Source organism: Sulfurospirillum sp. hDNRA2 (genome assembly GCF_024206095.2).
Taxonomy (GTDB): domain Bacteria; phylum Campylobacterota; class Campylobacteria; order Campylobacterales; family Sulfurospirillaceae; genus Sulfurospirillum.
Genome location: NZ_CP159800.1, coordinates 342615 through 399449, shown reverse-complemented (window position 1 = coordinate 399449; position 56835 = coordinate 342615). Strand labels below are relative to the sequence as shown.

The window sequence follows — 56835 nt, the reverse complement described above, 5'->3', positions numbered from 1 at the left end:
CGTTTGCGGCTAACTCCGCTTTCGCGTCTTCATAACGCTCTTTCATCTCCTCGATACCCGCTTGAAACGCTTGCGTACCTTTGGCAACGGTTTTAAAAAGTGCTTTTTGCGCACTTTCGTTGGTTAAGAGATAAGCACCCAATGCACCCACAAGCGCACCGACGATAAAATGTTTGGTATCAAACGTCCCGAGCAAAGAATCGGGTAAAAGCGTATTGGTTTTGCTCTCTTTTGCGATATAAGGGTTATTGGAAAGGGATGGCATATCCATAAAATTATTCTCCTTTGAGTGGTGTAGGTAACGCTTCGTTTGCGTCCAAGCTTTTTTCATACAGTTTTTCGACGCCGTAAATGCCGGCAACACCTAAAGAGACGGCCGTCAAGACGCCTAAATAGCTATTGCGACCGACGTAATTAGACGCCGCGATCGCGCTAGCGGTTACGATACCGCCTTGAAGCGTCAGCTTAAGCGTATTTTTTAAAGCTTTTTCTTTGCTCATTTGTTCTTGACGATAGCGGTTGTAATTGAGCGTTCCGGAGACCATGCCCGCAGAAAGCGCTCCGCTGAGCGCATGTCCGACCACGCTTCGCTCTTCTCCCGTATCGATCGTCATTGTGCTTCCTCTTTGACCTCTAATGTTTCACTCTTTTTTGACTTGATACACTCGATCGTTCCGTCCACGCTCTTTTTCACGTCTTCGGCAAGCTCTTTGGCTTTATCGACGCCGCTTTTGAGCGTATCTTTAATTGCTTTGCGATTTCCCAACGTATACACGACTGCCGCACCGGCGGCGACTCCTACGATAAACGGTAACATGGCTTACTCCTTTATGGTTTTATCTTCGTTTTTTTGCGTCATTGCACCCAATACACCCGCACCGACCGCTCCGATTAACGCACCTGCGATAAACGAGAGATTGGTGCCGCTTAAAAGCTTCAACATCTCTTCTTGGCTCATCTGTCCGTTTGCCATCTTGGTTGCTAACGTGCTCCACTCGTTCACATGTTCGCTTAGTTTTTCCATCGAAGCAAGCGTCGCCTCGTCGTTTAACGTCGTTTTGGCAGTTTGCGTTGCCTTCTCTTGGGGCTGAAGGTGACTCGAAAATGCGGGTAAATGATGATTGTACGATGCGGCTTGCAAACGGTAAAAAACTTCTTGTACGTCGGGATAATGTTGCGTATACGAAAGCAAGGTGTCGTACACGGCAATGTTGGCAATTTCCGCTTCAACGCCCAAAGCATAAGCTTCTTGAAGCGTTTGAGGTACCTGAGTCATCCCTTGCCAGCGATTTTCGATCGGCGTAATTTGATGGGCGGCAAAAAGTTCGAGCAAGGCATTTTGATGCCGTTTTTCCGCTTCGACGATAGACGCAAACGGCGGTTTTGCACCGAACGTTTCGATCACGTACATGTACGTTTCATACGCGCGGTATTCATCGTCCAATGCCGTTTTTAAGGCTTGATCGAGAATGGGTTCGGATGAGCGCGGATCGATGCCTAAAGGTTCTAGAGTTGCGGTTTCTTCGATTGATTTCATCTTAGACAAACTCCTTTGATAGCTTTGTTAAAACGGCGATAATTTCCTCTAAATTCTCGCCTTTGACCAGATTGCTCCAGAGATGATCGGGGAAAAGAGTAGGATCGTACTCGATCGTGATGGAACCTACGATTTTATTAATTTTGAGGCTTTTGATGCCCTCGATTTTTTGAGGTAATGCCTCGATATCTTCGATGCAAACCGTTTCGCCGTGCGACCTAATTTTTGGATCGACACGTACGCGAAGGCGCCCTTTAATCTGATGAACGATCGAAAAATAACGACCTAATTCGACAAGTTTTTCAGCGGTAATTTCCATCAATATATCCTTTGTATCGTATTGTAGAAACTTATAACTGAAGTCAAACTTAACATTTTTTAAGAATTATTATCATTGCTCCATGCAATCCGCGACGAATTTGCCATGATGCCGACCGTATGGGCGATATGCATCGCACCGGCAAGCACCGGCGGTAACGCTCCGACCGCGGCAAACGCCACACTTACTAAATTGGTTCCCGTACCGATCCAATAATTTTGGTTGATGACGCGCAGGCTCTCTTTGGAAAGATCAAAAAGATGTAAAATCGCATCGGGATTACTATCGGTAACCGCAATATTGGAAACTTCGATCGCCGCTTCGCTTCCTCCGCTCGCAAACGAAATTGCAACGTCGGCTTTACTCATCGCCAACGTATCGTTAATGCCATCACCTACCATAACGACGTTGGCATATCGCGTTTTTAGAGCTTCAACGACGTCGGCTTTTTCTTCGGGCATCACGTTAGCATGCACTTCGTCAAACCCGTATGTACGCCCAAACGCGCGCGCAACCGTCTCTTCGTCGCCGCTTAAAAGCACCAGATGTTTAACGCCCCGTTTACGAAGCCCTTGAAGCATCGCAAGCGTTCCCGCCCTTACCGTATGTTCTAAGCTCAAAAAGCCCAACAATCGGCTTCCGCGTGCAACATACACGACGCTATACCCCTCTAAAAACGCTTGCGAACTTTGTACATGTAAGGATGAAATATCCACGCCGTTTTGCGCCATCCATTTCGCGTTTCCGACTGCAATATCGCCGGCGTGATCTTTGAGTCGTACGCCAAGACCCGCAAAAATGTCGCTCGGATTGTCTTCGTGACATGTAAAGCCTGCCAATTCTGCGGCTTTCGTGATCGCGATGCCGATAGGATGGCTATTGTGGTGTTCGGCAAGGGCGGCGGTACATAAAAGGTCATGCGCTAAAATGCCTTCCGCACAGATACTCTGAACGAGTTTCGGCTCGCCCGTGGTCAACGTGCCCGTTTTGTCGAAACAAAAGACTTCGCTTTGAGAGACGGCTTCCAAATAGGCACCGCCTTTAATCAAAACACCTTTTTTCGCCCCTTTTGCGATACCCGCACTGATCGCGGTACTCGCGGCAAGTTTCGTCGCGCACGGGCAGGACATCACGATCATAACCGAAAATGCGCGTAGCCATGAACCGGTGAGTAAAAAAGTGGCTCCGGTTAAAAACGTGCCTAACGTAAGTAACCGTGCCGCAAGCCGATCGGCGGCGACTTCGCTCGGCGACTTTTGCGCCAACGACGCTTCGACTTTGGCGATCATACGCGCCAAATAGGTCTGCTCGCCCGTCGCGCTCACGCGAATATAAATGCGTCCGCTTTGCACTAAGGTATTGGCGTAAACCGTCTCGTTTAACGTCTTAAATGCCGGCTCACTCCGTCCGTTAATCGCCGATTCGTCGATTTCGGCACTTCCTTCTACGATCATGCCGTCAACCGCAATTCTCTCGCCGCTTCTTGCTACGACGGTATCACCCTCGCGGATATCGGAAACATCGGTTTCCACTTCAATCTCATCGACGAGCACGTACGCTTTTTTAATCCCAAGTGCCATCAGTTCGTGAATCTGTTTTTTAGAACGCTCCGCCGTATACTCTTCCAACAACATTCCGCCGCGCAAAATAAAGACAATTTCAAATGCCGCCGTCGCTTCGCCTCCTGCGATCGCCCCTAAAAGCGCGATTGCCATAAACGAATGCAAACTAAAACGTCCGGCTTTAAAATCCGCATACGCTTCTTGTAATAAAGGAATTGCCGCCGCCAATGCCACAAATGCGGTTAAGGGCAGAGGCAACGCGAAAGCGCTTGCGCCGAAAAACGTTTCGGAAACAAACAGATAAAGCGCATAGCCGCAAAGCGCAACAAAACTCCAGATTTTGGATCGCCATGATTGAGGAGAATTGATTTTAGATTCGCAGGCGCTACACGAAGCGCACGAAGGACAATAGAGTGCGGCGGGGGAGGAAACGTGAGGCATTAGCGTAGCGGTTTCAAAGCGTTTTTGCAAAAGATCGATAATCGTTTGAAGCGTCGTTTTCAGCGGATCGAAGTAAACGACTAACGAAGCACAGGCGCGATTGACGCGAAACGAATCGACATGTAAACCTAACAAAGCTTCAAACGCCTTTTCATCTAAGTGCTTAAACGCGCCGTATTTAAAACGCGCACGTCCCGCAACGGAACTTTTAAGTATCATTTCATTCATGGTGACACCTTTCGCATATACCGTACAAAACCATCGTATGGTGAATGCCTGTAAAATGGTGGTGTGCAAGAATCGCTTCTTGCTCGGTTTCGATTACCGGATCGTAAAAAGGAATAATCCGTCCGCACTTCACGCACACCAAATGATCGTGATGAAAGGTGTGTTTTAAACGATACCGTTTGGTTTTTTTCGGAAACGTAACGACGACGCTTGCTAGGTCTAACATTTCTAAAAGTAAAAGCTGTTTGTACACCGTCGCAAGCGAAACGCCGACGCGATGTTCGTTTTTTAAAAGCGTTTGAATTTCTTCGGCACTCAGATGCTTTTGGGTCTTAAAAAGCACTTTCAAAAGCGTCTCTCGTTGATCGGAATGGCGTAATTTAACGCTACATGTCATCTTTTGAAAACGCTTGTAAAAAGCCTCAAACGTTAACGAGGCGTTTTCATCTTCGTTAACGTTTATAAGGTGCTCTTGCATGTTAGAAGGTGTATTGAACGAGCGCTTTAAACGCATTATAGCTGTCGGATTTTGCGTCGTTGTCGACATTGACGTAAATCAAAGAGGCTTCGAGGTTTTTGATAATCTCGTAACCGACGCTAAGGTCCAACTCTTTTTCTTTCAGACTTAAACCCGCATCGTCGTATTTCGTTTGCGCGTAAAGAGCGGAGAGTTTGACGCCTTCGATCTCGTACTCCGCACGAACATAAGGGGTTCTAGCATTGTCATCAAAAATATGATTACCGTCTTCCAAAGGCATTTGATCGCCGGCTTCGCCTAACCCGCCTAGACCGTCTTTAGCGACTTTCACGTAACCAAGTGCAAGCAACGCTCCGGCAAACTCAAATCCCTGTTCGGCTTGCATAAACGAACCGTCTTTAGCGTTCACTGTTACCATAGCGCCCGATCCGTCGTCTTCTTCGGTGGTCGCGTCGCTGTTAATCTTTGCATAATGAAGCATCGTCGTCGTCTTAAGCGCATCGCTTGGCTCAAGGCTTAACACGGCTTTCATACCGTAAGCACCGAAGAGATTTTCGCCGTAATAGACGTAAGGATTAAGCTCCAATGCTTCGATCGGCGTGTATTTGACTTCTAACATGTAAAGACCGTCATCTTCATTGATCTTTCCGAATTTTTCGGAAACTTCGTCAAAGCCTACGACCGCATATTTACGCGCCCAAGCCATCGTAACGACGAGATTTTGGAGAGCACTTAGTTCAACGCTCGCACCTTCGATATAATCGGTCAACCAATTAAAATCGACCGCTTGACGTCCGAGGACGACTTTCCCCATCCCTTCGTGTTCGATTTTGATAAACGCTTCGGAAAGCACGGCATTGTCTTCAATCGCGCCCTCGGCTTTATAGTCACCGTCCTCTTTTTCGCCGATTTTGGCACTGCCGAATCCGCGTACGCCTAAACTAACGCCGTACAACGGAGCCGTTTCAAATCCGATTTCCGTAAAACCGTTGGAAAACCCGCTATCTTTCGTTCCACCTTGATAGTTAGAATATTGCCCGTAAACTCCGACACTTGCCGATATTTCGCCTTGACTTAACGCCTCTTCCAAATTGCCCGCATCCGCTGCAAAACCTAGCGTACCGCCTAAAACCAACGCACCGACGATACGTGAATAGGTATTTTTCATTTCTTTCCTTTGTCTTGATAATTATTATCGTATAATAGACAAAAGGAACTTAATTTCTTATAATATGATTCTTACTATCAATAAACTTATTTAATGCTATAGGATTTTGAACTTTATCGCTAATACTTAAAGATGCCAAAGACGTCGTTTGACTCGTCTTCCAAGATATGTTTTTTAAGCAGAAAGCACACGCATGAAAGCGTGTGCCGTTTCAAGAGTCTTAGGCTAAGGTTGCGCGGTACATCCACAACTGTTTTTCAAGTTCGGCAATCTTATCGTCCGCCATAGTCATCGTCGTCGTATCACGTACTTCTTCGGCTAGCGTAGAAAGCTTTTTCCATTGTGCCAGCATTCCTTCGAGTATTTTAGCAATGTTTTCGATCACCTCTTTGACCTCGAAGGATTTTTTCGTCTCTTCTTTGAGCGTCGTTTTTGCCGTAATTTCGGAAATGCTGACTAAAGGCGTACCACCTAATTGCAAAATGCGTTCTGCCGTCTCATCGAAGATTTCAGACATGGCGTCGTATAATTTTTCGGTTGCTTCGTGAACCGCAAAAAACTGTAAGCCTTTAACGTTCCAATGGTAATTGTGAATCGTGACATAAAGCACATGGCTGTCTGCTTGGATCTCTTGTAAGTGTTGAATGACTTTTGACATCGGATACTCCTTATATAGATTTATGATAGTGAAATTATAGCTATTATCTATTAAACAATAATAATTATTAATTGATAATTTAATTTTTAATCTTTTGTGTAAGACCAAGCCTTGATGCGACTTGGAATAAGTCCTAAAACCAGTGCGATACCGACGACGCTCGCATAAAAGTACCCCATAGCTTCCAAACCGCTCCAAGCCAAAGCATTACCGAGAGAAAAAATCACAGACGCCGATACGATACCGAGCGTTATCGGGAAAAAAGTGGCAAAGAACATCCATCGGTAACTATCAGATTGCATTTTGACCACGATCATCGTCGCAATGCACGGCGGCGTTAAAATCATAAAAATTAAAATCGCTACGGCATTGAGCGACGAATAGCCGCCGTTATCGACCATGGCGTCTTCAGCACGCACGGAACTCGCTTTTGGATTTTCATATAAAGAACCCAGCGTTGCCACAGCACTCTCACGCGCGGCAAACGAACTTAAAAAGGCGACGTTGATTTTCCAATCAAATCCGGCATAACGCGTCAACGGCTCGACGGCGTGTCCGACGATTCCTAAAAAGCTCTTTTCGATCTTTTCGTTTTTAATCTGACGCAAAAGATCTTTGCGGACGTTTGAGAGTTCGCGTAAGGCGTTATTGACGGTTTTTGCCGCTGGATCCGCTTGAGGCTTAATCAAAATAAAAAGATCCGGATAGGTTTTTAAAAACGTTTTATCGACTTTTTTAGCCTCTTCGTTTCCCGATACGATCATGCGTTTTGATTTATACATGTCATAGGCATTTAAAAGAGTTGAGACTTTCTCTCTCGTATCGATTCGGGCATAGTACGTATTGGCGTTCACTTTGCTATCAAAATCGCTCAACACTTTTTCGACTTTTTCGTCAAATGCGCGTTTTGAGTTTGCTTCAAGTCCCGGAAACTGCAACAAGGCAAACAAAGCCATCGCTACGACGAGTACGATACTCACGACTTTTTTAACGTACACCCAAACCCTCTGAGCGGCACGCAACAACACGCCCTTAAACGTCGGGAGGTGATAGGGTGGAAGCTCCATCACGAAAGGCGCGGTTTCGCGGGTTCGTAAAAGGGTACTCGTAAGCACTTTAGAGACGATCAAAGCGATAAAAAGCGTTACGGTCGAGATGTAAAACATCATCATTCCCATCTCTTCTTTGAAAAACGCGCCTAATATCAACGTGTAAAACGGTACTTTGGCTAAACAATTCATATACGGCACCGCCAAAATAGTCGCCATACGCGCTCTCTCATCGGCAATGCCTTTGGTCGACATCACTCCCGGAACGGCGCACCCGCCGACCATCGCACCGCCAAGAACTAAAGGAAGCGTGGATTGGCCGTGTAGACCGAATTTCTTAAAGGCGCGGTCTAAGATAAACGCCAAACGCGGCATATAGCCCACATCTTCCATCACGGCGATCATCGCAAACAAGATAAAAAAGACGGGGATATAATTGAGCAACGCATTGGCACTGTTGAGCATCCAAACGGTTAAATCCGTAATCATCGGAACGTTGATCAAATCCGCCGCAGGCAAGTGATCGACGACAAAGCTTTTAAATCCCGCTAAAATCGGCCACGTATAATCGGTCAATTTGTAGCCGCCGACGATGGAAAGTTCATAAACCGCGATCATGATCAGCAGTAAAATCGGAAAAGAAAGCCAACGGTTTAAAACGATTTTATCGACTTTGTCGGTTAAAGTCTCTTTGAGGGCTTTAGAACTCAGACAAACGCACTGATGCGCGACAATAGCGGCAGAGTCGTAACGCACTGCCGCTAAAAATGCGCTTATCTCTTGATGGTGCGCGGCGCGAAAACGCTCTTGGCATATTTGCGTCTTTTCCGACAAACGTCTTTGATCGGAATCTAGTTTTTCGATAAGCGCACGATCTTCTTCTAAAATTTTAATCGCCATCCAGCGCTTATTTAACGCCGTATCCACATTGGCTATTGCGGTTTCCATCTCTTGAATAAACGGTTCCAACGCTTCGTAATGTAGGGTAAACCTTCGGTCTTGTTCTTTTTGGCGATACGTCGAAAAAACGGCTTCCATGATCGCTTCGGCTCCTTCTCCCTTTGCGCCGCTGGCACAAACGACTTTACAGCCCAATAACACTTCCATTTTTGCCGTATCGATATGCATTCCTCTACGCGTCGCGACATCCGTCATATTTAAAACGATCACGACGGGCAGACCGATTTCCAGCAGTTGAAAGCTTAGGTAAAGATTGCGTTTGAGATTGGACGCGTCTACGATGTTTAAAATCACGTCGGGCGTTTCGTCGTAAAGAAAATTTTTGGCAACGCGCTCTTCCAAAGAATACGAACTAAACGAATAGGTACCGGGCAAATCCACCATCTCTATTGTTTCGTTTTGCCAGCTAAAGCGTCCGACCTTTTTATCGACCGTAACGCCCGGATAATTGGCAACATGTTGATGAATACCGCTGATAAGATTAAAAATCGTAGACTTTCCGCAATTGGGTTGTCCCGCTAAAGCGACTCTGATCATAATACTTCCACCTCCACTAAAGCCGCTTCGCTACGTCTGAGGCTAATTAAATACGCATGGATACGAAGCTCCATCGGATCGTAAAGCGGTGCTTCGCGCACCACTTCAATGTCCGCCCCGACAATAAATCCCATATCCAGTAATTTTTGTTTGAGTTTACCCGTAGAATCAATCCCGAGCAATTTACACGTTTGTCCTTTTTTGACTTCGCTTAAATACATTCTAACTTTCCTTCATGGTAGAATCAGTGATCATAGAAAAATTTCACTTAAAACAAAATTGTTTTGATATTTGCTATCAATGTATTACCCCAATGTAAAATGAAAAACCCATTTCAAGCCGTTGCCGTTCACATACTGTAAACTACCCCCAAGCTGTTTCGTGACGATCGTATGAATCAACTGCAATCCTAACGTCTTGAGCGTCGCCAAAGGGGGTGCCGATAACCCTTTGCCGTTATCTTCTATGGACAAGACGGCATGATGATCTTTACATGTAAAGCCAATGCGAATCTCACCACCTCTTTCATCAAAGGCGTGTTTGATCGCATTGGTCACGCATTCATTGATCAAAAGTCCGCATGGAAGCGCATAATCGATATTTAAAAAGAGCTGTTCGACGCTTACATGTAAACGGATTTTCTCCGAGATACGATAGCTCTGAGCGATGTCAGCCACAAGCTCTTCAATGTATTTTTGAAGGTCAATCGCGTCTAAATTGTCCGATTCATACAGCTTCGTATGCAAGAGTGCCATCGTGTAAATCCTGTTTTCAATGTCACCCAGCACGGCTTGAATCTCCGCGTTGTCGATCTTGAAGCGTTGCAGTTTGATGAAATTAATCGTCAACGCGAGGTTGTTTTTGACCCGATGGTGAATCTCTTTTAAAAGCGTCTCTTTGGTTTTTAAAGACGCTTCAAGGGCGTGCGTTCGCTCTTGCACCTTTTGATCAAGATGCTTAAGATTATCCTCAATGCTATCCAACATCGAATCAAACGCCTCTCCCAAAATGCCGATGTCATCGTTGCCTTTGATGTTACTGCGAAGGTTAAATTGCCCCAAACAGATGTTCCGCGCCGTATACGATAAAATCTCGATCGTATGAATCCACTTGCGAAACAGCAAAAAGCCCAATAAAATGGAGACTAAAAGTGCAGCGATGGAGATGAGCACCAGTTTCATCACGGGTGTTTGCACCTCATCTTGAAAATCTTTCTCATACGCACTTAAAATGAACACAAACGCCTCTTTATCGTTGGTGTAGATGTTGCTGATCCACGTCAACGTCGGCTGGTTGTCCAGCGTATGTGTCAGCATGGTCGTGTCGTTGACGTCCAAAAGATCCTTTACATGTAAAGCACCCGTTTGAGGCAGACGAACATTGGAAATTTTGCTGATGCAGTAGTTTTCATTGTTTGCATTTTTAAGGCTATCCATACGCTCATTGCGCTCTTCTTCGCTCAGGTGCGTGTTAATCCACATCAGATACACCTTGCCTTTGTGCAGATGCTCACTGAGGGAAAAGCCGTCTTGCACCACTTTTTTGACATCTTTTTCGATGTCTTTATACCCCTCTTCAAACACCGTATTGCAACTTAGCTGAATCTCATGTGCTTTGATGTGTGTCTTATAAAGTGCATAACTGTTGTTTTGACACATGCTTTTGGTGTCATCTACCATTTCCCATCTATTAAAAATAAGAGGTGCAAAATCAAACGCTCTCTTAACTTTTTCATGCGGTAAAGAAAGCTCATTTTCACCGTTTTTAACCAAAGTGACGTTGCAATTAAACGTTACATGTAAAGCTTCCAAGTCCTTCTTCAAGCCCTCAAGATGGTACGCATCATCAATGTTTGCGTGCATGTTCATCTTCTCAAGCGCATTTTCGATCTCCCGTTTGGATTTATCTTTTTCAAACGTTCGATACTCTCTAAAATAATCGACCACTAAAAGAATTTGATGCTTGGTCAGACGCACGATTTGATCGGTTTGAGAGAGTGCTTTTTGATACTGCTCGTGTTGAAGGTTTGGAATAAAAAGCATGAAAATCATCGTTAAAAGAAACAGACCGATGAGCAAAAACGCGATGCCCACTTTAAGGCTCACGGGAACATTTTTATACGACGACACGCTTAATGCCCTTTGAGGCGATAACCCGTTTCAAACACACTCTCAACGATGTTAAACCCTATCTTTTGCTTCAAACGGTACACCAACGTACGCAGACGCCCCAAATCATACAAACTCTCCCGCCAAATGTAGCTGCTAATGCGCTCAAACGAAACCGCCTCTTTGGGGTAATCGCTTAAAATGTCCAAAAGCTTTGTCTCATTGCCCGTAAGATTGAGCGCAACACCCTCTTTGTAGAGAATGGATTTGCCTTTGTGGTACGTCACATTATGGTCAAATTCTATCACCGTATCGTTTTGCAACGTCTCCTGATGGGCAAAAAAGTAGTTGTGCTTGTTAATCGCCGTCTGGATAATCGCATTGAGTTCCTCATCCTTCCAAGGTTTCACCAAATAGCCGTAAGGTTCGCAGGACATCGCTTCTTTGATCGTTTTTTCATCACAATACGAGGTTAAAAAGATAATCGGAATTTTGTGCGTCTGCCAAATGTATTTGGCGATGTGAATGCCGCTGATGTGATCATTTAGCTTAATATCCGCCAAAACCAAATCGGGAGTAGAGGAAGAGAGATTTTTAATGGTTGAGTCAAACTGACTTTCAATCCCACATACCCGATAGCCAAAGGATTTGAGTGTGTATTCCAAACCAAGGGCTAACACCGCTTCATCTTCGATAATTAAAATGGAGATTTCACTCTTATCCATCCAATGATTTTTATACATAAACGGCACGCCCTTTTAAAAATATTGATAATAATACTTAAAATTGTAGAAAAATCTCTTTAAATATTGACCTTGTGATGTGAGTGTGATACGATACGTATATAATTATCGTTATCAATTATAAAAGGATCTATGTTATGAAAGTGCGTCAGAAAGTCCAATGTTCTCTTGTCACCGTTGCTCTGCTCTTTACGGTTGCCCATGCCGATGAGACCAAAAATACGCAAGAGCTTGAAGGCATTACTATCACCGAAAAAAGCGATACCACCGAGGGAAGTCACTCCTACACGATTCCCAAAATGTCGAGTGCAACCAAGATGAATCTCACTCCTTTGGAAACGCCTCAAAGCGTCTCAGTCGTGACATCCGAACAGATGGAAGATTTTAATCTTGACTCCATCAACGAAGCCCTTGAGTATGCCACAGGCATTACGGTTGAAAAAATGGAATCGGATCGAACGATGTTTACCTCACGTGGATTTACGATTACCAATCTTTTAGAAGATGGTGTAAATTTACCCTTATCGTACGACTACCAATACGGCGATATTGATATGGCACTGTATGATCGTATCGAAGTGACCAGAGGTGCGACAGGACTTTCAAGCAATCACGGCGATCCCTCCGCGACGGTCAATCTGATTCGCAAACGACCGACAAGCGACACACAAGCCGAGGCTAAACTCACCTACGGTTCATGGGATAAAAAACGCATCGAAGCCGATGCTTCGGGTGCCTTGAATGAATCAAAGACAATTCGAGGACGTGTGATCGTAGCAAAAGAGACGAGTGATTCGTATCTGGATCGCTACTCAAGTGACTCAACCTTGGTTTCAGGCATCGTTGAAGCCGATGTGATGAACGACGCACGCATCACCTTTGGTGCGACGCATTACTCCGATAAAAACAACGGTACTCAATGGGGCGGCATTCCTGCCTTTGATGGCAATGATTACGATGTATCGACCAATGCGGCAAGCGACTGGTCGTACCGAGATGTGACCACCAATGAATTTTTTACGGAATTTAGCACACCGCTCTCCTCTCGTTGGAATCTAAAAGCTACCTACAAATACAAAGACACGAAACAAGATGCTAAGCTGATCAATCTTTGGGATTATTCAGGCGTTTTAGAGATTGATGCGTTGCAAAAGTATGCCTTTGATACCAAAGAGCATCTTTTTGACATCACGATGGATGGTAAATACGATCTTTTTGGCAGGGAACATGAAGCTGTTTTTGGCATTAACATCGCCAAACGAGACGCCGATGAACGCTCCGATTATGATCTTGACAATACAGGAACGGTAATTGATCTCACGACATGGAACGGCACTACCGTGAGTCCTGTTTTTGATGATCGCACCCTGCTTGCCAAATGGAAAGAGGAGCAAAAATCGGTCTTTGCCGCAACACAGTACCATCTGAGCGATTCGCTTAGTCTTATTGCGGGAACCAAAGTCTCAAATTTTGATAAAAAAGGGTACGGCTATTGGGACAGCGATGTGACCTCTGAAAATGACGGTATCTGGACACCTTACGCCTCTTTGCTCTATAAATTTACACCTAACATCTCCTCCTATGTCAGTTATACGACCAGCTTCACACCGCAAGCTTATTTAGATGAAAATGGTCAATACGTTGACCCCAAAGAGGGAAAAAACCTGGAATTTGGCATCAAATCTTCATGGTTTGATAATGCGCTTAACACCTCGTTTGCGCTCTTTAAAACCTCTCAGGACAATGTTGCAAGTTATGCAGGAACCCTGAGTGATGGAACGGGCAGATCGTACTACACCTTGGAAGATGGGGTGACCACCAAAGGATTTGAAGTCGAGGTAGCCGGAAAGCTAAGTGAGCAGATCAACGCCTCTTTAGGCTATACCAATCTCTCCATCGAAAATGCCGACGGCGAAGATACGCAAACCTATATCCCAACCGAAACGCTCAAAGCGATGCTGACTTATTCGCCCATCCATGCGCTCAAACTTGGCGCCGCCCTTCGATGGCAAAATGCGACCCGTATTTCGTACTGGTACGGCAGTGCAACCCAAGATGCGTACAGCATCGTGGATGTGATGGCAAGCTACCAGTTTACGAAAAACTTTAAAGCCTCCCTTTATGTCGATAACGTCGGCGATAAAAAATACTACGGCAGTTTAGTCAAACCATACATTAACTACGGAGAACCGCGCAATGTGGGCATTACGCTTGCTTACACCTACTAGGCATCTAAAGAGAGTTTTTCTCTCTTTAGTCCTTTTTTGGGTATCCTTAGCGGCAATGGAGCCTATAACGATTGAACAGAATCTCTTTTCCTTCCAAAGCGTGCGTATTCCACTCCAACTCAAAGCCGATGATTTTATCAGAGGCGAATACCACACCTCAGCACCGATTAAAAGCATCACCTTAGTCGATGAAAACGAGGTGCCGATACGAAGGCTGAGCGAACCCTTTGTGCTTGAAGAGCGGTTTATGTTTACCGCAACGCATACAAGAACCTACACGTTGGTGATTGAAGCGTTAGCGAACGAAACACGCTTTACATGTAAGCTTGAAATACTCTCCCCAAACGCCTCACATCAAGCGATTCCGCACGAAGAGATCCTCAGCCCTACGCTTTTAAACATGAAAGGGATAACGAACACGCAAGCGTTTTGGGAGAAGATCCAACAGGTAGGAACGCCGTTGATCGAAGAGAGAGAAAACGGGGAGTATCTTCTCACCTTTCTCTACCGAGGTGCGCAGCATAATGTCCAAATCATGGGCGCACCGATTGGGGATATTGCGTACATGAACAAAATGGGTGAAAACGACATCTGGTACAAAAGTTTCATCGTTCCCAAAGGGACACGGCTTTCGTATCAACTTGCCCCCGACGTGCCGATGATTGAGGGAACGCCTCGGGAAAAACGTATGGCGATTCTCTCCACTCTCCAAGCCGATCCGTTCAATCAAACACCGATGCCTAACATCTACAATGACGATACCTTTCATACCATGTCCACGGTCGAACTACCGCATCAACGCTATACAGACTGGGCAAAGAACAAAACGAACGATCAAGGAACGCTTCACAGCTATACGCTCAAAAGTGCTCTTTTAAACAATGAACGAACCATCGACGTTTACCTGCCGAAAGGCTTTTCTAAAGAAAAAACGTACCCTGTTTTGTTTATGTTTGATGGCAAAGAGTATCAAAGCAAGGTACAAACACCTGCTATGCTTGATAACCTGATTGCCGCGCACAAAATCCCTCCGCTGATTGCTGTTTTTATCAGCAATCCAAGCTATCAAAGCAGAGCCATCGAGCTTCCCTGCAATCCTCTGTTTTCAAACTTTATGGCAAAAGAGCTTTTGCCATGGGTTAAACAGACGGTTACGCCACATCTAAAAGCGGAGTGGAGCATCGTAAGCGGTTCGAGTTACGGCGGGCTTGCCTCTGCATACACGGCATTTCGGTACCCTGAGCTTTTTGGGAAAGTGTTGAGTCTTTCGGGTTCATTTTGGTGGAAAAGCGAGAGCGACGCTGAATTTGAGTGGCTCACCCAAGCCTTTGCCAACGCTCCAAAACTGCCTATTTCTTTTTACATGTACGCAGGGATTTTTGAGACAGGACAGAGCAGTATCGATATCTTAGAATCCAACCGACATCTGCGCACCGTCCTCAACGCCAAAGGGTACAACGTCTTTTACGAAGCGTTTGAAGGCGGACACGACTACTATAGCTGGGGCGTGACGTTGGCCGATGGACTGATACGCATTTTAAAAGATATGCCGCGGTATTAAAGGAATTACCCTTTAATACCGTCCGCTCTCGGGCGCAATAAAAACAGGCGTACTTTGAAAAAATAGACGATAAAAGGGCTTACCCAAAGGACAATAGAGCTCCCCATCAATGCTCCGTAATACTCAGGATACAATGCTACGCTAACCCGTAGAAGCGTCGCAAGAATCAGTAATACCACACCAACCCCGATCCACGGATACGAACGCAATACTCTTCCTGTATGGACATAAGTGATAATAACCATGACCACAAAAAAGCTGATTCCAAAAGCACCGGAAGTCAGTAAATGACGCATATGATTTTCGATACCCAATCCCATGAATTGGCTCCACCCAAGCCCAAAATACCCCAATGCCATCAACACAACGATGGATGCTAAATAGAGTGTAAAAGGTTTGAATAAAATGCGCGAATAGGGTAAATTAAAATCGTTAATGATGCCAAAGCATGCCGCACCTGCGGCAAAAGCAAGCCAAGGAAGCATGCTATTAGTCGGAGAAAAAAACTCCATGATACTAAAAAGCGTCATGCAAAAAACCGCCAAATTATACCGATGCGGTTTAGCCACAAACACATCATCAATCTTTTCGGCGGTCAATATCTCATTGATCGCTTCCATATTGACCCGACGCAATGCCACAACGATCAGAACCATAAAAGCACCCACGCCCGCTTTTAAAATCGCCATACTTTCCCACGCGATGTAACCGCCTTGCGAAAGAAAAAACGCCCCTTGTAAAAACGTAATGACGACAATCGTATACGCAATGCTTGCGTGACGTTGCAAAGGATCCAGCACCACAGGCTTAAACGCCCACGCGATGATCGCTAAAGAGAGGGCAAGGTTGAACGCTCCCACCACCCAAATGCTCAGTAGATCCATAAACCAAAAACTCACACGTCCGATACTCCAAAGTGCCATAACCCAAATCAACCTTTTTCCCACAATCGGCACAAGCCCCGGAAAAAGCTCGGGAAGTCCCGTGAAGATAAACGCCATAATCCCCGCATACCCCACGCCGAAAACCAATTCGTAAATATGCCATGAAAGCGGATCGCGCATCCACGGAAAATGAAGCACTCCTTGAAAGACAAGCCCCCACAAAAGCATACACGCGACCATATACCACGGTAAAATCAGTAAAATCGGTCGAAAACCGTACGCTAAAAAAGGCGGTACATTTTTTTCATCAGGATAATATTTGTAATGCTTGGTTGCATTGGTCGGCTCATTCATGCGTTTACCTTTATCTCAAAAATTTCACGAATCAGAGCATCTTCCAAAAAGCCTTTGGTTTGCTCAAACACAAACGCATCATCGCGTTCTTCTTGAGGCGTTTCTATCGCATAGCGCGCCACGATCTCTCCAGGGTCACTCTTTAAAAGTAAAATCGTGTCGCTCAGCTTTATCGCTTCCATAAGATCATGCGTGATGAAAAGCACACTCATCTTTCGCTTCTCACACGCCTCTAGCACAAAGCTTTGCAACTCTTTTTTCAGCCCAATATCCAAAGCTGAAAAAGGCTCATCCAAAAAAAGAAGCTTAGGCTCACCTATGAGTGCTCGTGCAAAACTCACCCTCTGTCTCATGCCCCCACTTAAATCTTTGGGATACTTGAGCAAATCACTCTTTTCTAGCCCAAATTTCAGTGCTAAAGCAGTCGCCTTTTCTTTGAGTTCACGCTCTTTCATCTTTACATGTAAAGGCATCATAATGTTTTCTAAACTTGTTTTCCACGGAAGCAGTCTTGGATCTTGAAACGCAAACGCGCTGCTTGAGAAGCTATTGTCTATCTCGCCTTCAACGACATCTAAAAGCCCAGCACAAAGTTTAAGAAGTGTGGTTTTGCCTCCACCGCTTGGACCCACGATGCTGATGATTTTGCCCTCTTCAAGGCTAAAGTCAATCCCTTTCAAAATCTGCGTAAAGCCGTAGTAAAAATTAAGTTCGCCAATTCTTAGTTGCGCCATGATTCGACCTCCTGCTTTATCGGCTCAAACACGATGTACTCCACAAAAAAGAGCACCCCGATAATAACGCTAACCAATGCTAAGGCTTGAGGCGTATCCAAATGACTGCGCGCAATCGCAAGGTTCGCGCCTATTCCGTCATTGCTGCTAAGCAGTTCTGCCATAATCACGATTTTCCAACACATGCCCAAAGCGCTTACCCACGAAGGGAAAAGGTAGGAAAATAGATGTGGAAAGTACAAATCGCGCACCTTTTGCAGAAACCCGATATGAAAACTATCCATCATCTCCTTCAAATCGCCCTCGATGGTGCGACTGCCTTGCAATGCTCCCACAAAGACGATAGGAAAAGAGGCGATCACCACGGTAAACACCACGGTCATATCGCTCAATCCAAACCAAATCATAGCAAGGACAATCCACGCAATGGGCGGAATGCCGACTAAAATAGTCACAATCGGTCGACTCATAACCGATGCGGTCACAAAATAACCTGCGATTAGTCCTAAGAGAGTTCCTAAAAGAAGTGAGACGCTAAATCCAATCAACCCTCGCTTCACAGTCAAATACAAATCCATATGAAACGAAGGGTCGCTCAAAAGCATTCCCATGCTCTCAAACACCATTTTTGGCGAAGGTAAAATCAGCTCTCCATACGTTTGAAAGCCCAACTCCCAAAGGGCTAAAAAAAGAAATATAGAGGCAATAGAACCCCAACCGCTCCATAAAAACCATGGGAAGTCTTTGATGACTTTGAGTAAGAATTTCATCGGTAGTAAAATCCCTCATCCGGTATTTTGGAGCCGATCAGCTTTGGCTCGATTTGCATCAATATCTCAAAAAAATGCTCCAACGCCTCACGGCTTTGTTCCGCACTTTTGAGATCAAACTTCGTATGCGCGATGGAGTCGCTAATCGCTTCGGCTTTAAAGGTTTTCAGCTCTTTTTCAACCATGACGCCTGCTTCTTTCGGATGAGCTTGGTACCATAAAAGCGCTTTTTCATACTCCTCGTTAAAGCGTTTGATCACGTTTGCGTCGACCTCACCCACGATACTGAGTGCTGCTTGCGGAATTTTCGGCTCCGTTTTAAAAAGCCTGCCCCACTCTTCTTGAAGGTTGAGACTTCGATGAAGCTCAGGTGCGATGATACTCACGGGAAACGAGCCCGTTTTTCGCATCGCCATGGATGTTGCCGGTTCTGCCAAAAGCACGTTATCGGCACGACGTAAAATGAGCATTTGCATCGCATCAGGAGGAGTTGGAACATAGCGAAGCGTAAAATCTTTTTTAGGATCTAGCCCTGCTTGCTTGATCAAAGCTTGCAGCACGATGTCTGGCATATCGGCACGAAACGGCACGATAATCTCTTTGCCTTTAAAATCCTCGATATGCTTGAGATTAGCATCACGGGAGACAATCTCCAAAATGCCCCAAATCGGCACGTTTAAAAGACGAATCGGCTCTTTTTTGTTGTAAAGATTTGCCGCGACATTGGTGGGAAGCGCCACAAACTGCACCTCTTTTTTGAGCAACAAAGCACGTAGCTCATCGGGATTTTGCCAGAGCCTAAACTCGACTTTAGTCGCAACATCGTTTAACGCACCCGCTTCAATGAGTCGAAATAAGGGATGGGAAATACTTGAAAAAGGTCCTGCAATAACGATTTTATCAAGTTTTTCCGCTCCAAAAGCTAGGCTTAAAAAGCCCAGCCATAAGAGGATAAACTTTTTCATAAGCTTACCTTGACACCCATAAAGAAGTAACGCCCACTACTGCTTCCTAGCACATCGTCGATTCCCTCATCGGTAATGTTGTTAATACCGCCGTACACCGTCGTGGTTTTATCGATAGCATAATGTATCCCCCAATTAACGCTCACGTAATCCTCTGCGGTAGCGTCAACAAGGCTTTGGCTCGGCGTTCCGCGATGAAGCGTTTTACGATAATATTGCTCACCGATGTAATTCACGCTTGCGTAGCTCGATAAGGAAGGGGTGAGCTTATACGTCAATTTTGCTCCTAAAGTACGCTCTGGCGTAAATTCCAAATCTTTGTTGCTCTCTTCATTTTCAGAGCGAAGTTCCGTCCATGACAATCCTAAATCCACATTGTGCCCTAAAGCTTGCATCCATGAGGATTCCATTCCGTACGTTTTTGCTTTGGGAATATTGATAAACGTGTAGTAACTGCCCGTATTGACTTCAGAAATCATATCTTCGATGTCATTGTAAAAAAAGGCGACATCATACTTTCCGATACCGATTTTTCCGCTTGCACCGACCTCGTAGCTGTTCGTAAACTCGGGTTTTAAATCGTATGCCGTTGTTTTACCGACACTCGCATCAATCACGGAAGCACCTCGCTGTAAGCCCGATGCAGTATTTTTATAAATATAGAGTTCTCGAATGTCCGGTGTTCGATACCCTTGCGCAAAATTGGCTCTTACATGTAAAGCGTCGTTGAAGCGATTGAGGGCTCCGATTTTAAAGGTAGCTTTGTCGTCGGCATTACTGATTTCATCGAACCTACCGCCAAACGTTAGACTCAAATCATCGGTCACTTGCCACTCGTCTTGCAAGTATGCCGCCGCATAATCCACCTTTTTCGTGTTCATGGTGTTCGCTAGCGTAAAGACACTCGCTTCACGCTCTTCAAAGCGACGCTCAACCCCAAAGGTTAAAAGATGCTCCGGCGTTAAAAGGTAATGTGCGCTTGCTTCATACGTTGTCGTATCGACATTGGCGTCCATGCCGTTTTGCGACGACGCAGCTTCGGAAGCATAGCCTAAATCTGCCCAGTATTTCGCGGTAATTGTGCTTCGTTTTTCATACGAACTTTGATACGCTCGAAGCATCAGCGTCAATTCATCGGAAGCTTTGATTTTAAGATCGCTTCCCATATCCCAACGCTCATTTTTATCTTTGGAATTTACAGGAACGTTATATGCTGGCAACGCATTACCACTCATCGTATACGCCGTCGGATGAAAATACCCGATATACGTACCGTACCGCTCTTCGGTAAAATGATTCAATTCAATACCCACAACGATTGCATCGGTGATGTCGTAGGTTAAACGCCCACCTTGGGTGGAGATGTCGCTTTCATCGCGATAAGTAACGGCAACGTTATCATAACTGTTGGGGATGGCATGCACCGAAGCATTGGCATGTGCGGAAGGTTTCACCATCGTCGTACCTTGTTTGACGTAGACGTCGGCATTTTCATTTTGCGTATAAGGCGTGGTATGCGTTTCATTGGCATACACACTGTAACCGAGTTTTCCCTCTTTACCGCGCACGGCGATATTGGCGTTTTTATTTTCGTCGTCTCCGTGAGCGTTAGTGCCGTAACGAACACCTAGATCGACATGCGGCTCATCTTTTGGTTTTTTGGTGATAATATTCACGACGCCACCCGTTGCATCGGCACCGTAAAGCGTACTCATCGGACCTTTGACGATTTCGATACGCTCGATTTGAGACGCTGGGATCCGATCCAAATCATAAGGATTGGCAACTTCACCGCTCAAACGTCTCCCATCTAAGAGTAAAAGCGTGCCTTTAGAACCCATACCGCGTAAAGTCAAAGAGCTTTTGGAAATGCTACTTGCACTCGGAAAGGTGCCGTATTGAGCGCTCAGTCCTGAAGTTTGGCTGAGAATATCTTTCAACGATTCCGCACCCGATTTGGCAATCGTCTCTTCATCAATGACGATAACGCTCGCACTGACGCCATCGATGTTTTTTTCCGTTTTGGTTGCCGTAGAAACCGTCGTGATCGTTTCTAAGACCGTCGTATCGCTTGCGATTAGAACCGTTGCTGCGGCTAAAGAGAGCCATAATCCTTGATATTTCATACAAAAATCCTCCTAATTAAATTAGGAGGATTATAGTACTATATGATTACGATTATCATTGATTTAAATCAAGGGGTTAGCGTTTTGCTTGAGAAAGTTCCACGTATTTTTGCCACTGTTCGGGCGTTAAAATGGCTTGAAACGCTTTGTACGCGTCGATTTTAATGTCAATGGCTTCGCGTTTGATCACGGCAATTTGGTCTAAGTAGGCTTTTACGTCCTCTTTGGATTTGCCTTGGCGTAGGAGTTTTTGCACGTGTTTCTCAAGCCCGAACGCTTCGTTCGTTTTAGCTTGGTAATTGACATGCATCAACGGTTGAACCTCTTCCATAATACGCACCATCTGTTCGCTACTGACCTCTATTTGACCGCTTTTGATCATTTGCCCCGGCATCGTTAAAACTATTAAATCGTTAATAATGAGGTTGTCGTTTTTCTCTTGTGCGTTAAGTCCGACCCATAAAAAAAGGATCGCTAAGAGATATTTTTTCATTCGATCTCCTAAAATTTGTAGTTAAACCCGACATAATACGCCGCTTCAGGCAACAATCCCAAATATTCGGGCGTCTCTTTTTGGAAGATATTGTCGATGCCCGCAAAGAGGTCGGTATGGTAAAAAACCTCTTTGGCGATCACCTTAACATTGGTCACGCTAAAACCGCCCACCTGTTCATCGTCCGTTCCTCTTTGCTCGCCGACGTATTTGGTCGTGGTGCGAAATTCAAGGTTTTTGATCGGCTTGTAACTCAACGAAATGCTAGCGATTCTCTCGGGCACGTCGGAGAGTTTTGTAGCGTCGGTTTTGTTTTTTGCGTCTTGATAGGTGTAACCCAGTTGCATCCACACCGTCTCACTCAGTCCCACGTCAAACGTCGTCTCAACGCCTTTGATTTCGCTATCGCTGATGTTTTCGAAGGTGTTGTAATTGGTGTAAGAGACCTGAGAGATGCGATCGTCAATCTTCGTATCAAATGCCGCCACATCCAAGATCCAACCCTCGCCGTGTGCCACAAAGCCGACTTCCGTCGTATCGCTCGTTTCCGATTTGAGATCGTACGTGCTTGTTTTTCCCACACTCGTGTCAATCACGGTTGCGCCTAACATCTTTTTACCGTTGGGATTGGTCTGATCGACGTAAAGTTCTCGATCATCGGGGCTTCGAAAGCCTTGCGCGTAACTGGCTCTAAGTTTCACGTTCTCCAAAAGATCGTAGGTTGCTCCGATGCTAAGCGAAGTCTCCTCTTCGTCGGTGGAGGTACTATCGTAACGCACGCCGTAAACTACATGTAACTTTTCAAACGGCGTCGTCTCATGCTGAATAAAAGCGCCCGTATAGGTGCGATCGTCCACGTCGTAGGCAGTTGACGTGACGTTATGGATGCGATGCTCCGCCCCCGTAACAATGCGGTTTTGCTCATTGATCGTCCATGTGAGTTGCGCATCGTTGGTGAGATACTCCAACGTGGAGATATTTAAACTCGAAAGCGACGCTTCCAGCGAGCTGTATCCTAGCTCACTCCACAACGGCGTATAGACTTTTCGATCTTTTTCGTACTTCGAGTAGGCAAGATTGTACGTTACATGTAAAGAGTCGCTTGGCGCATAATCAAATCCCGTCGCAAGATTAAAACGCTGATTGTCGTCGTATTGATGGGCAGGAATGTACTTTGCCATGATGGTGTTGCTACCGTTTTTATAATGGGTCGCGTAAGTGTCGCTGACGTAAAGCCCATCTTTTTGCTCATCGAGAAAACTTCCTTCCACATATGCGGTAAAAAAGTCGCTGAATGCATACGCTAAAGAGGCTCCGACGTTTTTCGTTTCCAAATTGTCGGTGTAGTCGTTGCTGATGCCATAGCTATCTTTGAGCGCACTTCGCAGTTTGCCAAAAGAGCTCGTAGAAGCACCGCTCAATGCCGAGGGCGATTTTTCGGTACTGCTTTGCATCACTTTCACATCGGTCGTTTTCGATTTTGTATACGCGTCGCGGTTAAGATAGTTGGCGTACAGGCTGTAGGAGAGTTTTTCCTCTTTGCCTGAAACAAACAGATCGGCACCCGCTTTATCGCTGCCGCCGACCATTGAGATATTACCGCTTACTGTTTCCGTGGAGGGTTTTTTCGTGATGATGTTAATGACACCGCCCATCGCGTCACTTCCGTAAAGCAAAGCGGAGCTTCCTTTGAGAATTTCGATGCGCTCGATCATCCCTGAAGCAATGCGTTCCAACTCATAAGTCTTGGAAAATTCGCCATTCACCCGTTTGCCGTCAATTAATAAAAGCGTGTCGGAGTGTCCCATACCGCGAATACTGATCGTCTTACCCGAAGGTGCGACGTAAAGCCATGGTGCGGCGTTTAAAACCTCGGAGAGATTGCTCGCCCCTGAATTTTCGATGGTTTCAGACGTAATAACCTCGACATGCGTGGTCTGATCTTCCACGCTCTTTTCACTTTTCGTTCCAACGGTCACGATCTCATCGAGAAGTTGTATCTCGTTCGCATAGAGGCATGAGCTTGCAACAAAGCTCGATAAAAGGCATAAACGTCTCTTCATCTTACAACTCCTTTGTGTTGACATGTAACGTTATAAAAGCACTACTTCAAGATCGAACGGCTTGGAATGCTCAGTGCATGACCGTCCCCGCCGTCGAAAATAACCGTGTACTCCCCTTGCGGTTTTTGAAAGCTCGCTTCACTGTTTTGATCAAACTTACGCTCCAAAATGACTTTTCCGTCTTGCACTACTTTAAGCGCAATGCCCGTAGCACTCGATCCATCGCTGTAACCCGCTTCGCAACCGATCGTTCCGTCGGCATTTTCCATACAATTCATCAATGCCGTATGCGCAAACGAAGTAGCCGTTAAGCCCACTAAAATCGCACTCGCGATCACTCTTTTTTTCATGGTAAGAACTCCTTGTTTTTTCGTTTTTGACGTTTTTTTCCAAGATAAAGCATCCACCCCGTAACGACGAAAAGTACCGTACTTAAAGAGGCGATAAACACGCCGATACGACCGAACACACCGAAAAATGCTCCGCTGTGCACGGAAGACATACTTTTCATCCACTTTGCCTCTATCGGCAAATCGTCGTATGCTTGCGTCGAAACGATGCGCATTCGTTGCGTATCGATGAGAAGCGTATTGAAAGCGTCGGGATGCCGTGCTTCTTCGTTTACATAGCGTATCACCGCATTTTTACCCGCTAAAGTAAGCATCACATCCGCACTTTTAAACGAAGGAACCTGCGTGCAAAATAGTTGCCATGCGTCGTCCAAACGATTGACATGTAAAGGCTCGGCAATTTTTTTCGTATCGCCGTTTGGCGGCTTGGTGCCTCCGCGTTTCATCGGAGCTTCCGTACCGCTGAGCGTATGCAATGCTTGCGCATACCACCCGTACGACCAATAAAGTCCGCTAAGGCATATCAAAAGATACCACGGGACGATCCACATTCCCAAAGCGCAATGAAGCCGGTAGATAAAAGCTCTCCCTTTCTTCGTAAAATCGATTTTCAAAGCGGCAAAAAAATGCCGTTTTAGACTCCCCCAATAAAGATAAATGCCCGAGACGACCAAAAGCAAAAACGCGATCGTCGTGAGTGCAACGACGTTTTTACCGAGCTGATCAAGCATCAAACTGCGATGCAAACGGTTCATAGCGGCAAAAAAACGCATCCCTTTCATCAACGTGACGTCGCCTTTTAGAGGATCGATCGCGTAGTACATTCCTTCATGCCCTTTTTGACCGGGCTGAATGATCCACACCCAAGGCAAAGTGCGTGCTTCGTCATAGCGAATATGAGAGATTTTCGCTTTAGGATACGCCGCTTGAGCAACTTCTAAAATCTGACTCGGCAGATAGTTTTTTACACGCGCATCGTTTACATGTAAGCTTTGTGGGTTTAGCCACGAAAGAATCTCCTCTTGAAAGGACAAAACGGCACCGCTGAGCGCCGTAATGCTTAAAAACAGGAAGAGAAATATCCCTAAAAACCAGTGAATCCAAAACCAAAATTTTCGCATAACTGCTTATTTAACGCTAAAGTGCAAGGTCATAACGTAGTTGGTCTGCTCGTACGTTTTTCCGTTGACTTCACCTTTGGTTTTGTCGGTGTAATCAAGTTGCGCTACATAATCTCCAAGCCAAGGAGTCTGCAACGTCACTTTTCCCGCTTCATCGCTCATAAAGTTTTTGCTCCATGTATTGGGTGCGGTTAGAACGACTTTTGTTTTAGGAAGCGGTTTGTTGTTGAGCATTAGGGTAAAGGTATTGCTATGAGAAGCTTCGGGCACCATATCGAGTTCTAAAAGCGTTTTGCTCTCGCTTCGACCTTCACGGGCTAAAAAGATCGTGCGCACCGTAAAATCAACCATTTTACCCTTGCGCGGTTCCATCGCTTCGGTAAGACCGATGTCGCCTATTGTATTCACGAAAACGGCAACGCCGTCTTCTCCTCTGAGCGTTTTAAGATATGCCTCTTTCGGGCTAATTTCGATACCTTTGATCGCTTTGAGACGCTCGCCGCTCTCTTTTTCTTTAAAATTCGGCCAATGCCCGAAGTACGCGTTAATCACGCTTCCTTCACGTTCAAGCCAAAGCTGATGTGCCGCCAAGGGAGCGGATAGTCCGACGATTGTCATGAGTGCCAATAAACTTTTTTTCATGTTTTCTCCTTAAGATGTTTAAAAGACGTATTTAAAGGAAGCGCGAAATTCGCGACCGATCTCTTCGACCAAGGTATCGCCGTTTTCAAGCGACGTTTGGGCATAGTACTCTTTATCGAAGATATTATTAACCGCAAAATGGAGCGTTAGGTTTTTAAGCGATGCGGGTTTATACTGCACCGATAGATCGTGTACCGCATAACCCGGACGTACGATTTCATCGTCAAGTCCTCCGACTGCGTTTAGGGTATAACCCAACTCTATTTGCGGATTTAATACCCATGTAGTGTTCCATATCAACGTGTCGCCAACAGAACCGGCAACTCGTCTGCTTAAAATAGCAACTCCGTTTTCGTTTTCGACATCGGCATGAATAAAGCCAAGCGATGTTCTGTACGGATTTAAGTCGTACGTCGTTTTCAATTCATAACCTTTCGAAATAACATCCACGTCGTCGTTATAAATATCATTGACCGTACCGCCGCCGGCAGGACTTTTAGAGATTAAGTTTGAAATAGTGGTTTTAAAGATGCTGATTCCGGCACTAGCACGATCGTTATCGGCAAAAAGTCCGCTTTTCTTATAACGAAGTCCGCCTTCTATTTGTCTCGAAGTTTCGGGTTCCAAATCACCGTTTAAACTGCCGTTAAATGTCGTTGTCGTTTTGGTATTCGAGAGCCATTGAACGGGAATAATACTGCCGATTTTGATCGATTCGCTGTAGTTGGTAAACGCACTCAAACCCTCAAACACTTCAATATCTAAACCTACATTAGGAGAAAATTCACTCCCCGTAACTTCATGTCTAGGGCCATACTCGATCGAGTAGTCGTCGAAACGCACGCCGTATTTCAGTGTCGCGATCTTATAGTTTGAACTGCCTTGTGCAAAAGCTCCCAACGTTTTTGAAGTATTGGTAATATCGCCTGAAGAGGTTTTCGTAATGCCGTCTTCGATGTCATAATCCATACCGACCGAAAAGAGGTGATTCAAGTTTCCCGTTTGAAAACTGAAGTCGTTTTTGATTTTTCCTCCGTAGTTTTGACTCGTAACATCCGTTGCGTTGCTTTTGTTTTTATAATTACGGTCGTTATAATAAACATTGGTTTTTACATCGATCCAATCACTTTGCGGATCGTAACGATGATCCAACGTATAGGTATCGCGCGTCGTTACGATACGGCTGGTTGCGGCATTGGGGTTGGGCACGCCCATATCGCTACCGGCACCCGTTGCGATATAATATCCCTCATTGGTCGTATGAGTCACTCCGATTTTTAAACTTTGATCGTAATAATCTAACAAACTATATTTGATAAAATAGTTTCGATCTTTAACGGCCGTGTTGTCCGCATCGTCGCCTCCGCCGGTGCGATAATCTTCTTGATGCACGCCTGAAATATCGACCAATAAACCGCTGTTGGCGTTCATACGACCGTACACCGATGCTCCGCCGCTGTAACCCTCAGATGCACCGTAATACCCGCCGCGAATCGCCGCACCCAAATCTTGATCTTTACGAAGCAAATCTTGCGCATCCACCGTTTCAAACGCAAGACTTCCGCCTAAAGCTCCGTTGCCTTTATCGGCTCCCGCAATGGTTGAAACTTCCACGCTTTTGAGAAGTGTTGGATCAATGCTTCCGACGTCGCCCATATGCTGAAACAAGCTACCGCCTTGCTTTGCTCCGTCAATCGTGATATTGAGGTTCGTCCCTTCAATACCGCGAAGGTAAACGCGTTGAGCGTTTCTAGCTCCACCGCCGACGCTGATGGAAGGTTCATCTTTGAAAACCTCTTTCATCTCTTTGGCTTGGTTTTTTTCCAAGCTCTCTTGGGAGATGATCTTCGCTTCGCCGATACCGCTTTGCGCTTCTTCCATCAAGGTAACGCTTTCTAGCGTCACGAACGCATCCGCTAAAAGAATTTGAGGCGTGACGTACAATGCCGTCGCCAAACTCATCTTTAAAACATCGTTTTTACGCATACAAGCTCCTTCGTCTTCGTAACTTAAGTGTGTTCACGTTGTATTTTTCATGAAGTAAACTAAAGGTGGTAACGTATCGTTATCAAGAGTGTGGCTGGCTGAGTAAAAACGTGGCTGGCTCTGTCTTAAACCGTTGCCGCATTATAAAGAGTCGAAACTTAATATCCTATAAGTTTGATAATCTTTATCATTAAATGGAGTATTTTGCGTGTCGTTCCTGCCTAAATTAGGGCATTTAAACGAAACCTATTAAAGGAGTCGTCAAAAGATTTTTTAGTAAAAATTATCTCAAAAATAGATGAAAATTATTAAAAAGAGTGTATTAAAAGGCAAACATCGTTTGGGAGAGAATGACGATGCCCACCATCAATGCAAACATCATATGATGGTAAACCGTCTTGATTTGACGCTTTTTGTCACCCGTAAAACGGTGCATAATGAGGGGAGCACCGAAAAACATCGTGATAACACTCAATCCAAACGCCATCTTGACATGTAAGAGTGCATTCGTCGGCTCATAATACGTGTAAGCCAAGAAAAGTCCGCTCAAAAGTAAAATCGTATTGTTGATTTTGCCCATCATCCGCGTACGCGGAGACATAGCACTTTCCATCGCCTCAAATTGCATACTATCGAGTGCCAAACGCGCACGCGGTAAGATAAAGTTTCGGAAATAAATGCATCCGATAAATAAGATTGCCGAAGCGATATGAAAGAGTTTTGCCGTAATGAGAAAATTCATCATAGATCTCCTGAGAAAATTAGAATAAAGTATAACCCTTTTTTTCGGCAATGTCGGTTAGTTTCATGTCTATTTTTTCGTCATGCATCAAAAGGCGACACCGGTATGACACATGACGCTTCGGTGCGATACGCTTTTTATTTGAGTTTAAACGCGATCGGTAAAATAACCGTACTCAAACGTTGCGGCTTAGGGAGTAAGTCACTTTTAAGCTTAAACGCCGCTTCCAATGCCGCGTCGTCTAATACGGATTTACCGGAGCTTTGATGAATCGTCGCACCGACGAGCTTACCGTCCGTATCGATCACGAGTGCCACGTGAACGACGCCCGTCCAGCTCATACGGCGCGCGATGGAAGGATAAACCAAGCGTGAGAGGACTTTATCGCGAATGATTTCAAAATCGGTTTTAAGGTAAGGCTCGCTTTGCGTGCTAGCAGGAATCGGTGATAGAGAAGGCGTCGCGACGCTTTGCGTTTCGGGTACGGGTGCACTTTGAGATATTTCATGCACGGGCTCTACCATCGGGGTTGGTGCGACTTCTTGTCGGACGATTGGTTTAGGTTTTAAAATTGTTTTAGGTTTCAGCGTTTCTATCGGCTTGATCGGCTCTTCTTTTTTGATTTCACGTACAGGCTCTGGAGGTGTCGAGACTATCGGTTTAGGAACGCTTCGCTCAATGCTGGAAATTTCTAAAACGACGGTTTGAGAAGGTATTATATCCAACTGTTTTGGGTGAAAGGAAAAAAAATAAAAGCCGATGACACTTACATGTAAGAACATGGAAAGCCCCAAAGCCCTTCCTTCATAGTTTGCCGGCGTGATGCTATATGTTGGATGCGACATGAACTCTCCTTTTACAAGTTATTTCGTTAAAATTAATTTGTTGTCTTTTGTAATCCGCAAAGTATACACCGATCCGTTATGTACGATTTGGACGGTATTGCCCTCTTTAAAGAGCTCTTTAGAATCGATTTTTAGCGCGTCGTCATTCATTTTTGTTGACCACCATACCGATTTTGTCGATCGCTTTAGCTTTTAAAAGATCGATCACGTAAATGAAATCTTCGTAAGAGGACATCTTATCGGCACTGATGGCAACGGAGTCTTCTTTGCTTAACGTCTCAAATTTTAAAGAGAGTTCACCGCGCGGCGTCAATTCGTTATTCACGAAAAATTGATGATCCGCGGTAATGGCGATTTCATAAAACTTAGGTTCAACTTTACTAAAATGACTCGCTTGAGGAAGAGCGATCTCGATTTTTCCCAAAGCAATGAAGGACGAAACGGTCATAACGATCGTCAACAGAACCAGCATAATATCGATTAACGGGACGACGTTAATTCCCTCAACACGCTTGAGCGATTTCATCTTCCCACTCACTAAGGGCAATATCCACTTTACGTAAAAACGCACCGTAAATCATGGTTGAAGGAATTGCTACGATGAGTCCTGCCGCCGTTACTTTCAGTGCCAACGCCAGTCCTACGATGACTTTGGAGGTATCTAACGCTCCACCGCTCATACCGATCTCATAAAAGACTACCATAATACCGCCGACCGTTCCTAAAAGTCCCACATAAGGAGCGTTCGAGCCGATCAAAGAGATGATCGTTAAGTTCTTTGAAACATCGCGTTCAAGCCTATTTTTACTCTCATAACTCTTTACATGTAACGCTCTAAAAAATAAAAGACGTTCAATCGCATACCCTAAAACCAAAATGCTCATCAAAAGCAAAATCCCAAGCGCACCGTAATCCACGGCTAATTTAATGTTTTCCATTGTGCCTCATATGTTGTAATAACCATTATCATAATGATAGGCTTTTAGAACTTAATTCTCTATGAAATCAATAACATTTATCATTTATTCTAAAAGAAACCGGTGTTTCGACCTCAAGCTGAATCGTACTATGTGCTATTTCAAAGCTTTTTACCAAAAAGAGATTGATCGTGTGAATCATGTCGTTGGAAGAGGCTTTCGTCCACGATTTAATACGAATATGCGCGGTAAAACAATAATACCGATGGCTAATTTCCCAACAGTGTATATCTTCGATACCCGCAATAAACGTAAAATGTTCCAAAAGCGCTTTTTCAATTAACGCCGTATCCAAAGGCGAACCCTCTAAAAGCGTATGAGAAGCATCTTTAATTAAACTCCATGCCCATCGCACGATGGCAAGGCTGACTAAAAGGGCGATCAAGGCATCTAAACTATACCATTGCGTATAATAAATGACGATTGCCCCGAGGATAATCGCTACCGAAGAGAGTGCATCGGTTAACATATGTAAAAAAGCCGATTTGATATTAAGATTGTCATGATCGGCTTTGTATAAAATCCAACCGGTTACGATATTAACCAAAAGTCCTAAAACCGCAACGCCTAAAGTCACTTCACTGAGGATACGTTGAGGAGTTGCCAAACGTTCAATCGCTTCATAGACGATCCAAACAACGGAAAAAGCGATGCTAAGCCCATTAATCAATGCCGCTAAAATCTCGGCTCTAAAATAACCGAACGACTTCTCTTTCGTCGCTTTTTTCGTCGCAATAATCATCGCAAACAACGATAAAGCCAAAGCAAACGCGTGCGTGAACATGTGAATACCGTCCGATACGAGTGCCAAAGAATTAGCATAAAGTCCGCATGCAATTTCCGCTATCATCACGCTAAAGGTGATACCCAAAGAGAGTTTCAAGGCTTTTTGATCGGTCTTCGCATCGTGAGTATGATGGTGAGCATGTCCATGCAAAGATACGTGTTGCCTCACAAGAGGCATATGATGATGTTCCAAGCGAGCTACCATAAAAAATCCTTTTAAAAAGTGTCTTGAACAATGCGAAGTTGACTAAAATCTCTTAAACATGCGATGTTCTGAACGCAAAGACAACCAAAAGCGCAAACGCGACTGCGGCAAATACGAACGGAACGATCGGATCGATCTTATACAAAAGCGTGCTAGCCATAGGTCCTACGATCATGCCCATGCCTTGTGCCGAAGAGACGGTTCCCGCCGCGGCACCTTGTTCTAATTCGCTTACGTTATTGGCGGCTAACGCCTGAAATGCTGGAAAAATAAAGCCCATACCGAACGTTGCGACGCAAAATCCGATGCCAAGAGGTATCAGCGTATGCGTCACGGAAATAATGCCGTACCCCAGTGCCGCGATGCTTCCGCCCATACGCAACCACATGTAAGGCGTAACGCGCGTTTGCTTGGAGACAAAAATTTGAGCGACGATAAAGCAGATACCGACTAACGATAAGATAATGCCCGTCACTTTTGCCGTTTCGCTCGCATCTAACGCCAAGGTATCCAGCACGAAAAAGCCTAAGCAAACCTGTGAGGTCACCACGCTGTACATCGTCAAAAATGCCGCAATCATCGCTAAACGTAACCGTGCGTCGCTCCATCTGGGGTGCGGTATTTCTTCGACGTGATGTTTAGGCGTTTTAGGAATCGTTTTGTAGACCAAAACTGCGGCGATCATCGGTAAAATCGCAAACGTGTAGAGCGGAACCTGCAAGCCGTAAACGGCTAAAAATCCCCCAAGAGCCGGTCCTAAAATCATACCGATACCGTTGGATGCTCCCAGTTTCGCCATATAACCCGTTCGATTTTGCGGGTCGATCTTATCGGCGATCAGTGCACTAGAGACGGCGGGAATCGCCGCATAAAAAACGCCGATCGATCCTCTAACCAAAACGATCGTACTCAATGAAATTGCCAATGCGGGCACGTTAAAGAGGGCATAATCGACAAATACCGCCAAGAACAGGTACGAAATCCCAACCCCTAAAACGCCGATCAGTAAAATCGGTTTTCGACCGATACGATCGCTTTTCTTCCCCCAGTAGCGCGCCATCACGACCCATAAAATCCCCGCTAACGCCACACTGAGTCCCGCATGCCACTCTTGCATACGAAGCGCACGAATCAAAGGCCCTACGACGGCTAAAAACGCCATCATCGCGGCAACGCACAATATATTTACGACCATTAAAGTCTTCATCTCTTTCATACCCTACTCCGTCAAAATGCCGTAGCCTGCAAGCGGTTTCAACGCTTTAGCATACGTGTGATCAAAAAAAATACCCTCATGAGAAGAACTCAGTACGACGTCGTATGCACCGATTGCGACGCGAAATCGATCGTTTTCGTACGATAACGTCTTGTCTGCGATCAGCGTCATCTCTTTGATATGCGGTTTTTCCCAGCGGTAACACACTTTTTGAATCGAATTAATGCCGTTTGGATGCTCGCAAAAAAGCGGATGCGGTACGACGTGAGGGGTATAATCGGAGATCAAGAACGGAAGCTCAAAGCACTTGGGCGCAAACAATTCCCACGAAACGAGATCGTTTTCGCAATTGACCTTAGACATGGCTATGAGCCGACTAAAATCACCTTTTGAAGCAAGTTTCGCACGATAGGCTCGTGCGTCTCCCACGCCGATCGCCCAGTCCAAGATGCACTTTTTGGCACCGATAAAATGTGCCACGCGCGCACCGAAATAGCCCAAAATAAAGCTCAAATGCGTTACATGTAAGAAAGATAAAAACCACGGAAACGTTGAAGGCGCCAAAAGCTCAAGATACGGCCCTTCTTTAAAATAAATCAATGCGTTGTACTGCTTTTTTCCCGCCCTGCCGGGGCATACCCGAAATCCCGCTTTTTCAAAATCGTTAATCGCTTCATCCAACGAATCGACCCGAATTAAAATATGATCCAAATGCATTTTTTATCCTATCACTTCGACACGTGCTTCATGTTCGCCTTTCACGACCACCTCACCGCTCAGATACCATGCAAAAAGGCTCGTTAACACCGCTATTAACGAAAGGGCGATAATGACATTGACATACCCAAAAGTGCCTGCCAAACTCATCGTAATGCCTGCTGAGACAATACCGGCAAAACTAAAAACACAGTGTTGCATCGCATATTCCAGTGCGGGTGAGTGTTCCACATGATCCATCATCAGCGTCGAAAGCACCGTAGCTGAGGGGCTGTAAAGAAACATCACGGAGCCAATCGCCAGCATACTAAAGCCAAAATGCGCATGTCCCAAAGCGGGCAATAACAAAAACAAAATACCGATACTTTGTGCAAAAGGCGTCCAAATTAAGATGCGCCTTCGCCCAAACCGCTCGATCAGCCACCCAGCCCCAAACGCTCCGATGATGCCCAACAGTGAGCCGAAGATGCTGATATTCAGCCCAATATGATCCAACCGCCACCCTGCATCGACTAAAATAGGCGTCATTAGCCCATACGCACCGCTGATGCACACGGGATACGCCAACAACAGCAGAAACCAGCGACGTTTTGATTTACTGCTCCAAAAACGGTAAAAATCCCTCCACGAAGGCTCATGCGCTTTGATGGTGTGAATGTCATTGGGTTCTTTAAAAAAGAGCAGTTGTAGAAGCGATGTGGCAGTGCCTGCGCATAAAATCAACATGGCGTAAAACCATCCAAAATGCTCATACACGATCAACACCAATCCACCGCCGATAAACATACCGATTAACCCACCGCCGATTTTAAGGGCATTGACCATGCCACGCTCTTTGGCTGAGACGATTTTATACGCCAGTGCATCCACTGCAATGTCTTGCGACGCCGCAAAAAAGGCAAAAAATGCGCACCCAATCAACAAAGGCTGAAGCTCGGTTATCACATCAAAACGGCTTACATGTAAAAGGCTAAGCACCATCAAACTCTGCCAAATAAAGAGCCATGTGCGGTAATGTCCCCATCGTCTAAAACAGACTTTATCGATCAAAGGCGCCCACAAAAAGCGAAACATCATAAAAAGTCCCAATGAGTAAATCAGCCCCAGCTGCTCTAAAGGAACCCCATTTTTACGTAAAATGGCAACCAACGACTCCATAAAAAAGCCCAGCCCTAGATACTGAGAGACGTAAAGATTCAGCAACAGGGCTTTGTGTTGTACGGAGGTTTTAGCAGACATGGGTGCTAAGATTCCACGCTTTGATACGTTGTTGGGCACGCCACATTGCATGGTATTTACCCTCTTTAGCGACCAAGCTTTCATGCGTTCCCTCTTCGACCAAGCGTCCCTCGTGAAAGACACAAATGGTATCCGCACCGCTGATGGTTGAGAGGCGATGAGCGATGACGATGATCGTTTTATCGCGCACCAGCGCATCAATCGCTTTTTGTACCGCCACTTCACTCTCGGTATCAAGTGCGGCGGTCGGCTCATCCAAAATGACAATCGGCGCATTTTTCAAAATCGCCCGTGCGATGCTGATGCGTTGTCGCTCGCCACCGCTCAGACTTCCGCCGATGTCGCCGATACGCGTTTGATAACCCTGCGGTAAACGAGCGATAAACTCATGGCAAAACGCCGATTTGGCAGCCTCTTCCACCTCTTCATCGCTTGCGTCGGCTCTTCCCATACGAATGTTATTCAAAATCGTGTCATCAAACAGATACACGTCTTGAAAAACAACGGAAAAGTGCCTCATCAATATTTCGTTATCCATTGCACGCACATCCGCCCCACCGATGCGAATCGTCCCTTTTTGCGGATCGGCGTAACGCATGAGAAGCTTCGTTAGCGTCGTTTTGCCTGAGCCTGAAGTGCCCACAATAGCATTCAGCGTGCGCTCTTTAAAGCTTAAACTCACGTTATCAAGGGCTTTATCACGCTCACCACGGTAGCTAAAATCAACATTTTCAACGTCTACATCAAATGTTTTAGGCACTTCATATGGCGTTTGACGTTCTAAAGGTTTGGTATTTAAAATGGATTTGATGTGCAAAAACGCGCTATCCATCAAGTCAAACATCGGAATGACACCTAAAAAAAGCGACAACGGTTCACTCAAACGTGACACGATGACCAGCATCGCGGCTAAGGTCGGAAGGGCTAAAAGCGTCTCATCGACCAAGTAACTCCCGACACCCAAAAGCACCAACAACGTCACCTCGATCAAAACCCCCATAATCAACAACGGCAGGGTTGAAGCATCGATGCCTTGGGCTTGAACACGCTTTACATGTAAGATCTCTTCGTTAAGATTTTGGGCATTTTTGCCTGTTTGATTAAGCGCACGAAGCACAGGAAGTCCTTGAACATACTCGACAAATCCCGCTTCTAGTCTTGCATTAGCTTCGTTAAACTCGCTTTTTTCCACAATACCTGCACGACGTTTCCACAGGTAAAGCGGTATCACCATCGGTATAAAACAGAGCATTACCAGAGCAAGCCGCCATTCAATGAAAAAACTCACCACCAACACCACCAGTGGCACAACGGTAATTTGCAAAAATAAAGAGGCGACCACGCCCATATGAATGACCGACTCATCGACGTTACTCGAAAAAATAGCATTGAGTTCGCCCGTTTTATAGCGACTCAGCTCTTCTTGGGGCATTTGGCGAAGCGCACTTCCTAGCTTCGTACGCAAATCGTGCGTCACTTCTGCAATGTACCCTGAATAATCAAAATCATGCCCCATCCATTTCAACACGCAAAAAAGCAAGCTAAAAAAAGTCATCCAACCAAACCAAAAAAGCACATCGCCAAGCACAAATGTCGGCGCAAACACCGCTTTTAACAGAGGATAAAAGAGGCAAAAAGCGATACCTTGTGCGATAAACGCCAACGTAAAAAGCCCTAAACTACGCTTGTAACCGCCGGCATAACTCCCTGCTAGCTCCACGGAGAGTGCAAACACCTTTCGAAGCGGTGCATAATGATGATGCTTAGAACTCATGCGATCTCCTTTGCGGTGCGTAAATCCCAGTGTTGCGCTTTTTCGTAATTCGCCCAAAGCGAGGCGTAAAGTCCCTTTTGGGCTAAGAGCACTTCGTGTTTCCCGCACTCTTTAATGCACCCCTCATCAAACACGATAATCTGATCGACGTCTTTAATCGTACTGAGACGATGTGCAATGATAATCACCGTCTTATCCTTGGTCAGATTGGCAAGCGCTTTGACGATCTCCTCTTCGTTTTCAGGATCGGCAAAAGCGGTGGCTTCATCTAAAATAACGATGGGTGCGTTACGTAAAATGGCACGTGCGATGGTCAGGCGTTGTTTTTGCCCGCCTGAAAGTCTCGTTCCTCTATCGCCTGCTAAAGTGTCATACCCTTGCGGTAAACTCATAATAAAATCGTGAATCTGCGCCGCACGTGCCGCTTCGATGATGGCATCGTCACTGGCTTGGGGATTTGCCATTTTGATGTTGGCTTTGAGCGTGTCGTAAAATAAAAAGGTATCTTGAAAGACAAATGAAACATGCTCCATTAATACTTCCGCATCAATATCTCGAACGTCTACTCCGCCGATAAAAATGCGCCCCTCATTGACATCCCAAAAACGCGGAATCAGCTTTGCCACCGTACTTTTCCCAGCACCCGAGGGTCCAATGAGCGCAGTCACACTGCCTGCGGAGGCTTCAAAACTGACATTGTGTAAAACGTATTCATGCCCCTCATAACCGAAACTGACATTGTCAAAGACAACACTTGCATCCTTGGGGATAAGCGTTTGCGCAGGATAAGACAGAGGCGTAATCGCCATAATCTCTTGAATGCGGTTGGCGGAGGCTTGCGATTTCTTGATGAAATTACTCATCCACATCAGCGGCATCATCGCATCCGCCATCCCTGTACTGATGAGGAGTGCTGCAATAAAGGGGGCAAAAGAGAGCGATTCATGGGCAATAAAATAGCTTCCCACGCCACCCACCACAAGCAGGGTCGGCATCGGGCTTAAGATCATCATACCGATTTTTGCGCTCACCGCCGTCTCATTGATCCACGCTTTAAGGCACTCTTTGTAACTCAAAAGCGCATCGGCGTAACGTTTAAACGAACTGCTTCCATCATCAAACGTCCGTACCACGCCCATGGCTTGGACAAACTCGATGACGGCACGATTGATCTGCTCTTGCGAGGCATCATACTGCTTGCGATGCTCCACCGAGTCTTGCATCACAACGCTCATAATCACGCCGCCTAAGGCTAAAACGGCGATGCTTGCCAACGCCAAACGCCAGTCAATCCACACAAGCGCGATCAAAGAAGCTATCGGCGTGGCGATACTTTTGCCGATCATCGGCGTGCTATCCGCCACAAACGCATGCAGGTTTTTCACATCATCCAAAAGCACCTTTTTCAGCGCACCCGAACCTGTAGTGATGATATGCCCCAGAGGAATTTGTGCCAAATGCTCGATGAGCCTTTTGCGCAAAATCTCTTCGAGCTTAAACGCTCCGTGATGCGAAACCAAAAAGGCATATTTGGAGAGCACAAATGCGCCCACAGCGATTATGCCTAAAACGCTAAACGCACCCCAGAAGTTTACATGTAAACCTAAAAACAGTACACTTTCATGAAAGGGTATGTTCATCACATACGCTAAAAGTGCCATATCCGCAACCAACAACGCCCCTCCTAAAACCGAGAGTAGGATTGCTATGCGTATTTCTCGTTGAACAGGAGCCATGATCGCCCATAGCCCCTTTTTTGGTTCTTGCATTCATCTATCCTTTAAAAGGTGTATTTAAACCCAACACCCACGCGTCTGCCCTCACCAAACATCACGAGCGTGTCGTAGCTTGGTTGAATTGTTTGGGCTAATGCGTTGATAATGTAATCCTCGTCGGTGATGTTTTGAACGTACGCGTAAACATCCAGACCCGATTTCATGCGGTACCCCGCTTTCACATCACCCACCACATATGCATCCGCTTTAATCGTGTTTTCAGGGTCGTAATAAGTTTTGCCCTGCGCTCTAACATCCACTCTGCCGTAAAAACCACTTGGATCGGTGTACCCAATGCCAACTTTCGCCGTGTAAGCAGGTGTTCGCTCAATCGTGCTTCCTTCGGCTTGAATCAAATGACCTGAAGCGTTATAGATTTTATAGCTATCGTATTCGGTTTGAATGAAACCTACTGCACCGTTCATTTCAATGCTTGGAATCGGCTTATACAGTGCTTCAAACTCAATGCCTTGCGAATGCGCTTTGTCCGCATTGGTCGCTGTCATCACATAATTGGAGTAGGAATAAACATGAATGTCTTTAATGTCCATATAAAAGACATTAGCCCCTAAGAAGAGTTTCCCATCCAGCGTATCGCCTTTAATACCTATCTCATAGTTGGTCGATTTTTGAGGTTCAAACTTATTGGTCTCTTTGCCGCCGCTAAACGCATAATTGTTAAAACCGCCTGGTAAATAACCCGTTGAAACGGACGTGTAGACAGAGAGATCGTCATTGATTTTGTACAACAACGCTGTTTTGGGTAAAAATGCTGTCCAAGAAGATGTGGCATCGTAATGGTGTGAATCAACAACAACCCCTGGCATTAAATCGATCGATGTGCTCGTATAATCCGAATCAATCTTTTTTTCAATGCGTTGAACACGTCCGCCCAACGTCCATTCAAAATGGCTCGCAAAGGGAACAATGATCTGTCCAAATGCCGCATACGTGTCTGCTTCTTGCTTTGAAGCATCGTTGTTGCTCAAATAGCCCATGCCGTAACCTGAGTAGTCGTATTGACCGCCGTATTTGGGATAGTCAACATCTTCATGCTCATAATAGACGCCACCTACCCATCGAAAGCCTTCCGTATTGGCACTGGAGAGTTTAAATTCTTGCGTAGACGTCTTGTGTGTCGTTTCTGAAAAAGAAGAAAGTCCGTTATACGCCGTATTTAAGTCAAAAATTCCGTTTGCTTCCACCTTTTTATGCGTTGTCGTTGAGGTAAAATCCATCGTATCAAGTGCATATTTTAAGTTTAACGCTTGTGAATTGGACTTGGTCGTGATCTTATTGTGAACATCCCAATCTTGGAACTTCGTATCGCTACGGCTGTAAGAATTGATATTTGCCCCTGCTGGAACACCAACAATATCCATCGCACCCGCACGGTTGTAGTAGTCCGATAAACTTAATTGTACACTCAAACGTTCAGTCGGTTTCCATGTCATATTCACGCCGATGTTGTGATTGCTTGTCTCATCAATCCCTTTTTCACCGTCGTACAGATTGGTGATGTACCCATCATCGCTCGCGTAATCGCCGTTAACGTTGATAAAGAAAACGTCATCGACCACAGCTCCGCCCACGCTCATTGTCGTGTAGGTGTAATGATCTGTGCCGTACTCCGCTCCGATCGTACCGCCCCACTCGTTTTGAGGCGATTTGGTGATAATATTGATAATACCGCCGATAGAATCTTTGCCGTATAAACTTCCCTGCGGACCGCGTAACACCTCGACATGATCCACGTTGGCTAATGAAGCCTGATACGCATAGGAGTTACTTTGGGGAACACCGTTGATGTAGATTGTGACAGGGTTGTTGGAGGTAAACATCGATTGATTGATACCCCTAAAATTGACACTTTGAAAATAAAGCGGTGAAAAAGACATGTTGGGGATCTCTTGAATGATCCCCTCAACAGTTTTAATCTCCCTCTCTTGCAACGTGTTTTCACTCAAAACCGAAACGCTTTGCGGAACGTCTTGAATTTTTTCTTCGATTTTATTGGCACTCACGGTCACCTCATCCAGTTGGTAATCACTCTGTGCGCCGTAAAGCAAACTTGCAACTGCCAGCGAAACCATTGTAAACACACCTTTTTTTTGTCTCATCCCTCTCTCCTTCAAACTTTTAAGGCAAAATGGTACTCTTTATTAAGAACCATTATCAATAATTTTTTAACGCTAGAGGGATTTTTTTGCGCCCGAAACGGATTATTGATCATTTCTTAGAACCGATAGGCAAAGGCTACGCCAAAACTACGAGGCTCGCCCGCTCTTGCGTACCAATTGGAATTGACCACAAACGCACGGGTGATGTATCCTTCATCGAAAAGATTTTTCGCGTAGAGATACACATCAAATTTCTCGTGCTCATAGCCGATTTTAACATTGGTAACTCCATAGCTTTGAGAGTGGGTATTGTCATTGTCGTAATAGACTTTGCCAAAGTAAGCGTAGTTTCCACCCACATAATAGCCTCCTTCAAAACGATAATTTGCTCCCACATTGAAGGTGTACCGTGGAGAGTTAATGACATAATGACCGCTGTAGTCGCTAGATCCTTTCGTATACTCCTCATAGGTTGCTTTGGTGTATCCTAGACCGCTAAAGAGATTCAAACCGTCCATCGGATTCATGTGAAGCTCTATCTCAGCCCCTTTACTTTTTGCACTAGAAGCGTTGTCGATGTACGCCACACCGTTGCTTTGCGCTAACTCCACTTGCATATCTTTCCAGTCAATGTAGAAAAGTGCCGTACTGAAAGAGAGCGTGTCGCTGAGCTTGGACTTAACCCCAAGTTCGTAATTCCATGTCAATTCAGGCTCGTAGCTTTTGCCTACGGTATCGGTTGTATTAAAGCCTCCGCTTCGAAATCCTTTCGAAATCGTTACATACGGACTAAAGGCTTCGTACTGTTTATAGGCTAAAGAGAATTTGGGAAGCCACGCATCAAATGTCTCACTCGAAGAGCCGCTTTTATCTTCATAGCCTAACATTGAAAGCACGGTTCCACCCGTTTGTTCATAGTCATCGTCTTTTTTTTCTCTGTCGTAGCGAAGCCCCATCGTGGCTTGTACCTTGTTTTCAAAACTGTAAGTCGCTTCACTAAACAGAGCTGTGCCCAGTGTGTCGATCTCACTTTTTTGCACTAGCGTCTCGGTGGGCATACCCATGCCCATATTCATAAAGTTCATCGGCATGCGGTAGTCATGCTTTTCTTCTTCTTTAAGAAGAAAAACACCGTTGATCCATTGTAAGCGCTCACTAGGTTTGGCGATAAATCGAAGTTCTTCGGAAAGTGATTTCACTTCTTTATCGGTGTAGAGTCTCGTCAAATCGTATGATGTAAAGTCTATATCATTGTTTGCGACGTAATGCTCTTTTTTGGCTGAAGTGATAGAGACGATTTTCAGTGCGTCGCTGTAAGTGTAATCTGTTTTTACATGTAAATCATGAATCTCTTTAGAGGCATCGCCTAAATAATCCACATCAACGTTTTTGCGTATCGTCTCACCTGACCAAGAAGCATACTGCGCATACGAAGGCGAATCGCTTTTTTGGTAGTTGTACCCGATGCTCACACTAAGATCATCGTTCACTTTGGTGTAAAGTTTCAAGCGCGCATCGATGTTTTTTTCCTCCCCAACATTATCCCCTTTGAGGGTGTCTTCAAAATAGCCGTCACTGTGTTCATAACGAAGTGCCGCGCGAAGGGTTGTCGTATCGCTGAGCGGTTGATTGATGATCGTGTGGGAGCTGATGGTATTGAAACTGCCGTACTCCATCCCCACTTCGGCACTGGGCACAAACGAAGGCGCTTTGGTCACAACATTGACGATGCCCGCTTCGGAATTGCGCCCGTAAAGTGTGCCTTGAGGCCCTTTAAGTACTTCGATGTGGTCGATGTCTAAAAAGTTCATATCCAAAGCACTGTAATAGACATCATCCACGTAAAATCCCACGGCAGGCGTGCCGATCATCCCAGCCGTAATCCCACGCATCGAAGCAAAGGTTGTTGCCGTAGCAGGACCTGTCTCCACGATCAAAAAATTGGAAGTCATGCTTTGCAAACCAATCGAATCCGTAATCAAAAAATCATTGACCTGATCGGAGCTCACCACGCTCACACTGGAGGGCAATTCCAAAAGTGTGCTTGAACCCATTTTGTCGGCACTTAAAACAATTTCATCCAACTTCGTCTCCTCTGCCCATGCCCCGACGTTTATCAGTGCGATAACCGCCAGACTCAACACTCTTTTTCTACGCATCTTCTCTCCTAAGCTTTCCTAAATAAAGTTTGCGTTATTCTATTTTTATTTGATAGCAAATATCAATATGTTATTTATGCTCAAACAACGCTTATTTATGAGGAAGCCATTATGTGCAACGCTTTGGACTTACAATCGTTTCATCTGTTCAATCCAACATCGCCTCACGATTCGTCCGCATTGTTAGAGCCTTATGCTAAAGGCTCGATTCGCCCCATCGTCCTAGAAGAGGGACTGATGCTCTGCCATTTTGATCTTCAACCTAAAGAGAGACTCTGCTTTTGCAATGAATTTGAACAACCGCTGTTAATGTTTGCGACCTTTTCTCAAGGCGGCATCGCATACGAACACCGCGATTTTCACCTCAATCACACCTTTCACACGCACCAACTCTATTCGGTTTTGCTCAACCGCGAAAATGGACGAAGTTACTACGAGAAAGAGCGTATGTGCCGTTCATTCAACCTGATTCTCTCACCTTCGTTTTTGCGTCAAACGGTGGAAGATGAGACGCATCCTTTATCTCGTTTGCTCGAAAAATTGGAACACAAACCGCTCTTTGAGATTTTAAGCGAAATGCCTCTTGGTCAAAAATCCCTGATGCGCATTGAAGCGCTAAGTCCTCTTGATCCGCACGATCCTTTGAGCCTTTTTCGACTTAAATCCAACGTGTACGAACTGCTTTACGAATGGCTTAGTCCACTGTGTAAAAGTACCGATACGCCACAAACGCTTCCCGAAATCGAGCGCTTTTACACACGCAAGGTTGCCGAGTATATTCACGAACACCTGCTAGAACCCTTGAGTCTTGAAGGGTTGTGCCGTATCGCTAAAACCAACGCGACCAAGCTCCAACGCAATTTCAAATCCCTCTTTCATCAAAGCCTTTTTAACTACATCTGCGCTCATCGCCTAGCGCATGCTAGAGACTTACTTGAACAAGGTGAAATGAGCATCAACGAAGTTGCCAAAGCTGTTGGATACGCACACCAAAGCAACTTCTCAACCGCATTTACCAAACATTTTGGCTACCCACCCAAAAGCGTTTTGAAACACAAAACGTTTTACATGTAAAGGATTTTCGATGGCAATTACTCTCTCATGCGATGATTTTTTTGAAGCAATGCCAGAGCTTTTTAGTATGAAAAGTCCTCGGGCATACGGCAAAACATCCCTTTTGCATAACTACGGAACCGTTAGTTTGACCCACTTTAACACTGGAAATGGCATAGCATATGGAGCATTTGAAGGCGTTTTTCACGAAGAGATGCACCTGCAATCCAAGGAGATGAAAGAGCAGTCTTTTCTCTATTTTAACCTTGGCGATGACTTATGTTTTCAATCGATCAATGACAAAAAAACATTTTCGATGCGCAACAGCAGCATGATTCAAGGCACCATCCACGAAGGCTTACACTCGTTGGGGATTTACGAAAAAGAGCGACGCTATTCATGCCATACACTCATTGTCGATAAAGCACTTTTGGATTCTTTGCATGCGTATGAAATATCACTCCTGCAAGGTTACTTTCAAATAGACGCATACCGAGACATGGAACATCCACAGCGAAGTCTGCTTGAACATATCCGCCATCAAAAGGTGCTTCAAGGTCCTTTACAAGAGCTCTATTTAGAATCCAAGTTACTCGAACTTGTCTACCAAACGTTTCACAACCCTACGCTTCATGTCTGCACCAAACTCTGCGAAGATGACTGCAAAGCGCTCAACAAAGCCAAACAAATTTTGCTAAACGACCTTGCCAATCCACCCTCACTCAAAATCTTAGCCAGACAATGCGCACTCAACGATTTTAAGCTCAAACAAGGGTTTAAAAAGCTTTTTGGAACCACCGTTTACGGTTTTGTGCACGCTAAGCGACTCGAAAAAGCCAAAGAGCTTTTAGAAAAACAGGAGATTTCGGTACAAGAAGCGGCTTTACATGTAGGCTATCAAAGTCTTAGCCATTTTAGTAAAGCGTTTAAAGAGCGTTACGGAAAATTCCCATTGGAGCTCAAAAAAGAGCGCAAATACTACCTTTTCCCATCACCGTGCATGGATCGAGGCGAATGAAGATTGAGGTGTTTAAAAATGTAGCCTTGTACGAAATCGATGCCTAAAGAACGTGCCAAAGCAAAGTCTTCTTCGCTTTCGACGCCTTCTAAAATCGTGCGTTTATGTTGCGCTTTCGCAAAGCTCAAAAAGCCTTTTAAAATCTCTTTATAATCCTCGCACAATCGCATTTTCAAAAGCCACGTACGATCGAATTTCAAAAAATGTGCCCGATGCGTTAGGTCGAAACAAAAAGGTTTTTTATCGTTACCGATGTCGTCTTGAGCGATCACGATGCCGCTTTTTTGAAGTTCATCCAAGCAATGTGAAAGCAGTGCCGTTTGCATGTCGTCGGTATTTTCGGTGACTTCGACGCAGATATTTTCGATCTCTTCAAACAGATCGCGCCAATAGTTTATCTTCTCCGTGTCGCTAAAATTGTGCGGATCGATGTTCACAAATAAAATACCCTCGTTCGGGCGATGTTGCAATTGCGTCTCTTTTAATTCGCGTTCCAAACGAAAAAAAAGCTCTTTTGCGTGGTGAGCGACTTCCAAAACCGGCGAAGGCGGAACGCACACGCCGTTGAGACTAAAACGAGCCAATGCTTCGTAACCGAAAATTCCGCCCTCTTTCATATCGATAATGGGTTCGTATTCCGCCCAAAAACTTTTTTGATCCAACATCATGCGAACGTCGTAGTAGTTCAATGCATGCTCTTGTCTTAGGTGTGAAGAAGACATAGGAGTCCTCCCTTTTTTAGTCTATTTTTCGAGGATACAACCGCCCGGATTGTACTTTTTACACAACTCGCAAAAAACGGAACTCTCGCTTCGCTTCGCACAGATAAATTCAATCGCTTTGCGTTTGGCTTCGTTTTTGAACTTATTCATCGCGTTGTGGTTCAAAAAGTTGGTTAGCATAATGACCAACGTCACGTCTTGAGGAATCTCTTTTTTGACGACCGAAGGATTTCGCGCATCCCAATGCGTAATTTTTTGAAAAGAGAAATCTTGCAACACGGACGTAATCGAATCTATTTTATCTCCGCCGATGACCAATACTGCTGACATTGTTTCTCCTTTTTGATAATTGTTATTGAAATAATACGAAATCTTGACTTAAAGTTTTATAACTTTGAGAACTGTTATCATATTATTTGCGCTATACTTTTCACTACGGAATCGTCCCCGACATGTACGATCTTTTGGGCGGTATGATCGCGCTTGTAGGCGTCGGGATTATGATGTACGCACCGCGTTAAAGAGCGCAACTCAGTCGCTCTAAATCTTTTTGGGAGTATACTAACGCCATCTTTTCAAAACCGAGCCTTACATGTTAAAAATTTGCGCGTGTTTACTCTTTTACGCCTGTAGTGCCTTGGCGCATCCGCATACGTTTATTACGGTTTCGCTAGACCTGAACGAAACGGAACTCAAAGTTCGGTGGCTTTTTGACGAAATGACCTCGCAAAGCTTACTCGAAGATTTCGACACCGATCGTAACGGCATTTTTTCACCCAAAGAAACCGAAGCCTTTAAAAAAGAGGTTTTTAACGACTTAAAACAATTTTCCTTTTTCACGCATCTTAAAGTCGCGAACAAAAGTGTTCCCCTCAAACCGACGCAACTTTTTCTTTGGCGCGAAAACAACGCTTTTGGTGTAGAATTTCACGTGGATTTAAAACCCTACGTTCATCAAAAGAAGTCAATCGGTTTTTGGGACGAATCGTTTTTATGTGCTTTGTCGCTCGAAAAAGAGCAGATTCATACCTCTTTACCCTACACGCTTAAAGAGGTCGATAACGCGTATTACTACGGATATTTATTGGAGTTTTTATGATGCCTTCAACCCTCGCAAATACCTTTGCCCAAGCCAATCACTATTTCAATACGGCCATTGCCGAACATTTCCATGCTATCGATAGCGGACGTGTTCAACCCGCGTTGTGGATTCTTCTTTTGGCGTTTGGATACGGCGTCGTCCATGCATTAGGTCCTGGACACGGAAAAGCCTTGGTAGCGGGATACCTTTTAGCCAATCCTTCCAAACGAAGCCATGTCTTTCAAATCGGCTTTCTGATCGCTCTCGTTCACACGCTTTCCGCCCTCGTCGTCACGTTGTGCGCCGCTTACCTTATGAACATCAGTGCCAATAGGCTTTTTCGAGACGTCAATCCTCCCTTGTTTCAAATATCCGGAGGTCTCATCGTACTTTTAGGCTGTTGGCTCGTTTACAACGTCTTTAAAGAGCGGCGCATCGTAAATGAGCCCGTCGTCGGTACGCAAACAAGTCGCTTCGGCGTCGTGATGCTTGCGGGCGTCGTTCCCTGTCCGGGCGTCATTACGCTTTCTTTTTTTGCAATTACGCTCGGGCATATGGGTATCGGTATGATCGCGGCATTTTTTATGAGTTTGGGTATGGGGCTTACCATTTCTTTGGCGGGACTTCTTGCGCAAAGCGTTCAAGCATCCAAGGCAATCGCAACGCAACCGAAATGGTTTTGGGCGATTCGGTTTTTCGGGGCGGTGTGCGTCGTCCTGCTTGGGCTTTGGTTTTTATCGCATCCTATTCCTCAAAGGGCCTTTTAATGTGTAAACGATTTTTGTGGCTCATGCTTCTTCCTTATCACCTGTTTGCGTGTGCGCTTTGTGCGCTCTATACGCCCTCGGCTACCGTTAACATTACGCTAGAGGGCGATGCTTCTACGCTCAAGGCAATGACGTTTGAATGGCATTTTAGTCAAGATTTTATCAAAACCCTAATCGATCGTTACGACGATAATCGCAATAAAAAGCTCGATCCGGACGAGCTCAAGCGTATCGAAATTATTTTAGACAATTACGTCGCAAAAAAACATTACCTCACTTCGGTCGAATACACCGCACGCGGCGGTGAACAAGCGCACGTCGTACCGCTTAGCTTACATGTCAGTCGCAAAGAGCTCTTTTTCCAAAACAACGACGACTTGGTTTTTCGCTTTCGCTCCGATACGACGCAAGCCCTTTTGCCCGAAGACGAGCTTTCGTTTACGATCGAGGATAACGAAGGCTTTTTCGTCTTTTTAATCCACGGTATTCAACCCGCCGACGCAAACGTTTTTCCTTTTGAATTCAATCTTTTTAATCACATCGCTTTTATGAAAATTAGCGACAATGTCGCAACACGTACGCAAGCACCCGTTCCGAGCGAACCGCGCCTTGCACCGATAACGCCCGAGAAACACGAAAACACGCGCATTGAAGCTGTGCCCTCTTCCGAATCTTCAGGGCTGCTTTGGCTCAAAAACGCTTTAAGCTCGACGCAAAACACGATTCAAGATACGATGTCCGGACTCAAAGAGAAAGCTTCTTTTGCGGGATATTTGCTCTTTTTAGGCCTTTCGTTTCTCTACGGAGTGCTTCATGCGGCAGGTCCGGGACACGGAAAAACCTTGGTCAGTTCTTACCTTTTTGCCGCAAACCACGGCTATGCCAAGGCGTTAAGTATGGCAGGACTGATCGGTCTTGTTCACACGTTTTCGGCATTTTTACTGACATTGACGATTTACCTTCTTTTCGATCTTTTCTTTAACGCCTTTTTTACCGACGTGAGCTTCTACACGACCAAAATTTCGGCACTCATCATTCTTGCCATCGTCGCGTACATGGCGTATCGGAAAATCAAAGTACACCGAGCACGTCCGAAAATCGTCGCTTTTTCCGCCCACCCTTTTACATGTAGCTGTGCGGCATGCTCGCCTAAATCGCAAAGTAGCGACTGGGGCGTCGTTTTGAGTGCCGGTATCGTGCCGTGCCCCGGAACCGTAGCGATCTTTACGTTCGCGCTTGCCCACCGCGCTTATAGCTTGGGATTTTTAAGTGCTTTTTGTATGAGTTTGGGCATGAGCCTTATCATCGCCGCGGCGGCATTTTCAACCCTGTATGCTAAAAAACGTTTCCAGTCTAAAACGCCTCGCTTTTTAATTCATTCCGAGAGTGTCGCCTTAGCGATTATGTTTACGCTCGGGTTGGTATTGTTGTTTTCATGAAACGTTTTTTAAAGAGAGTTCTTGCGAAACTCTATCTCACGCGCTTGAAGCAAAGCTATAAAGGCTACGTTAACACGGAGTTTTCTTCGACTCAAAAAACACGCACTTCGGATGCTTTTGCTCCGTGTAAAAGGAGTTTTGCACGAAGCCTTATACTTTTCATCGGCACCGTCAGTCTCTTATCGGCTCATCCGCATGTCTTTATCGATACGCGCATTTCCGTCGAGCAGGAAAAAATTTGGATTTTATGGACGTTTGATGAGATGACGTCGTCGATTTTGATGCAAGATTACGACAAAAACCGTGATAAAATTTTAGACGAAAAAGAGATCGCATTCCTAAAAAAAGACCATTTCGACACGATAGCCAACTACAGTTTTTTTATGCATCCTTTTGACGGAAAAGAGGAGAAAACCATCACGCAGGTCGATGATTTTATGGCATCGTTTGACGATTCGAAGTTACGCTATCTCTTTAGCATTCCCCGCCCGAAGATCCCCAAGTACGAGTTACGTTTTTACGACGGAGAGATGTACGTTGCGATGATCGTTAAACCGGAATTTTTAACATGTCAAAAACCGTTTACATGTCAAACGAGAGGTTACGACGCCGACTTTTATTACGGCTATCAAGTGATTATTCGCCAATAAGCCAAGAGGAGACCCTCTTGGTTAGCACGCGCACCCTTTAAAAAGAAGTTTCTCTTTTTTGCTACGCGTTTCGACGGGTTGTGCGTTGGCGCATAGAAGTGTTTTCATGCGCACGCCTTCATTTCCGCTTCGATTTGTTTGCACCATGCATCGATACGACCAGCAGTCAATTCGCTTTGGTTATCTTCGTCTAACGCAAGTCCTACGAATTTGCCATCGACGATCGAAGCAGAGTGGTCAAACGAATAGCCTTCGTTATTCCATGCACCGATCACGCATGCGCCTTGTTCGATCGCTTTATCGTACAGGACGCGCATCGCACTGACGTAGTCGCTTCCGTAACCTTCTTGATCGCCCATACCGAACAGGGCTACTTTTTTACCGCTTAAATCCGCTTTTGAGAGATGAACCGTAAAACTTTCCCAGTCGTCTTGCAATTCACCGTCGTACCATGTCGATGTTCCGAAAATTAATAAATCGTATTGCGCCAATTCTGCGCCGCTCTTGAGTTTGCCTACGTCGTAACTGTCCGCACCGAGTTGCTTTTGAATCATGCTTGCCGCTTCCGCGGTATTGCCGTTGGTGCTTCCGTAAAAAATGCCGATGCTCATCCATAACTCCTTTGAATTAATAAATCGTGTAAGGCACGAGTTTTAAAGTATATTCCAACCCTAAAGCGTCCAGTTTGGGAACTTTGATCGGAATATGCTTGCGAAAATTTTCGTTGCGCGGGAAGAGCAAATAGATATGTTTGCACTCTTGCGATTCGAGTCGCGCAACGGCTTGATTGATTTCGTCGCATGCATCGATATCCACGCGCCTTTCAATCACCTTCCATGTCGGATACAAATGCAACGCTTCAGGACATCCGTCTTGACAAATCACGATACTCTCTTTTTCTAGGCTAATCGCGCTATGGGGATTTTGGCGTTTAACGCGCTCAAAAATATAGTTCGTAAAGAGCTCGTACGTATTGATCGTGCGGTAAAAATAGGGATGACTCGAAAGCAAAGCGATATCTTCCGAATCAAAACGTCGACTGATCTCATGAAGCGTTGAATACGATTCCGACATGTCATCCTCTTTGGTAAAATTTATTGAAATGATAACCGTTTTCAAATAATATGTCAAGAGCTTTTCAGTCGTATCGGAGTAAAATTTTCCTTATTTTGTAAAAGCTCTTACCGTCTTTATGAACGAAAAGAGACCCAAGGAAAAAAGTATGCCGATTGATCTTCTAACGTTTTTGATTGCTATCACGCTTCTTACGATGACGCCCGGTGCCGATACGATGATCGTTATTCGCAACACGCTTCGAGGCGGTGCCAAAGACGGATTGGTTTCCAGTTTGGGGATTTGTTCGGGACTCTTTGTACACGCTACGCTTTCGGCAGTGGGAATCTCGGCGGTGCTTTTATACTCGGCAACGGCGTTTACGGTCTTGAAAATTGCGGGGGCTTTGTATTTGATTTGGCTTGGAATCGGCTCTTTCAAATCCTTGTGGAACAGCACCAAAGTGCATCAAAAAGCGGTCGAAAAAAAACCGTTTTCGTTTTGGATCTCGATAAGGGAAGGTTTTTTATCCAACGTTCTTAATCCCAAAGCCGTTATTTTTTATATGGCGTTTTTACCGCAATTTATCAACCACGAGCACTCCGCCCTCGCCCAATCGCTTTTTTTAGCCTTGTTACACTTTATCGTCGGAACGATTTGGCAAGCGATTTTGGTCTATACGATCGTCTCCGCTAACGGCTTTATTACCAAAAAAAGCGTGCGTCAAAGTTTGGACGCCGTCTCCGGCGTCGTGATGGTAGGGCTTGGCATTCGCCTTTTGATGGAAAAACGCTAAGCGAGTATCTTCGTTAACGAGCTCTTCGCGTCCGCATACGCAAACGTAAATCCTTGTGCCAGCAACGCTTTGGGATACGCTTCTTTGCTATCCAAGAGCACGCACGAACCCTCGCCGAAAAGCATTTTAATAATAAATGCGGGAACGGGAATCAAGGTCGGTCGGTGCAATACCTCTCCCAAAATTTTCGTAAAATGAAAATTACTGAGCGGTTGAGGAGAGGTGGCGTTGTAAATGCCTTCAAGCCGATGCGTTAACACAAAATCGTAAATCGACACCAAATCGTCGATATCGATCCAACTCATCACCGCACGTCCGTCGCCGATAATGCCGCCAAGTCCCATACGAAACGCCGGCAACATCTTCTCCAACGCACCTCCGTTTCCCAGTACGACGCCAAAGCGTAAAATCGCGGTCGGTTTGGTACATTTTTGCGCCTCCGCCTCCCAATCAAGCGCAAGATGCGCCAAAAAATCGTCTCCGTACCGAGCGTTTGTCTCGTCGCATGCAACGTTATTGCAGTAAATGCCGACGGCGGAAGTCGAAATCAAACGACCGACGTCGCTTTGATTGATGGCGGCGACCAGTTTTTTCGTCGTCTCGATACGACTGCTATAGAGCACCTTTTTATACGCTTCGTCCCAACGTGCGGCGATAGGAGCACCCGCAAGATTAAAAACCGCATCAACGCCGTGAAGCTTTTGGACGATTTTTGCTTCATCGTCACCGCGTTCAATCGCTACAAAATCGGGAAATGCTTTTTTAAGTGCATTGGCTACAAAACCGCTCGCTCCGCTAATGGCTACTTTCATATTAACGTCCTTGTAAAAGATTTTGTCTAACTTTGGGATCTTGCATCGTCTCGCCGCGAAGCATTCGAAGCCGCATCGGCTCAAATCCGATACGTCCTTGGCTAAACTGCTCGTACGCGCGAAAACCGTAAAGCATCGGCGTTTTATCGTCGATGGAATAAAAAGCCCCGTAGGCATCGATATAGCGCTTCGTATCGCCGCTGAAAACCCAAAATACGACGTTTCGAGGCTCTAATTTTTGCTCCCTAAGCCATAAAATAGCACATCCGACGTCATCGAAAAAATGCGTTTTACGATCTGCGGTAATGATTTGCGCCGTATCGTTCTTCCCGACAAGGTACATATGACACACGGGGCATTGTAAGGTATTGTCCTCAAAATCCAATGCTTTGGCTTCTTTATTGACGATCTCGCTTGGAAGACGATGCGAAACGGACAAAAACCAAAACAGTCCGCCAAGGGAAAAAAGAGGAAATACCACCAAAAGTACCGTTGCAAGATACCGTCTCATAACCACACTCCGTTGCGTAGATAATAGCTTAAGGGATACAAACTAATGCCGATCACGTATACCGTATTGAAAAACAGGCTCAAGCGGTAGAAGCGTTTCGTATAGCGTTTTTGCACCAAATCGAGTACGCCGCCCGCCGCTGCGTAAAACGTTCCCGAAAACAAAAGTGCGTACAAAAGATAACCGACGTAAAAATACTCTTTTTGCAAAAGACAAAACGGGCAGTGGTGCGTGGGCAGTTCGTATACGTAAGGGCTAAAAAACAAAATAAGCGCGATCAACGCGAAAAGTGCCAACAAGAGATTTGAAACTACCGACGCTAAAGAGGATCGACTTACATAAGCCGCAACGCTCAATGCAAAACATCCGTAAAAAATCATCATCCAAATTTTTTCGTCGACGCTAAAGAGTAACGAAATCGAAGAGGTACTCGATGCCGAAAAGAGCGTACCGCAACAACTGACGATTTTACTGACGTTCAAAGAGGTAAAAAAGCCGATTTCTAAACCGATTTCCACACAAAGCGGTATGAAAAAGAACATAAAAAGAATAAATTTCAACCGCGTAAACGGAAGCTTTTCGTCATTCATATCCGCATCGTTGAGCAAAAGCCAAAAGCCGAAAACGTAGAGATTGACGATCTTAAAAAGCGTCAAGTAAAGCCCGAAATCAACCGAGTTGACCACCCCGCTCGCACACATCGCTCCCGTAATGATCGCGGAGAGTTTGTCGCACGTATAGATAAAAAAAGCAAACAAAGGAATTTTGAGCATAAAAATATAGTTAATAATGACCGAAACCAAATAACTCCGGCGATGTAAAGCATACTGCAATTCAGTCGTTTCGTTGCTTCTCCAACGCCACGCGATACCCGCACTTAACACGAATGCGATCCCTCCAAAGAGTAAAAAAACGGTATCGAGGAGTAAAAGTGCGATAATTTCCGGCGTTAGGCTCATACCATATGTCCGTTTTTAAGCTCAATGATGCGATCGACGAAAGCCAAATCGAAAAACAGCGGATCGTGCGTCGCAATCAGCAGCGTTACGCCGTTTTGTTTTAACATGTAAAGATGCTCGATCAGTTCGCCGGAGAGTTTCGCGTCCAAATTGGCGGTCGGTTCATCCGCCAAAATCAAAACAGGATCGTTAATCAATGCCCGAGCGATGGCGACGCGTTGTTGTTCGCCGCCTGAAAGGCGTTTTACATCGCGTTTGGCTTTGGAATCGATATGTAAGGCTTCCATTTTGATATGCGCTTTTTCATGCAAGACATGTAAAGGAAGGTTGGCGGGGATCAGCGGTGCGATCACGTTCTCTTCAACGTTTAATCCGGGAATTAAATGAAACTTTTGAAAGATAAACCCGATATGGGCACGTCTAAAAAGCGCACTAAGGTGTTCGGGTAACTTGGAAATTTCACGATCTAAAACGCGAATTTCGCCCGAACTCGGCTGTGCCAAACCCGCGATTAAAGAGAGCAACGTACTTTTGCCGCTTCCGCTGGCACCTCTTAGCACCACGCATTCGCCTTGGGCGATTTCCAAAGAGACGTCCTTTAACGCTTCGATCGCTTCGTCGCCTTGAGCAAAGCGTTTGCACACGTGATGCAAGCAAATCATCGCATTACCTCGTCTGCGTCTAAACTTGCGGCTTTCCATGAGGGAATCAAGGTCGCCGCGATATAAACGGGCACACTGAGGAAAAAAAGCAGCACGATCATTTTAACGTCCACGCTAAAGGGTAAACGAAACGGGGGTTTGAGCTCGGAATAGCCGATAAAAACGGAACGCAATAGCGGTGCTTGTAACACGTAAACGAAAAAAAGCGCCGCGCAAAATCCCGTAATAAAAGCACTAAACGCCATCACGAAGCTTTCGTAAAACTTCGCATGTACGATGTCGCTCATACGCCATCCTAACGCCTTCAAAATGCCGATTTCACGCCTTTCTTCAGAACTTAAAGCACTGGCTTTATCGTAAATTACGATAAAAAAGGCAAAAACGCACACGATAAAAAGCGAAAGAAAAAAACCGCTTTTATAGTCGAAAATATTTTGATAACTGATGCGAAGGTCGTCTTGCGTGATCGCGCGCAAATCGGGATAGCGTTCGGTAATTTTCTGAACAATCGTCGGAATCTCGACGGGATTGCTGACATGGACGACGATGTCGGTCGCTTCTTCGGGAGGTATGCCAAAAATCGTATACGCCGCTTGTTTGGGAACCAACATCAAATCGTTCGACTCTAACGCAATATCGGAGTGAAAAACACCCGCGATTTTAAGAGGATACCGCTCGCCTTTAGGCGTAATAAAATTGAAAAAATCGCTATAGTAATTTTCTCGTAAGACGTTTTGAACGCCCTCGCCGACGATCATACCGCCCTCTTTTTCGAGCGTTGAGAGATCAAACGTTTGGGTCAACTCGCTTAAGCGTTTTTTATAAGGTTCTTCATACGCATCGATGCCGACGATCGAAAAATTCACACCCGCGGGTTTGAAATAGTAGTATCCCCAAACGCGCGGTATCGCTCGTTCGACGCCGTTGAACGCCAAAATCGTATCGACGCGCTCAACGGAAACGTTGGTTTGTTTCCCCGCGACAAAACGCTGAAGCGTAATCTGAGGCAGGGTTTTTAAGGTCGTATTGAGTTCGACTTTAATCGCATCGGCAATCATCAAAACCGACGCCAAAAGAAAGATTAAAAGACAAAGCACGAGAAAAATAAAAAGGCTTTTCCCGCCTTGCCGCTTTAGGGACCCTAAAGCGTAATCGAGCAATAAAACATTGATATTAGCGAGCATATTCGATCCTTGAAGAAGGCTCAAGCGCATTAGGGCGATAAACGAAAGTCGAAGGAAAATACTCTAACAATTCGGGCGATTCGTTAAAATACGAAAAAAGATCGCTCATACTTCGATGCCTTACGTAATGCGCTTCGCTGACCAACGCCAAATCCGGCAAGCCGACCCATGCGCTGATGTGTTCTTTTTTGATCAAAGCCTGCGCATCCAAAGAGCGCGTTTGCGAAAGATAGACGACTTGCGCAACGATAAAGACGCTTATGGTCGCGATATACGCTATCCAAACCCTTCGCACCATCACGCTCCTTTAAAAATATGAGCGGATTGTACCACACGAACGCCTATTTATCAATACGCGCCAAAGGCTCTCTTGATCGAAGCTATGTTACAATGCGCGCTCATTTGTTTTAAAGGATGGGTTATGTCTTTTGATATTTGGTTGACCATGCTATTGGCTTCCATTCTGATTAGCGTCTCTCCGGGCGCGGGTGCGGTCGTTTCAATGAATTACGGTCTTAAGTACGGATTAAAACGTTCGTATGCCGCAATTTTCGGACTTCAAACGGGTTTGTTTCTTCAAACGTTCGTCGTCGTCATCGGACTCGGCTCCATCATCATGCAATCGGTACTTCTTTTCTCGATCATCAAATGGATCGGCGTTATCTACCTCGTTTTTTTAGGTATCATCAAATTTATCGAAAAACCGAGTTTACCGAGCGATACGCAACGCATCAAAGCTTTTTCCGCTAAAAAAGCTTATATTCAAGCCACGCTCATCAATCTTACGAACATAAAAGCGACCGTTTTTTTGGTCGCTTTTATTCCGCAGTTTTTAAGCCCCGAAAAGCCGCTCTTGATCCAATTTGCGATTATTTGCGCGACGCTGATTAGCGTGGATATTATCGTCATGACCGGCTACAGTTCTTTGGCATCCAAGCTTAAAGGCGTCATCAAATCGGTTCGTGCGATTCGGATTCAAAACCGCATTACGGGTGCTTTCTTGCTCCTTGCGGCACTTTTTCTCTCCGGTGCCAAACGGGCTTAGGCAAATTTTTTCAAATAGAGTTCTTCGTCAAAACCGACAACTACCGTTGCGTCTTCGCACTCGATAACGGGACGTTTGTACAATAAAGGTTCTTTTTCCAACCATGTCTCTTTTTGCGCGTCGCTCATGGTCTTGTCAAGACCTAGCGTTCTAAACTTCGTTCCTTTCGTATTGAAAAGAGTTGCCATGCTCTGTTTTGAAAGCCACTCTTTGCGTTTTGCCGCCTCAATCGGAACGCTTTTCAAATCGATAAACACGTACGTTTTCCCGTGTGCTTTTAAAAATGCCGTCGCTTTTTTCACGCTTCCGCATGTTAAAATACCGTAAACTTTAATCATACCGTCTCCTTGTAACAGACGACGCGATTGCGCCCTGTTTGTTTTGCTTCGTACATCGCGGTGTCCGCTCTGCTAAAGATCGTCATTTTATCCTCTTTTTCATAACCGAAAACATACACTCCGAT

The 56835-nt window shown here is 45.3% G+C and carries 60 protein-coding genes (2 of these 60 running past the window's edge); 11 read left to right on the top strand and 49 right to left on the bottom strand.

Features of this window, described 5'->3' with window-relative positions; genetic code table 11:
• From NL930_RS02095 to NL930_RS02035, 13 genes are all read right to left on the bottom strand, one after another.
• Positions 1-271, bottom strand: partial view of a YtxH domain-containing protein gene (locus tag NL930_RS02095; protein ID WP_254377081.1) — the 5' portion only. It extends 8 nt beyond the left edge of the window; the window shows 271 of its 279 coding nt (coding positions 1-271); it begins with the start codon at positions 269-271; the stop codon falls past the left edge of the window.
• A 4-nt stretch (positions 272-275) separates the two neighbouring features.
• The gene (locus tag NL930_RS02090) at positions 276-614 is read right to left on the bottom strand and encodes a hypothetical protein (protein ID WP_254377082.1); all 339 of its coding nucleotides are present in this window, start codon (positions 612-614) and stop codon (positions 276-278) included.
• Complete coding sequence (locus tag NL930_RS02085) at positions 611-817, bottom strand: hypothetical protein (RefSeq protein ID WP_254377083.1); 207 nt, start codon at positions 815-817, stop codon at positions 611-613. Before NL930_RS02085 ends, NL930_RS02090 begins: the two co-directional genes overlap by 4 nt.
• Positions 818-820: 3 nt before the next feature.
• Positions 821-1537, bottom strand: a complete 717-nt coding sequence (locus NL930_RS02080) for a hypothetical protein (protein WP_254377084.1) — start codon at positions 1535-1537, stop codon at positions 821-823.
• A gap of 1 nt (position 1538) precedes the next feature.
• A complete protein-coding gene (locus tag NL930_RS02075) occupies positions 1539-1856 on the bottom strand; it encodes an HMA2 domain-containing protein (RefSeq protein WP_254377085.1) in 318 nt (105 codons plus the stop codon).
• A 59-nt stretch (positions 1857-1915) separates the two neighbouring features.
• Positions 1916-4087, bottom strand: a complete 2172-nt coding sequence (locus NL930_RS02070) for a cation-translocating P-type ATPase (RefSeq protein WP_254377086.1) — start codon at positions 4085-4087, stop codon at positions 1916-1918.
• Positions 4080-4565, bottom strand: a complete 486-nt coding sequence (locus tag NL930_RS02065) for a Fur family transcriptional regulator (RefSeq protein ID WP_254377087.1) — start codon at positions 4563-4565, stop codon at positions 4080-4082. The genes NL930_RS02070 and NL930_RS02065 overlap by 8 nt, the downstream gene beginning before the upstream one ends.
• Position 4566: 1 nt before the next feature.
• The gene (locus tag NL930_RS02060) at positions 4567-5733 is read right to left on the bottom strand and encodes an Opr family porin (RefSeq protein ID WP_254377088.1); all 1167 of its coding nucleotides are present in this window, start codon (positions 5731-5733) and stop codon (positions 4567-4569) included.
• A gap of 220 nt (positions 5734-5953) precedes the next feature.
• Positions 5954-6391, bottom strand: coding sequence for a Dps family protein (locus NL930_RS02055; RefSeq protein ID WP_254377089.1), 438 nt, complete (start codon positions 6389-6391; stop codon positions 5954-5956).
• 86 nt (positions 6392-6477) lie between these two features.
• Complete coding sequence (gene feoB, locus NL930_RS02050) at positions 6478-8937, bottom strand: ferrous iron transport protein B (protein WP_254377090.1); 2460 nt, start codon at positions 8935-8937, stop codon at positions 6478-6480.
• Positions 8934-9158, bottom strand: a complete 225-nt coding sequence (locus tag NL930_RS02045) for a FeoA family protein (protein ID WP_254377091.1) — start codon at positions 9156-9158, stop codon at positions 8934-8936. The genes feoB and NL930_RS02045 overlap by 4 nt, the downstream gene beginning before the upstream one ends.
• Before the next feature lie 84 nt (positions 9159-9242).
• Complete coding sequence (locus tag NL930_RS02040) at positions 9243-11066, bottom strand: histidine kinase dimerization/phosphoacceptor domain -containing protein (RefSeq protein ID WP_254377092.1); 1824 nt, start codon at positions 11064-11066, stop codon at positions 9243-9245.
• A gap of 2 nt (positions 11067-11068) precedes the next feature.
• Positions 11069-11788 carry a response regulator gene (locus NL930_RS02035; protein WP_254377093.1) on the bottom strand — a complete coding sequence of 240 codons (720 nt, stop codon included), beginning with the start codon at positions 11786-11788 and terminating at the stop codon, positions 11069-11071.
• A gap of 137 nt (positions 11789-11925) precedes the next feature.
• Between NL930_RS02035 and NL930_RS02030 the strand changes: the two genes are divergently transcribed.
• Complete coding sequence (locus NL930_RS02030; protein ID WP_254377094.1) at positions 11926-14016, top strand: TonB-dependent siderophore receptor; 2091 nt, start codon at positions 11926-11928, stop codon at positions 14014-14016.
• A gap of 55 nt (positions 14017-14071) precedes the next feature.
• Positions 14072-15577 carry an alpha/beta hydrolase-fold protein gene (locus NL930_RS02025; protein WP_254377095.1) on the top strand — a complete coding sequence of 502 codons (1506 nt, stop codon included), beginning with the start codon at positions 14072-14074 and terminating at the stop codon, positions 15575-15577.
• 5 nt (positions 15578-15582) lie between these two features.
• Here NL930_RS02025 and NL930_RS02020 read toward each other — a convergent pair whose 3' ends face one another.
• The 24 genes from NL930_RS02020 to NL930_RS01905 form a co-directional block, all read right to left on the bottom strand.
• Positions 15583-16815 (bottom strand): NnrS family protein, encoded by a 1233-nt coding sequence (locus NL930_RS02020; RefSeq protein ID WP_254377096.1) that lies wholly within the window; start codon positions 16813-16815, stop codon positions 15583-15585.
• Positions 16812-17549 carry an ABC transporter ATP-binding protein gene (locus tag NL930_RS02015; RefSeq protein ID WP_254377097.1) on the bottom strand — a complete coding sequence of 246 codons (738 nt, stop codon included), beginning with the start codon at positions 17547-17549 and terminating at the stop codon, positions 16812-16814. The genes NL930_RS02020 and NL930_RS02015 overlap by 4 nt, the downstream gene beginning before the upstream one ends.
• The gene (locus NL930_RS02010) at positions 17537-18319 is read right to left on the bottom strand and encodes an ABC transporter permease (protein WP_254377098.1); all 783 of its coding nucleotides are present in this window, start codon (positions 18317-18319) and stop codon (positions 17537-17539) included. The genes NL930_RS02015 and NL930_RS02010 overlap by 13 nt, the downstream gene beginning before the upstream one ends.
• Complete coding sequence (locus NL930_RS02005; RefSeq protein ID WP_254377099.1) at positions 18316-19284, bottom strand: ABC transporter substrate-binding protein; 969 nt, start codon at positions 19282-19284, stop codon at positions 18316-18318. The genes NL930_RS02010 and NL930_RS02005 overlap by 4 nt, the downstream gene beginning before the upstream one ends.
• The gene (locus NL930_RS02000; protein ID WP_254377100.1) at positions 19281-21410 is read right to left on the bottom strand and encodes a TonB-dependent siderophore receptor; all 2130 of its coding nucleotides are present in this window, start codon (positions 21408-21410) and stop codon (positions 19281-19283) included. The genes NL930_RS02005 and NL930_RS02000 overlap by 4 nt, the downstream gene beginning before the upstream one ends.
• A 76-nt stretch (positions 21411-21486) precedes the next feature.
• Positions 21487-21903 carry a hypothetical protein gene (locus tag NL930_RS01995; RefSeq protein ID WP_254377101.1) on the bottom strand — a complete coding sequence of 139 codons (417 nt, stop codon included), beginning with the start codon at positions 21901-21903 and terminating at the stop codon, positions 21487-21489.
• Between the two features lie 8 nt (positions 21904-21911).
• A complete protein-coding gene (locus NL930_RS01990) occupies positions 21912-23966 on the bottom strand; it encodes a TonB-dependent siderophore receptor (protein ID WP_254377102.1) in 2055 nt (684 codons plus the stop codon).
• Between the two features lie 41 nt (positions 23967-24007).
• A complete protein-coding gene (locus NL930_RS01985; protein ID WP_039673603.1) occupies positions 24008-24316 on the bottom strand; it encodes a hypothetical protein in 309 nt (102 codons plus the stop codon).
• Positions 24313-25437, bottom strand: coding sequence for a PepSY domain-containing protein (locus tag NL930_RS01980; protein ID WP_254377103.1), 1125 nt, complete (start codon positions 25435-25437; stop codon positions 24313-24315). Before NL930_RS01980 ends, NL930_RS01985 begins: the two co-directional genes overlap by 4 nt.
• Positions 25438-25443: 6 nt before the next feature.
• Entirely contained in the window at positions 25444-26079 is a 636-nt protein-coding gene (locus NL930_RS01975) for a DUF4198 domain-containing protein (protein WP_254377104.1), read from the bottom strand.
• Between the two features lie 18 nt (positions 26080-26097).
• Positions 26098-28065: a TonB-dependent receptor domain-containing protein gene (locus NL930_RS01970; RefSeq protein WP_254377105.1), complete on the bottom strand. Its 1968-nt coding sequence runs from the start codon at positions 28063-28065 to the stop codon at positions 26098-26100.
• A gap of 322 nt (positions 28066-28387) precedes the next feature.
• Positions 28388-28810: a hypothetical protein gene (locus NL930_RS01965; protein ID WP_254377106.1), complete on the bottom strand. Its 423-nt coding sequence runs from the start codon at positions 28808-28810 to the stop codon at positions 28388-28390.
• Positions 28811-28944: 134 nt separating this feature from the next.
• Positions 28945-29652, bottom strand: a complete 708-nt coding sequence (locus NL930_RS01960) for an energy transducer TonB (RefSeq protein WP_254377107.1) — start codon at positions 29650-29652, stop codon at positions 28945-28947.
• An 18-nt stretch (positions 29653-29670) separates the two neighbouring features.
• Complete coding sequence (gene hemP / locus NL930_RS01955; RefSeq protein WP_354672760.1) at positions 29671-29802, bottom strand: hemin uptake protein HemP; 132 nt, start codon at positions 29800-29802, stop codon at positions 29671-29673.
• Complete coding sequence (locus tag NL930_RS01950) at positions 29795-30178, bottom strand: biopolymer transporter ExbD (protein ID WP_254377108.1); 384 nt, start codon at positions 30176-30178, stop codon at positions 29795-29797. The genes hemP and NL930_RS01950 overlap by 8 nt, the downstream gene beginning before the upstream one ends.
• A complete protein-coding gene (gene exbB, locus NL930_RS01945) occupies positions 30156-30590 on the bottom strand; it encodes a TonB-system energizer ExbB (protein ID WP_254377109.1) in 435 nt (144 codons plus the stop codon). The genes NL930_RS01950 and exbB overlap by 23 nt, the downstream gene beginning before the upstream one ends.
• Positions 30591-30657: 67 nt before the next feature.
• Positions 30658-31620 carry a cation diffusion facilitator family transporter gene (locus tag NL930_RS01940; RefSeq protein ID WP_254377110.1) on the bottom strand — a complete coding sequence of 321 codons (963 nt, stop codon included), beginning with the start codon at positions 31618-31620 and terminating at the stop codon, positions 30658-30660.
• Positions 31621-31672: 52 nt separating this feature from the next.
• On the bottom strand, positions 31673-32836 hold the full coding sequence (locus tag NL930_RS01935) for an MFS transporter (protein ID WP_254377111.1): 1164 nt from the start codon (positions 32834-32836) through the stop codon (positions 31673-31675).
• Positions 32837-32839: 3 nt separating this feature from the next.
• Entirely contained in the window at positions 32840-33553 is a 714-nt protein-coding gene (locus NL930_RS01930; protein WP_254377112.1) for a VOC family protein, read from the bottom strand.
• Between the two features lie 3 nt (positions 33554-33556).
• On the bottom strand, positions 33557-34792 hold the full coding sequence (locus NL930_RS01925) for an MFS transporter (protein WP_254377113.1): 1236 nt from the start codon (positions 34790-34792) through the stop codon (positions 33557-33559).
• Positions 34782-36566 (bottom strand): ABC transporter ATP-binding protein, encoded by a 1785-nt coding sequence (locus tag NL930_RS01920; RefSeq protein ID WP_254377114.1) that lies wholly within the window; start codon positions 36564-36566, stop codon positions 34782-34784. The genes NL930_RS01925 and NL930_RS01920 overlap by 11 nt, the downstream gene beginning before the upstream one ends.
• Positions 36563-38335, bottom strand: a complete 1773-nt coding sequence (locus NL930_RS01915; RefSeq protein WP_254377115.1) for an ABC transporter ATP-binding protein — start codon at positions 38333-38335, stop codon at positions 36563-36565. Before NL930_RS01915 ends, NL930_RS01920 begins: the two co-directional genes overlap by 4 nt.
• An 11-nt stretch (positions 38336-38346) precedes the next feature.
• Positions 38347-40461, bottom strand: a complete 2115-nt coding sequence (locus NL930_RS01910; protein ID WP_254377116.1) for a TonB-dependent receptor — start codon at positions 40459-40461, stop codon at positions 38347-38349.
• Positions 40462-40577: 116 nt separating this feature from the next.
• Complete coding sequence (locus NL930_RS01905) at positions 40578-42620, bottom strand: TonB-dependent receptor (RefSeq protein WP_254377117.1); 2043 nt, start codon at positions 42618-42620, stop codon at positions 40578-40580.
• Between the two features lie 111 nt (positions 42621-42731).
• Here NL930_RS01905 and NL930_RS01900 point away from each other — a divergent pair, with 111 nt between their 5' ends.
• Entirely contained in the window at positions 42732-43694 is a 963-nt protein-coding gene (locus NL930_RS01900; protein WP_254377118.1) for an AraC family transcriptional regulator, read from the top strand.
• Positions 43695-43704: 10 nt separating this feature from the next.
• Positions 43705-44691, top strand: a complete 987-nt coding sequence (locus tag NL930_RS01895) for an AraC family transcriptional regulator (RefSeq protein WP_254377119.1) — start codon at positions 43705-43707, stop codon at positions 44689-44691.
• On the opposite strand, the gene NL930_RS01890 is transcribed toward NL930_RS01895, so the two are convergent.
• Together NL930_RS01890 and NL930_RS01885 are read right to left on the bottom strand one after the other, a co-directional pair.
• Entirely contained in the window at positions 44652-45413 is a 762-nt protein-coding gene (locus NL930_RS01890) for an EAL domain-containing protein (protein WP_254377120.1), read from the bottom strand. The two genes, NL930_RS01895 and NL930_RS01890, sit on opposite strands and share 40 nt — an antisense overlap.
• A gap of 21 nt (positions 45414-45434) precedes the next feature.
• Entirely contained in the window at positions 45435-45743 is a 309-nt protein-coding gene (locus NL930_RS01885; protein ID WP_039673655.1) for a DUF2325 domain-containing protein, read from the bottom strand.
• Between the two features lie 86 nt (positions 45744-45829).
• Between NL930_RS01885 and NL930_RS01880 the strand changes: the two genes are divergently transcribed.
• The 5 genes from NL930_RS01880 (at position 45830) to NL930_RS01860 (ending at position 49350) form a co-directional block, all read left to right on the top strand.
• A complete protein-coding gene (locus NL930_RS01880) occupies positions 45830-45934 on the top strand; it encodes a hypothetical protein (protein WP_254377121.1) in 105 nt (34 codons plus the stop codon).
• Between the two features lie 71 nt (positions 45935-46005).
• Positions 46006-46512 carry a DUF1007 family protein gene (locus tag NL930_RS01875; RefSeq protein WP_039673656.1) on the top strand — a complete coding sequence of 169 codons (507 nt, stop codon included), beginning with the start codon at positions 46006-46008 and terminating at the stop codon, positions 46510-46512.
• Entirely contained in the window at positions 46509-47261 is a 753-nt protein-coding gene (locus NL930_RS01870; protein WP_254377122.1) for a nickel/cobalt transporter, read from the top strand. Before NL930_RS01875 ends, NL930_RS01870 begins: the two co-directional genes overlap by 4 nt.
• Positions 47261-48700, top strand: coding sequence for a nickel/cobalt transporter (locus NL930_RS01865; RefSeq protein WP_254377123.1), 1440 nt, complete (start codon positions 47261-47263; stop codon positions 48698-48700). The genes NL930_RS01870 and NL930_RS01865 overlap by 1 nt, the downstream gene beginning before the upstream one ends.
• Positions 48697-49350 carry a DUF1007 family protein gene (locus NL930_RS01860; protein WP_254377124.1) on the top strand — a complete coding sequence of 218 codons (654 nt, stop codon included), beginning with the start codon at positions 48697-48699 and terminating at the stop codon, positions 49348-49350. Before NL930_RS01865 ends, NL930_RS01860 begins: the two co-directional genes overlap by 4 nt.
• Before the next feature lie 104 nt (positions 49351-49454).
• Here the strand turns inward: NL930_RS01860 and NL930_RS01855 are convergent, their stop codons facing one another.
• A complete protein-coding gene (locus NL930_RS01855) occupies positions 49455-49961 on the bottom strand; it encodes a flavodoxin (RefSeq protein ID WP_041962989.1) in 507 nt (168 codons plus the stop codon).
• 16 nt (positions 49962-49977) lie between these two features.
• On the bottom strand, positions 49978-50424 hold the full coding sequence (locus tag NL930_RS01850; protein ID WP_039673660.1) for a hypothetical protein: 447 nt from the start codon (positions 50422-50424) through the stop codon (positions 49978-49980).
• Positions 50425-50572: 148 nt separating this feature from the next.
• On the opposite strand from NL930_RS01850, the gene NL930_RS01845 reads away from it, so the two are divergent.
• Positions 50573-51199: a LysE family translocator gene (locus NL930_RS01845; protein ID WP_039673661.1), complete on the top strand. Its 627-nt coding sequence runs from the start codon at positions 50573-50575 to the stop codon at positions 51197-51199.
• On the opposite strand, the gene NL930_RS01840 is transcribed toward NL930_RS01845, so the two are convergent.
• Genes NL930_RS01840 through NL930_RS01815 form a run of 6 tightly spaced genes read right to left on the bottom strand, consistent with a single transcriptional unit; the run spans position 51196 to position 55625 of the window.
• Entirely contained in the window at positions 51196-52011 is an 816-nt protein-coding gene (locus NL930_RS01840) for a TIGR01777 family oxidoreductase (protein ID WP_254377125.1), read from the bottom strand. The two genes, NL930_RS01845 and NL930_RS01840, sit on opposite strands and share 4 nt — an antisense overlap.
• A 1-nt stretch (position 52012) precedes the next feature.
• On the bottom strand, positions 52013-52522 hold the full coding sequence (locus tag NL930_RS01835; protein WP_254377126.1) for a hypothetical protein: 510 nt from the start codon (positions 52520-52522) through the stop codon (positions 52013-52015).
• A complete protein-coding gene (locus NL930_RS01830) occupies positions 52519-53481 on the bottom strand; it encodes a hypothetical protein (protein ID WP_254377127.1) in 963 nt (320 codons plus the stop codon). Before NL930_RS01830 ends, NL930_RS01835 begins: the two co-directional genes overlap by 4 nt.
• Positions 53478-54143 carry an ABC transporter ATP-binding protein gene (locus NL930_RS01825; protein WP_254377128.1) on the bottom strand — a complete coding sequence of 222 codons (666 nt, stop codon included), beginning with the start codon at positions 54141-54143 and terminating at the stop codon, positions 53478-53480. Before NL930_RS01825 ends, NL930_RS01830 begins: the two co-directional genes overlap by 4 nt.
• Complete coding sequence (locus NL930_RS01820) at positions 54140-55327, bottom strand: ABC transporter permease (RefSeq protein ID WP_254377129.1); 1188 nt, start codon at positions 55325-55327, stop codon at positions 54140-54142. Before NL930_RS01820 ends, NL930_RS01825 begins: the two co-directional genes overlap by 4 nt.
• Positions 55317-55625: a hypothetical protein gene (locus NL930_RS01815; RefSeq protein WP_039673670.1), complete on the bottom strand. Its 309-nt coding sequence runs from the start codon at positions 55623-55625 to the stop codon at positions 55317-55319. Before NL930_RS01815 ends, NL930_RS01820 begins: the two co-directional genes overlap by 11 nt.
• A gap of 123 nt (positions 55626-55748) precedes the next feature.
• Between NL930_RS01815 and NL930_RS01810 the strand changes: the two genes are divergently transcribed.
• Positions 55749-56372 (top strand): LysE family transporter, encoded by a 624-nt coding sequence (locus NL930_RS01810; RefSeq protein ID WP_254377130.1) that lies wholly within the window; start codon positions 55749-55751, stop codon positions 56370-56372.
• Here NL930_RS01810 and NL930_RS01805 read toward each other — a convergent pair.
• Both NL930_RS01805 and NL930_RS01800 read right to left on the bottom strand, forming a co-directional pair.
• The gene (locus NL930_RS01805) at positions 56369-56710 is read right to left on the bottom strand and encodes an arsenate reductase family protein (protein WP_254377131.1); all 342 of its coding nucleotides are present in this window, start codon (positions 56708-56710) and stop codon (positions 56369-56371) included. The genes NL930_RS01810 and NL930_RS01805 overlap by 4 nt on opposite strands.
• Positions 56707-56835: the final stretch of a diguanylate cyclase domain-containing protein gene (locus NL930_RS01800; protein WP_254377132.1), read on the bottom strand. The gene runs 1164 nt beyond the window's last position; 129 of the gene's 1293 nt are visible here — the last part of the coding sequence; its start codon lies beyond the right edge, outside the window; the stop codon is at positions 56707-56709. The genes NL930_RS01805 and NL930_RS01800 overlap by 4 nt, the downstream gene beginning before the upstream one ends.

What these genes read in the sequence shown, in the direction of transcription:
- NL930_RS02000 (WP_254377100.1), bottom strand. Translation starts at nt 21,410, where the DNA reads ATGAAATATCAAGGATTATGGCTCTCTTTAGCCGCAGCAACGGTTCTA.
- NL930_RS02005 (WP_254377099.1), bottom strand. Translation starts at nt 19,284, where the DNA reads ATGAAAAAGTTTATCCTCTTATGGCTGGGCTTTTTAAGCCTAGCTTTT.
- NL930_RS01830 (WP_254377127.1), bottom strand. Translation starts at nt 53,481, where the DNA reads ATGAGCCTAACGCCGGAAATTATCGCACTTTTACTCCTCGATACCGTT.
- NL930_RS02025 (WP_254377095.1), top strand. Translation starts at nt 14,072, where the DNA reads ATGGAGCCTATAACGATTGAACAGAATCTCTTTTCCTTCCAAAGCGTG.
- NL930_RS01890 (WP_254377120.1), bottom strand. Translation starts at nt 45,413, where the DNA reads ATGTCTTCTTCACACCTAAGACAAGAGCATGCATTGAACTACTACGAC.
- NL930_RS01980 (WP_254377103.1), bottom strand. Translation starts at nt 25,437, where the DNA reads ATGCGAAAATTTTGGTTTTGGATTCACTGGTTTTTAGGGATATTTCTC.
- NL930_RS01925 (WP_254377113.1), bottom strand. Translation starts at nt 34,792, where the DNA reads ATGTCTGCTAAAACCTCCGTACAACACAAAGCCCTGTTGCTGAATCTT.
- NL930_RS02035 (WP_254377093.1), bottom strand. Translation starts at nt 11,788, where the DNA reads ATGTATAAAAATCATTGGATGGATAAGAGTGAAATCTCCATTTTAATT.
- NL930_RS01885 (WP_039673655.1), bottom strand. Translation starts at nt 45,743, where the DNA reads ATGTCAGCAGTATTGGTCATCGGCGGAGATAAAATAGATTCGATTACG.
- NL930_RS01910 (WP_254377116.1), bottom strand. Translation starts at nt 40,461, where the DNA reads ATGAGACAAAAAAAAGGTGTGTTTACAATGGTTTCGCTGGCAGTTGCA.
- NL930_RS01855 (WP_041962989.1), bottom strand. Translation starts at nt 49,961, where the DNA reads ATGAGCATCGGCATTTTTTACGGAAGCACCAACGGCAATACCGCGGAA.
- NL930_RS01975 (WP_254377104.1), bottom strand. Translation starts at nt 26,079, where the DNA reads ATGAAAAAAAGTTTATTGGCACTCATGACAATCGTCGGACTATCCGCT.
- NL930_RS01940 (WP_254377110.1), bottom strand. Translation starts at nt 31,620, where the DNA reads ATGGTAGCTCGCTTGGAACATCATCATATGCCTCTTGTGAGGCAACAC.
- NL930_RS01860 (WP_254377124.1), top strand. Translation starts at nt 48,697, where the DNA reads ATGAAACGTTTTTTAAAGAGAGTTCTTGCGAAACTCTATCTCACGCGC.
- NL930_RS01930 (WP_254377112.1), bottom strand. Translation starts at nt 33,553, where the DNA reads ATGCATTTGGATCATATTTTAATTCGGGTCGATTCGTTGGATGAAGCG.
- feoB (WP_254377090.1), bottom strand. Translation starts at nt 8,937, where the DNA reads ATGATCAGAGTCGCTTTAGCGGGACAACCCAATTGCGGAAAGTCTACG.
- NL930_RS02080 (WP_254377084.1), bottom strand. Translation starts at nt 1,537, where the DNA reads ATGAAATCAATCGAAGAAACCGCAACTCTAGAACCTTTAGGCATCGAT.
- NL930_RS01845 (WP_039673661.1), top strand. Translation starts at nt 50,573, where the DNA reads ATGCCGATTGATCTTCTAACGTTTTTGATTGCTATCACGCTTCTTACG.
- NL930_RS02020 (WP_254377096.1), bottom strand. Translation starts at nt 16,815, where the DNA reads ATGAATGAGCCGACCAATGCAACCAAGCATTACAAATATTATCCTGAT.
- NL930_RS01820 (WP_254377129.1), bottom strand. Translation starts at nt 55,327, where the DNA reads ATGCTCGCTAATATCAATGTTTTATTGCTCGATTACGCTTTAGGGTCC.
- NL930_RS01950 (WP_254377108.1), bottom strand. Translation starts at nt 30,178, where the DNA reads ATGAAATCGCTCAAGCGTGTTGAGGGAATTAACGTCGTCCCGTTAATC.
- NL930_RS01995 (WP_254377101.1), bottom strand. Translation starts at nt 21,903, where the DNA reads ATGAAAAAATATCTCTTAGCGATCCTTTTTTTATGGGTCGGACTTAAC.
- NL930_RS01825 (WP_254377128.1), bottom strand. Translation starts at nt 54,143, where the DNA reads ATGATTTGCTTGCATCACGTGTGCAAACGCTTTGCTCAAGGCGACGAA.
- NL930_RS01935 (WP_254377111.1), bottom strand. Translation starts at nt 32,836, where the DNA reads ATGAAAGAGATGAAGACTTTAATGGTCGTAAATATATTGTGCGTTGCC.
- NL930_RS02085 (WP_254377083.1), bottom strand. Translation starts at nt 817, where the DNA reads ATGTTACCGTTTATCGTAGGAGTCGCCGCCGGTGCGGCAGTCGTGTAT.
- NL930_RS01970 (WP_254377105.1), bottom strand. Translation starts at nt 28,065, where the DNA reads ATGCGTAAAAACGATGTTTTAAAGATGAGTTTGGCGACGGCATTGTAC.
- exbB (WP_254377109.1), bottom strand. Translation starts at nt 30,590, where the DNA reads ATGGAAAACATTAAATTAGCCGTGGATTACGGTGCGCTTGGGATTTTG.
- NL930_RS01900 (WP_254377118.1), top strand. Translation starts at nt 42,732, where the DNA reads ATGTGCAACGCTTTGGACTTACAATCGTTTCATCTGTTCAATCCAACA.
- NL930_RS02055 (WP_254377089.1), bottom strand. Translation starts at nt 6,391, where the DNA reads ATGTCAAAAGTCATTCAACACTTACAAGAGATCCAAGCAGACAGCCAT.
- NL930_RS01835 (WP_254377126.1), bottom strand. Translation starts at nt 52,522, where the DNA reads ATGAGACGGTATCTTGCAACGGTACTTTTGGTGGTATTTCCTCTTTTT.
- NL930_RS01905 (WP_254377117.1), bottom strand. Translation starts at nt 42,620, where the DNA reads ATGCGTAGAAAAAGAGTGTTGAGTCTGGCGGTTATCGCACTGATAAAC.
- NL930_RS01810 (WP_254377130.1), top strand. Translation starts at nt 55,749, where the DNA reads ATGTCTTTTGATATTTGGTTGACCATGCTATTGGCTTCCATTCTGATT.
- NL930_RS02010 (WP_254377098.1), bottom strand. Translation starts at nt 18,319, where the DNA reads ATGAAATTCTTACTCAAAGTCATCAAAGACTTCCCATGGTTTTTATGG.
- hemP (WP_354672760.1), bottom strand. Translation starts at nt 29,802, where the DNA reads ATGAATGACGACGCGCTAAAAATCGATTCTAAAGAGCTCTTTAAAGAG.
- NL930_RS02030 (WP_254377094.1), top strand. Translation starts at nt 11,926, where the DNA reads ATGAAAGTGCGTCAGAAAGTCCAATGTTCTCTTGTCACCGTTGCTCTG.
- NL930_RS01870 (WP_254377122.1), top strand. Translation starts at nt 46,509, where the DNA reads ATGATGCCTTCAACCCTCGCAAATACCTTTGCCCAAGCCAATCACTAT.
- NL930_RS01875 (WP_039673656.1), top strand. Translation starts at nt 46,006, where the DNA reads ATGTTAAAAATTTGCGCGTGTTTACTCTTTTACGCCTGTAGTGCCTTG.
- NL930_RS02090 (WP_254377082.1), bottom strand. Translation starts at nt 614, where the DNA reads ATGACGATCGATACGGGAGAAGAGCGAAGCGTGGTCGGACATGCGCTC.
- NL930_RS02075 (WP_254377085.1), bottom strand. Translation starts at nt 1,856, where the DNA reads ATGGAAATTACCGCTGAAAAACTTGTCGAATTAGGTCGTTATTTTTCG.
- NL930_RS01965 (WP_254377106.1), bottom strand. Translation starts at nt 28,810, where the DNA reads ATGATGAATTTTCTCATTACGGCAAAACTCTTTCATATCGCTTCGGCA.
- NL930_RS02015 (WP_254377097.1), bottom strand. Translation starts at nt 17,549, where the DNA reads ATGGCGCAACTAAGAATTGGCGAACTTAATTTTTACTACGGCTTTACG.
- NL930_RS01895 (WP_254377119.1), top strand. Translation starts at nt 43,705, where the DNA reads ATGGCAATTACTCTCTCATGCGATGATTTTTTTGAAGCAATGCCAGAG.
- NL930_RS02060 (WP_254377088.1), bottom strand. Translation starts at nt 5,733, where the DNA reads ATGAAAAATACCTATTCACGTATCGTCGGTGCGTTGGTTTTAGGCGGT.
- NL930_RS01960 (WP_254377107.1), bottom strand. Translation starts at nt 29,652, where the DNA reads ATGTCGCATCCAACATATAGCATCACGCCGGCAAACTATGAAGGAAGG.
- NL930_RS01985 (WP_039673603.1), bottom strand. Translation starts at nt 24,316, where the DNA reads ATGAAAAAAAGAGTGATCGCGAGTGCGATTTTAGTGGGCTTAACGGCT.
- NL930_RS02045 (WP_254377091.1), bottom strand. Translation starts at nt 9,158, where the DNA reads ATGTATTTAAGCGAAGTCAAAAAAGGACAAACGTGTAAATTGCTCGGG.
- NL930_RS01840 (WP_254377125.1), bottom strand. Translation starts at nt 52,011, where the DNA reads ATGAAAGTAGCCATTAGCGGAGCGAGCGGTTTTGTAGCCAATGCACTT.
- NL930_RS02070 (WP_254377086.1), bottom strand. Translation starts at nt 4,087, where the DNA reads ATGAATGAAATGATACTTAAAAGTTCCGTTGCGGGACGTGCGCGTTTT.
- NL930_RS01915 (WP_254377115.1), bottom strand. Translation starts at nt 38,335, where the DNA reads ATGCAAGAACCAAAAAAGGGGCTATGGGCGATCATGGCTCCTGTTCAA.
- NL930_RS02065 (WP_254377087.1), bottom strand. Translation starts at nt 4,565, where the DNA reads ATGCAAGAGCACCTTATAAACGTTAACGAAGATGAAAACGCCTCGTTA.
- NL930_RS01850 (WP_039673660.1), bottom strand. Translation starts at nt 50,424, where the DNA reads ATGTCGGAATCGTATTCAACGCTTCATGAGATCAGTCGACGTTTTGAT.
- NL930_RS01815 (WP_039673670.1), bottom strand. Translation starts at nt 55,625, where the DNA reads ATGGTGCGAAGGGTTTGGATAGCGTATATCGCGACCATAAGCGTCTTT.
- NL930_RS01805 (WP_254377131.1), bottom strand. Translation starts at nt 56,710, where the DNA reads ATGATTAAAGTTTACGGTATTTTAACATGCGGAAGCGTGAAAAAAGCG.
- NL930_RS01920 (WP_254377114.1), bottom strand. Translation starts at nt 36,566, where the DNA reads ATGAGTTCTAAGCATCATCATTATGCACCGCTTCGAAAGGTGTTTGCA.
- NL930_RS01990 (WP_254377102.1), bottom strand. Translation starts at nt 23,966, where the DNA reads ATGAAGAGACGTTTATGCCTTTTATCGAGCTTTGTTGCAAGCTCATGC.
- NL930_RS01865 (WP_254377123.1), top strand. Translation starts at nt 47,261, where the DNA reads ATGTGTAAACGATTTTTGTGGCTCATGCTTCTTCCTTATCACCTGTTT.